The organism is Arthrobacter melezitosi (genome assembly GCF_054511055.1).
In genome coordinates, this window is record NZ_JBTNDJ010000014.1 from 1 (window position 1) to 57423 (window position 57423).

At 71.9% G+C, this 57423-nt stretch carries 47 protein-coding genes and 1 tRNA gene (1 of these 48 only partly in view); 29 read left to right on the plus strand and 19 right to left on the minus strand.

The window, feature by feature from the left end:
* Positions 1–139 precede the first annotated feature (139 nt).
* From manA to ACX80W_RS13275, 4 genes are read right to left on the minus strand one after another with little or no spacing between them, the layout of a single operon-like run.
* Positions 140–1438, minus strand: a complete 1299-nt coding sequence (gene manA, locus ACX80W_RS13260) for a mannose-6-phosphate isomerase, class I (protein ID WP_459284019.1) — start codon at positions 1436–1438, stop codon at positions 140–142.
* A gap of 19 nt (positions 1439–1457) precedes the next feature.
* Positions 1458–3053, minus strand: a complete 1596-nt coding sequence (locus ACX80W_RS13265) for an LCP family protein (RefSeq protein ID WP_459284021.1) — start codon at positions 3051–3053, stop codon at positions 1458–1460.
* On the minus strand, positions 3050–3553 hold the full coding sequence (purE, locus tag ACX80W_RS13270; protein ID WP_459284118.1) for a 5-(carboxyamino)imidazole ribonucleotide mutase: 504 nt from the start codon (positions 3551–3553) through the stop codon (positions 3050–3052). The genes ACX80W_RS13265 and purE overlap by 4 nt, the downstream gene beginning before the upstream one ends.
* 23 nt (positions 3554–3576) lie before the next feature.
* On the minus strand, positions 3577–4749 hold the full coding sequence (locus tag ACX80W_RS13275) for a 5-(carboxyamino)imidazole ribonucleotide synthase (protein ID WP_459284023.1): 1173 nt from the start codon (positions 4747–4749) through the stop codon (positions 3577–3579).
* A 220-nt stretch (positions 4750–4969) separates the two neighbouring features.
* On the opposite strand from ACX80W_RS13275, the gene ACX80W_RS13280 reads away from it, so the two are divergent.
* Positions 4970–5521, plus strand: a complete 552-nt coding sequence (locus tag ACX80W_RS13280) for a GtrA family protein (RefSeq protein WP_459284025.1) — start codon at positions 4970–4972, stop codon at positions 5519–5521.
* A gap of 47 nt (positions 5522–5568) precedes the next feature.
* On the opposite strand, the gene ACX80W_RS13285 is transcribed toward ACX80W_RS13280, so the two are convergent.
* A complete protein-coding gene (locus ACX80W_RS13285; protein WP_459284027.1) occupies positions 5569–6333 on the minus strand; it encodes a TIGR03089 family protein in 765 nt (254 codons plus the stop codon).
* A gap of 317 nt (positions 6334–6650) precedes the next feature.
* On the opposite strand from ACX80W_RS13285, the gene ACX80W_RS13290 reads away from it, so the two are divergent.
* Genes ACX80W_RS13290 through ACX80W_RS13300 form a run of 3 tightly spaced genes read left to right on the plus strand, consistent with a single transcriptional unit; the run spans position 6651 to position 12561 of the window.
* Positions 6651–7220 carry a WhiB family transcriptional regulator gene (locus ACX80W_RS13290; RefSeq protein WP_459284029.1) on the plus strand — a complete coding sequence of 190 codons (570 nt, stop codon included), beginning with the start codon at positions 6651–6653 and terminating at the stop codon, positions 7218–7220.
* A 2-nt stretch (positions 7221–7222) separates the two neighbouring features.
* Entirely contained in the window at positions 7223–10723 is a 3501-nt protein-coding gene (locus ACX80W_RS13295; protein WP_459284120.1) for a glycosyltransferase family 2 protein, read from the plus strand.
* Entirely contained in the window at positions 10720–12561 is a 1842-nt protein-coding gene (locus ACX80W_RS13300; protein ID WP_459284031.1) for a DUF5719 family protein, read from the plus strand. The genes ACX80W_RS13295 and ACX80W_RS13300 overlap by 4 nt, the downstream gene beginning before the upstream one ends.
* A gap of 2 nt (positions 12562–12563) precedes the next feature.
* Here ACX80W_RS13300 and ACX80W_RS13305 read toward each other — a convergent pair whose 3' ends face one another.
* Complete coding sequence (locus tag ACX80W_RS13305) at positions 12564–13475, minus strand: glycosyltransferase family 87 protein (protein ID WP_459284033.1); 912 nt, start codon at positions 13473–13475, stop codon at positions 12564–12566.
* 87 nt (positions 13476–13562) lie between these two features.
* A complete protein-coding gene (locus tag ACX80W_RS13310; protein WP_459284035.1) occupies positions 13563–14057 on the minus strand; it encodes a metallopeptidase family protein in 495 nt (164 codons plus the stop codon).
* Positions 14058–14159: 102 nt separating this feature from the next.
* Here ACX80W_RS13310 and ACX80W_RS13315 point away from each other — a divergent pair, with 102 nt between their 5' ends.
* The 4 genes from ACX80W_RS13315 to ACX80W_RS13330 all read left to right on the plus strand — a co-directional run bounded on the left by ACX80W_RS13315 (position 14160) and on the right by ACX80W_RS13330 (position 17728).
* Positions 14160–14543: a DUF3499 domain-containing protein gene (locus ACX80W_RS13315; protein WP_459284037.1), complete on the plus strand. Its 384-nt coding sequence runs from the start codon at positions 14160–14162 to the stop codon at positions 14541–14543.
* Between the two features lie 86 nt (positions 14544–14629).
* Complete coding sequence (locus tag ACX80W_RS13320; RefSeq protein ID WP_459284039.1) at positions 14630–14839, plus strand: Trm112 family protein; 210 nt, start codon at positions 14630–14632, stop codon at positions 14837–14839.
* 8 nt (positions 14840–14847) lie between these two features.
* Positions 14848–16347, plus strand: a complete 1500-nt coding sequence (ahcY, locus tag ACX80W_RS13325) for an adenosylhomocysteinase (RefSeq protein ID WP_459284041.1) — start codon at positions 14848–14850, stop codon at positions 16345–16347.
* Between the two features lie 109 nt (positions 16348–16456).
* On the plus strand, positions 16457–17728 hold the full coding sequence (locus ACX80W_RS13330) for a L,D-transpeptidase (protein WP_459284043.1): 1272 nt from the start codon (positions 16457–16459) through the stop codon (positions 17726–17728).
* A 35-nt stretch (positions 17729–17763) separates the two neighbouring features.
* On the opposite strand, the gene ACX80W_RS13335 is transcribed toward ACX80W_RS13330, so the two are convergent.
* A complete protein-coding gene (locus ACX80W_RS13335) occupies positions 17764–18609 on the minus strand; it encodes an RDD family protein (RefSeq protein WP_459284045.1) in 846 nt (281 codons plus the stop codon).
* 33 nt (positions 18610–18642) lie between these two features.
* On the opposite strand from ACX80W_RS13335, the gene ACX80W_RS13340 reads away from it, so the two are divergent.
* From ACX80W_RS13340 to ACX80W_RS13350, 3 genes are all read left to right on the plus strand, one after another.
* A complete protein-coding gene (locus tag ACX80W_RS13340; RefSeq protein ID WP_459284047.1) occupies positions 18643–19635 on the plus strand; it encodes a stage II sporulation protein M in 993 nt (330 codons plus the stop codon).
* A 108-nt stretch (positions 19636–19743) separates the two neighbouring features.
* A complete protein-coding gene (locus ACX80W_RS13345) occupies positions 19744–21255 on the plus strand; it encodes a DUF1461 domain-containing protein (RefSeq protein WP_459284049.1) in 1512 nt (503 codons plus the stop codon).
* A 157-nt stretch (positions 21256–21412) separates the two neighbouring features.
* Positions 21413–21829, plus strand: coding sequence for a VOC family protein (locus ACX80W_RS13350; protein ID WP_459284051.1), 417 nt, complete (start codon positions 21413–21415; stop codon positions 21827–21829).
* A gap of 36 nt (positions 21830–21865) precedes the next feature.
* Here ACX80W_RS13350 and ACX80W_RS13355 read toward each other — a convergent pair whose 3' ends face one another.
* From ACX80W_RS13355 to ACX80W_RS13380, 6 genes are all read right to left on the minus strand, one after another.
* On the minus strand, positions 21866–22174 hold the full coding sequence (locus ACX80W_RS13355; protein WP_459284053.1) for a DUF6510 family protein: 309 nt from the start codon (positions 22172–22174) through the stop codon (positions 21866–21868).
* Positions 22171–22902 carry an FAD-binding oxidoreductase gene (locus ACX80W_RS13360; RefSeq protein WP_459284055.1) on the minus strand — a complete coding sequence of 244 codons (732 nt, stop codon included), beginning with the start codon at positions 22900–22902 and terminating at the stop codon, positions 22171–22173. The genes ACX80W_RS13355 and ACX80W_RS13360 overlap by 4 nt, the downstream gene beginning before the upstream one ends.
* Complete coding sequence (locus tag ACX80W_RS13365; protein WP_459284057.1) at positions 22899–23492, minus strand: sulfite oxidase-like oxidoreductase; 594 nt, start codon at positions 23490–23492, stop codon at positions 22899–22901. The genes ACX80W_RS13360 and ACX80W_RS13365 overlap by 4 nt, the downstream gene beginning before the upstream one ends.
* Positions 23493–23743: 251 nt before the next feature.
* Positions 23744–24388, minus strand: a complete 645-nt coding sequence (locus tag ACX80W_RS13370) for a phosphoribosyltransferase (protein ID WP_459284058.1) — start codon at positions 24386–24388, stop codon at positions 23744–23746.
* Between the two features lie 100 nt (positions 24389–24488).
* The gene (locus ACX80W_RS13375; RefSeq protein ID WP_459284060.1) at positions 24489–26117 is read right to left on the minus strand and encodes a dolichyl-phosphate-mannose--protein mannosyltransferase; all 1629 of its coding nucleotides are present in this window, start codon (positions 26115–26117) and stop codon (positions 24489–24491) included.
* Between the two features lie 40 nt (positions 26118–26157).
* Positions 26158–27069 carry a cation diffusion facilitator family transporter gene (locus ACX80W_RS13380; RefSeq protein WP_459284062.1) on the minus strand — a complete coding sequence of 304 codons (912 nt, stop codon included), beginning with the start codon at positions 27067–27069 and terminating at the stop codon, positions 26158–26160.
* 171 nt (positions 27070–27240) lie between these two features.
* Here ACX80W_RS13380 and ACX80W_RS13385 point away from each other — a divergent pair, with 171 nt between their 5' ends.
* The 3 genes from ACX80W_RS13385 to ACX80W_RS13395 all read left to right on the plus strand — a co-directional run bounded on the left by ACX80W_RS13385 (position 27241) and on the right by ACX80W_RS13395 (position 30661).
* Positions 27241–27999 (plus strand): pullulanase X25 domain-containing protein, encoded by a 759-nt coding sequence (locus tag ACX80W_RS13385; protein WP_459284064.1) that lies wholly within the window; start codon positions 27241–27243, stop codon positions 27997–27999.
* A 220-nt stretch (positions 28000–28219) separates the two neighbouring features.
* A complete protein-coding gene (gene rsmI, locus ACX80W_RS13390) occupies positions 28220–29011 on the plus strand; it encodes a 16S rRNA (cytidine(1402)-2'-O)-methyltransferase (protein ID WP_459284122.1) in 792 nt (263 codons plus the stop codon).
* A gap of 168 nt (positions 29012–29179) precedes the next feature.
* Positions 29180–30661, plus strand: a complete 1482-nt coding sequence (locus tag ACX80W_RS13395) for an NAD-dependent succinate-semialdehyde dehydrogenase (protein WP_459284066.1) — start codon at positions 29180–29182, stop codon at positions 30659–30661.
* 72 nt (positions 30662–30733) lie between these two features.
* Here the strand turns inward: ACX80W_RS13395 and ACX80W_RS13400 are convergent, their stop codons facing one another.
* The 3 genes from ACX80W_RS13400 to ACX80W_RS13410 are packed head-to-tail and all read right to left on the minus strand — an operon-like array spanning position 30734 to position 35640.
* Positions 30734–33094: a transglutaminase TgpA family protein gene (locus tag ACX80W_RS13400; protein WP_459284068.1), complete on the minus strand. Its 2361-nt coding sequence runs from the start codon at positions 33092–33094 to the stop codon at positions 30734–30736.
* A complete protein-coding gene (locus ACX80W_RS13405; protein ID WP_459284070.1) occupies positions 33091–34593 on the minus strand; it encodes a DUF58 domain-containing protein in 1503 nt (500 codons plus the stop codon). The genes ACX80W_RS13400 and ACX80W_RS13405 overlap by 4 nt, the downstream gene beginning before the upstream one ends.
* A 15-nt stretch (positions 34594–34608) precedes the next feature.
* Positions 34609–35640 (minus strand): AAA family ATPase, encoded by a 1032-nt coding sequence (locus tag ACX80W_RS13410; protein ID WP_459284072.1) that lies wholly within the window; start codon positions 35638–35640, stop codon positions 34609–34611.
* 184 nt (positions 35641–35824) lie between these two features.
* Between ACX80W_RS13410 and ACX80W_RS13415 the strand changes: the two genes are divergently transcribed.
* The 11 genes from ACX80W_RS13415 (at position 35825) to ACX80W_RS13465 (ending at position 53820) form a co-directional block, all read left to right on the plus strand.
* Complete coding sequence (locus ACX80W_RS13415; protein ID WP_459284074.1) at positions 35825–36808, plus strand: TatD family hydrolase; 984 nt, start codon at positions 35825–35827, stop codon at positions 36806–36808.
* Between the two features lie 357 nt (positions 36809–37165).
* Positions 37166–38341 carry a resuscitation-promoting factor gene (locus ACX80W_RS13420; protein ID WP_459284076.1) on the plus strand — a complete coding sequence of 392 codons (1176 nt, stop codon included), beginning with the start codon at positions 37166–37168 and terminating at the stop codon, positions 38339–38341.
* A gap of 368 nt (positions 38342–38709) precedes the next feature.
* Positions 38710–40050 carry an NAD(P)/FAD-dependent oxidoreductase gene (locus ACX80W_RS13425; RefSeq protein WP_459284078.1) on the plus strand — a complete coding sequence of 447 codons (1341 nt, stop codon included), beginning with the start codon at positions 38710–38712 and terminating at the stop codon, positions 40048–40050.
* 104 nt (positions 40051–40154) lie between these two features.
* Positions 40155–41030 carry a 16S rRNA (adenine(1518)-N(6)/adenine(1519)-N(6))-dimethyltransferase RsmA gene (rsmA, locus tag ACX80W_RS13430; RefSeq protein WP_459284080.1) on the plus strand — a complete coding sequence of 292 codons (876 nt, stop codon included), beginning with the start codon at positions 40155–40157 and terminating at the stop codon, positions 41028–41030.
* A gap of 45 nt (positions 41031–41075) precedes the next feature.
* Positions 41076–42047 carry a 4-(cytidine 5'-diphospho)-2-C-methyl-D-erythritol kinase gene (locus tag ACX80W_RS13435; protein WP_459284082.1) on the plus strand — a complete coding sequence of 324 codons (972 nt, stop codon included), beginning with the start codon at positions 41076–41078 and terminating at the stop codon, positions 42045–42047.
* 39 nt (positions 42048–42086) lie between these two features.
* Positions 42087–43910 (plus strand): ABC-F family ATP-binding cassette domain-containing protein, encoded by a 1824-nt coding sequence (locus ACX80W_RS13440; RefSeq protein WP_459284084.1) that lies wholly within the window; start codon positions 42087–42089, stop codon positions 43908–43910.
* A 118-nt stretch (positions 43911–44028) separates the two neighbouring features.
* Positions 44029–46062 carry an Hsp70 family protein gene (locus ACX80W_RS13445; RefSeq protein ID WP_459284086.1) on the plus strand — a complete coding sequence of 678 codons (2034 nt, stop codon included), beginning with the start codon at positions 44029–44031 and terminating at the stop codon, positions 46060–46062.
* A gap of 6 nt (positions 46063–46068) precedes the next feature.
* A complete protein-coding gene (locus ACX80W_RS13450; protein ID WP_459284088.1) occupies positions 46069–48660 on the plus strand; it encodes a LuxR C-terminal-related transcriptional regulator in 2592 nt (863 codons plus the stop codon).
* Between the two features lie 280 nt (positions 48661–48940).
* A complete protein-coding gene (locus ACX80W_RS13455) occupies positions 48941–50254 on the plus strand; it encodes an IniB N-terminal domain-containing protein (RefSeq protein WP_459284090.1) in 1314 nt (437 codons plus the stop codon).
* Positions 50255–50365: 111 nt separating this feature from the next.
* A complete protein-coding gene (locus ACX80W_RS13460) occupies positions 50366–52189 on the plus strand; it encodes a dynamin family protein (RefSeq protein WP_459284092.1) in 1824 nt (607 codons plus the stop codon).
* Positions 52186–53820, plus strand: a complete 1635-nt coding sequence (locus ACX80W_RS13465) for a dynamin family protein (protein WP_459284094.1) — start codon at positions 52186–52188, stop codon at positions 53818–53820. The genes ACX80W_RS13460 and ACX80W_RS13465 overlap by 4 nt, the downstream gene beginning before the upstream one ends.
* Here the strand turns inward: ACX80W_RS13465 and ACX80W_RS13470 are convergent.
* A complete protein-coding gene (locus ACX80W_RS13470) occupies positions 53701–54321 on the minus strand; it encodes a hypothetical protein (protein ID WP_459284095.1) in 621 nt (206 codons plus the stop codon). The two genes, ACX80W_RS13465 and ACX80W_RS13470, sit on opposite strands and share 120 nt — an antisense overlap.
* A gap of 120 nt (positions 54322–54441) precedes the next feature.
* On the opposite strand from ACX80W_RS13470, the gene ACX80W_RS13475 reads away from it, so the two are divergent.
* On the plus strand, positions 54442–54576 hold the full coding sequence (locus ACX80W_RS13475) for a hypothetical protein (RefSeq protein WP_459284097.1): 135 nt from the start codon (positions 54442–54444) through the stop codon (positions 54574–54576).
* Between the two features lie 57 nt (positions 54577–54633).
* Here the strand turns inward: ACX80W_RS13475 and ACX80W_RS13480 are convergent, their stop codons facing one another.
* Positions 54634–55230, minus strand: coding sequence for a TetR/AcrR family transcriptional regulator (locus ACX80W_RS13480; RefSeq protein ID WP_459284123.1), 597 nt, complete (start codon positions 55228–55230; stop codon positions 54634–54636).
* A 148-nt stretch (positions 55231–55378) separates the two neighbouring features.
* On the opposite strand from ACX80W_RS13480, the gene ACX80W_RS13485 reads away from it, so the two are divergent.
* The 3 genes from ACX80W_RS13485 to ACX80W_RS13495 form a co-directional block, all read left to right on the plus strand.
* Positions 55379–55450, plus strand: a tRNA-Gln gene (locus ACX80W_RS13485).
* A 169-nt stretch (positions 55451–55619) separates the two neighbouring features.
* The gene (gene glmU / locus ACX80W_RS13490) at positions 55620–57101 is read left to right on the plus strand and encodes a bifunctional UDP-N-acetylglucosamine diphosphorylase/glucosamine-1-phosphate N-acetyltransferase GlmU (RefSeq protein ID WP_459284125.1); all 1482 of its coding nucleotides are present in this window, start codon (positions 55620–55622) and stop codon (positions 57099–57101) included.
* Positions 57098–57423, plus strand: the 5' end (the start) of a protein-coding gene (locus ACX80W_RS13495) for a ribose-phosphate diphosphokinase (RefSeq protein WP_459284099.1). 655 nt of this gene lie beyond the right edge of the window; 326 of the gene's 981 nt are visible here — the first part of the coding sequence; its start codon is at positions 57098–57100; the stop codon falls past the right edge of the window. The genes glmU and ACX80W_RS13495 overlap by 4 nt, the downstream gene beginning before the upstream one ends.

Below are 57423 nucleotides of genomic sequence, written 5' to 3' on the forward strand. Positions count from 1 at the left end.
CTTCTGCGCCCCCGCGCTCCCCCCCCGCTGCCTCCGCCTCCTCCCCTCCCCCTCCCCCCTCCCCCCCCCCCCTCTGTCTCCCCCCAGGGCACGGCTCAGACGCCGGTGTCCGGCAGGGCCCGACGGCGTCGGGCACGGCTCAGGCGCCGTCGCCCCCGTCCGTGGCTCCACCGACCGTCACGGCGAAGGCGAGGACGCCCTCCGTGGCCGCTTCGCCCGCCGGACGCACCAGGACCGGCGCTTCACCCGCGGGGATGAAGGCGCTCTGCCCGCGGGTGAGCAGGAGGTCCGAGGCAGGGGAGTCGAGCAGGATGGACCCCGAGACGGCAAGGACCACCGTCGGCCCGTTCTGCGCCAGCGGCACGTGCGAGGGCGCCATGCTGCCCTGCTGCCCGGTCCTGGAGACCGGATCGAGGGCGATGCGCTGGAGCTGGAACTCCTCGAACGGCGGACGGTACAGCTCCTGCCCGAGCAGGGTGCGTTCGGCCCGCAGCGCGGGTGGCGCGAGCGGCTCGAACACGACGGTCCGGAGCAGTTCACGGGTGTCGACGTGCTTGGGGGTCAGCCCGCCGCGGAGCACGTTGTCCGAGGAGGCCATGACCTCGATGCCCAGCCCGCTGAGGTAGGCGTGGATGTTCCCCGCGGGAAGGTAGAGGACCTCCCCGGGCTGCAGCGAGACGCGGTTGAGCAGCAGCGCGATCAGGACGCCGGGGTCGCCGGGATACTGCGAGCCGAGTTCCGCGACGGTGGCGAGGTCGCGGGCGAAGCGGCCACCGGTGTCCCCGGGTGCTTCCGGTGGGACCGCCACGGCCGCTTCGACCGCCGCGACGGTCTCGGGGCGCGCCGCCAGGAGCATTTCGAAGCCCGACCGCAGGCCGGCGCTGCCGGCGCCGAGTTCCGCCGCCACCGCGCCGAGCACCTCCGCCTCGTCCGAGCCGGGCTCGACGAGTCTTTCAAGGTGGGTGAAGACGGCGGCGGCGTCGGCCAGCGGGCGGAACCCGCACAGCGCCTCGAAGGGCGAGAGCGCGAAGACCATCTCGGGCTTGGCGCTGCGGTCCTTGTAGTTGCGCTCGGGCGCCTCCGCCGGGACACCGGCGGCCTCCTCGGCGTCGAAGCCCGCCGCCGCCTGCCCTGCGCTGGGGTGCACCTGCAGCGAGAGCGCCGCTCCGGCCGCGAGGACCTTCATCAGGTAGGGCAGCCGGCGGTCGAAACGCGCCGCCACCGCCGTGCCCAGGGTTCCCCCGGGGTCGGCCTCGATGAGCGCGTCGAGCGGAGAGGCCGCACCGCCGGGCAGTTCAGCGCGGGACGGCGCCCCGGGGTGGGCGCCGATCCACAGTTCGGCCTCCGGTTCGCCGGAGGGCGCCGTGCCCAGGAGCTCGGCGATAGCGGTCCGCGACCCCCACGCGTAGGGACGGATGGTGTTCTCGAGCCGGTACATGGCGCTCCTCTTCGTCGGATCAGGCGGGAGAGCATTCCCCGTTGTTGGCCAGCAGGGTGCTGAGGGTCGCATCGTCGCCGATGGCGGCGAGTTCGTCGAGGTACTCCTGGGTGATGCCCGAATCGGTGGTCTGCGCGGGGGTGGTGAGGCCTGCGCGCTCGAGGTCGAGCGCCCCGGCTCCGGCCGGACGAGGCTCCTCCGCCGCCCCGGCATCCGTTCCGGAGGCCGCGGCGAGCTCCTGCTGGACGCGGGAGTGGACCTGGTCGAAATCGGGGTAGGTGACGAAGTTGTCGGCGGGGGTGCCGAAGTCGGGCGGACCGATGGTCAGCCGGCGCGTCTCCTGCTCCTTGGCCTTCAGCGCCAGGTCGACGAAGCTTCCGAGCTGGTCCTGCGGGATGTCGGTCTCGACAACCTGGGTCCCCGCGGCGGCGATCGACTGGAAATGGGTCAGCAGCGTCGCCGGGTCGAGCTGCGCGATCATGGCCTGCTGCACGCACTGCTGCCGGGAGATCCGGTCGTAGTCCGTCACGAATTCACGCGAGCGGGCGTACCAGAGGGCGTGGAACCCGTCGAGGGTCTGGACCCCCGGCGGGATCCAACCCTCGGGCGGGTAGTGGCGCACCGGGTCGGTGCCCGGGATGTCGGGGCCCGAGATCGGCACCCAGCCGCCTGCGTTGATGCGGATCCCGCCCATCGCGTTGATGAGCTCCTCGAAGCCGTTGAGGTCGATGAGGAGGTAGCCCTGCACCTCGAGGCCGAGCACGCCGGAGACGGCGTCCATCATGGCCTCGGCCCCCGGATCCTTGCTGTCCGGGTAGAGGTCCGGGTAGTTCTGGGACACCGTGGTGTAGAGGCTGTTGATGATGCATTCGTCGCCGCAGTTGTAGCCGTCGGGATACACCTCGTACAGGGGCGAGCCTTCCGAGAACGGCGCGTTCTGGAAGTTGCGCGGAATGCTGAAGGTGATCGTCGCCCCGGTCTTCGCATCGACGCTGATGACGGAGATGCTGTCGGGGCGGCGCCCCGTGCGGTCCTCCCCGGCGTCGCCTCCCATCAGCAGGAAGTTGTAGCGGCCGTCGACCGGGTCGAAGGCCGGACCGGCCTGGAAGATCGAGCCGACGGTTGAGCGGCCCAACCCCAGGAGGTACGCCCCGTAGGTGAGGGCACCGCTGGTCGCGAACATGACGACGGCGAGGGCGGCGGCCACGACGGGCCGCACCCCGCGCTCGAGCAGCGGCAGGCGGATGATCCGCAGCGTGTTGAGGAACAGGAAGGCCCAGCCGACGGCCAGCGCCAGCAGCACTCCGACCAGCAGCAGCGACCACAGCTGGTGGGTCAGCACCGTCACGAGGATCTGCCGGTTCGAGGCCGCCAGGACCGCGCCGACGATGGCAAGGACCCAGACGGTGATGGTGATGCGCAGGGCGCGGCGTCCGAGGTGCCGGTCGCCGGCGACGACCTGCGCCGAGCCGGGCAGGAACAGCGTGAGGACGAGCAGGAAGAAGGCACGCTTGGTCCGCACTGCGGGAGGCGCCGACTGGGGGTAGCGTACCGGGTCGGTGAGCGGCGCGCTGGCGCCCCGCCCCGGGATTGCGGCACTGGGACTGTCGATCATGGGGCCTCCGTCGCCCGGTAAGCGGCCCGCCCGCGCAGGGCGGCGCCCTTCGCGGTGGCCGTTTCCTTCAGCTCCGCCGCGAAGGAGATCAGCCGGGAGCGCAGGCGATCGGCTGTTTCCCCCTCGCCCGCGGCGAGGATGCGGGCGGCGAGCAGCCCCGCGTTGCGGGCTCCGCCGATCGACACGGTGGCCACCGGGACACCGGCCGGCATCTGGACGATGGAGAGCAGTGAATCCATGCCGTCGAGGTACTTCAGCGGGACGGGCACCCCGATCACCGGCAGCGGCGTCACGGCGGAGAGCATTCCGGGCAGGTGCGCGGCGCCGCCGGCTCCCGCGATGAGCACGCGGAGCCCGCGCCCGTGGGCCCGCTGGCCATACTCGAGCATCTCGACGGGCATCCGGTGCGCCGAGACGACGTCGGCCTCGTAGGGGATCCCGAATTCGTCGAGGGCCGCGGCCGCCTGCTCCATCACGGGCCAGTCCGAATCGGAGCCCATCACCAGGCCCACAAGGGGGTTGATCACTGTGTTTCCTTCCAGGATCCGGCACCGTCGCGCAGGATCGCAGCGGTCCTGCCGGCCCGGGCCCGGACCGTCTCAAGGTCCTCACCCGCCGCGGCAACGACGTTCACATGGCCGATCTTGCGGCCGGGGCGGACCTCTTTGCCGTAGAAGTGCACTTTAGCGGACGGCGCCGCCGCAAGGGCTTCCCCGAAGGCGCCGAAGATGTCCGTGTTGGCACCGCCCAGGTAGTTCTTCATGACCACGACCGGTCCCGTCGGGGAGGTGTCGCCCAGGGGAAGATCGAGGACGGCGCGCAGGTGCTGCTCAAACTGGCTGGTGACGGATCCGTCCATCGTCCAGTGCCCCGAGTTGTGCGGGCGCATCGCGAGCTCGTTGATGAGGAAACCGCCCGGAGCGGCCGGGGTTTCGAACATCTCGACGGCCATCACGCCGGTCACGCCCAGCGCCTCGGCGAGGCGCAGGGCGGCCTCGCCGGCGGCTGCCGCCACCACGGGATCCAGCTCCTGCGCCGGCGCGATGACTTCGTCGCAGACGCCGTCGACCTGGATGGAGTGCACGACCGGCCAGGTCCGGGTCCGGCCCGAGGGCGTCCGGGCCACGAGGACCGACAGTTCGCGCTCGAACGGCACGAATTCCTCGGCGAGGAGCTCACCATTGCCGAACCACTCCGCGGCCCGGGGCAGGTCGGCGGGCGTGCGCAGGACGAGCACGCCCTTGCCGTCGTAGCCGCCGCGGGGGGTCTTCAGGACCACCGGCCAGCCGGCCGTGCGGGCGAATTCCTCAAGGGAGTCAAGATCGGCGACGGCGGCCCAGCGGGGATTGGGCAGGCCGAGGTCCTCGACCGCACGGCGCATCCGCAGCTTGTCCTGGGCGTGGGCCAGGGCCGACGGACGGGGCTGCACATTGACCCCTTCGGCCTCGAGCTTCTCGAGCAGCTCCCCGGGTACGTGTTCGTGGTCGAAGGTGAGCACATCGACCCCCGCGGCGAAGGCCCGCAGCGCGTCCGGGTCGGTGTAGTCACCGACTGTCGAGTGGGCGACGGCGGCCACCGCCGACACCCCGGGCCCCTCCGCGAGGACCCTCAATTCGAGGCCCAGTTCAATCGCCGGCGCTGCCATCATGCGGGCCAGCTGGCCACCGCCCACTACGCCAATTACAGGAAAAGTCACTATCTCAGGGTACCCATCACCGCACCCATCGCTGGGACGCAGGGGGATGGGTGGAGCGGAACTGGTAGGAAATGCACAGGTTCGGCCCGTAAAATGATGGCTCGTACGCCACGCGCCGGCGCGGAGCGGGACGCCACCGGGCGTTCCGCCGGATCGCCCGCACTGGCGCGCCGGACGCTCTGCGGTGGACGGTAATTACTCTTGGACCGCGGAGGTCACTTTGTCAGCAGTTGTTGAACGCATCCGGGGCCTCGCCTCCCTCTTCTGGCGCGAACTCGCCAAATTCGGGGCGGTCGGCGGAGTGGCGTTCGTCATAGACAACGGGCTTTTCTGGTGGCTGATCCACGGCCCGATGGCCGGCAGCGAGGTCAAGGCCCGCTTCGTGTCGGCGTCCATCGCCACGGTTTTCGCGTGGGTCGCCAACCGCTACTGGACCTTCCGGCACCGCAGGCAGCCCAACCCGCTGCGCGAGTTTGCGATGTTCGTCCTCATCAACGTGATCGGCATGGGGATCGCGGCCGGTTGCGTGTGGCTGGCGAAGTACCCCTTCGGAATCCTCAACCCCGACGTGCTGTTCCTCGCCGGGATCGCCGGCACGGTGCTCGCCACGGCCGTGCGCTTCGTCGCCTACCGGTTCTGGGTCTTCAACGCCGAACTGGATGAGGATCCGCAGTTCAGCCATGACCACGAACTCCTCCACCTGCACACCGGGGCGGTGCCCAAGGCGCCGGGCGAGGTCCGGATCGCCACCGGAGAGCGCGACAAGCCATAGGGGCGGGCGCCGATCCTCCCGGTGCCCGCACCGGCCGCGCCTCCGCCTCAGCCGGCGTCCGCGGCGAAGGACGCCCGGGCCTCCACCCGCTCGCCGTCGAGCAGGCCCTGCGTCACGGCGACCTCCGGGTGGACGAGAACGAGCGTGCCGTCGCCGCCCCAGACCGTGAGGGCCGCCGCCAGGGCGCGGGGCAGGGTGGTGTCCGCCCCGAGCAGGACCACCCCGGCCGGCGCCGCGGCACTGTAGAGCCGGTGGAGCCCGGCAACCGTCAGGGGGCCCTGAGCCGGACCGCTCCCGGCGCCGTCGAACAGGACGGTGGAGGCATCCTGTTCGACGGCGTCGGCAAAGTAGTCGGCGTAGGAGCGCACCTCGGCGGCGTAGTCGACGGCCCCCGGCGGCAGCGGATCGGGCCAGCGCAGGGCCAGCGGCCCGAGGGCGACGGCGACGAGCACGGCGGGCGGCTCCACCGGTTCCCGGCCGGTGGAGCTCACCACGACGTCCGGCAGGGTGCCGGCACCGGCCGCGCGGCCGCCTGCCGGTGCGCCGGTTGCCGGGGCCAGGACGGCCCCGACCTGCCAGCAGGCCATCGCCCAGGCCAGGGACTTCCAGTGGACGGGGAGGTCGAGCGCGACCCGCGTACCGGGGGAGGCGTCGAGTTCCTCGATGAGGAAGTTCGACGTCTTGGCGACCCAGTTGTCAAACACCCTTCCCGAGAGTTCGATGCGGCCGTCGGGGCCGTACCAGACCAGGCGGGGCGAGGTAGCCGTCCGCAGGCGCGAGAGGACGGCTGCGGGGGTGGTGTGCTGGTCCATGGGGATTCTCCTGCGGGTCATCGGTCGCAACCCGATTAGAGGGAGGCGTGATTCCCAGCATAGAATTTATGGGACGCGCGCACCGCCTCACCGGCGGCCTGGAGACCGAAGCCCGAGTCCAAGTAGTGTGCCGGGTAATTCGAGTAGTTTTTCAGCGTGGCGGTCGCCGAAGGATGGAAATCCGTTCTGTAAGATTGCCGCCCCCGCTTGACTCCTGTGTATTACACCCTTGTAATTAGGTATCGGATTTTTTCCAGCACCCCGGCGCGAGCGGCGACCGGGACGAGGCTGGGACGGGGACACCGGGAGGGCTGATCATGGGGCATCCAGAACGTATCGAGGACCAACTCCACATCGCAGCGCACGCTTCGGCGCGCTACGGTTCGCGGGGGGTGCCCGACGACTGGTTCATCGACCCTGCCGACCCCGGTGCGGCCGAGCGGTACCGCGAGGATGTGCGGAGCTCCATCGAGGACCAGGCCACCGCCTTCCTGGCGGCGCATGAAGCGCTGACGGATCTTCCCCAGGTCGAGCAGGGTCCCAGCAGCCTCCTTGTCCTGCCCGGACGGTCCGACGATGCCTGGAGCGCCGCCGAGGCAGCCCCCGGCGAACGGCAGGCGCAGCCCGAGTGGCTCGGCCTGCCCCCGGCCGGCGGCTATGACGACGGCGAGCTTGGCTGGCAGTCGGACGCCCTGTGCGCGCAGACCGACCCCGAGGCGTTCTTCCCCGAGAAGGGCGGCTCCACCCGCGATGCCAAGAAGGTCTGCGGCGCCTGCATGGTCCGCTCCGAATGCCTTGAGTACGCGCTCGAGAACGACGAGCGGTTCGGCATCTGGGGCGGACTCTCCGAGCGCGAGCGGCGCCGGCTGCGGAAGCGAGCAGTCTGATTCTGCTCGACCTCCGCGTTACGGCCGTCGTCGTCGCCCACAACGGCGCCCGGTTCCTCCCGACCACCCTGAACGCGCTTGCCGGCCAAAGCCGCCCGGTGGACTTCTGCGTCGGCGTGGACACCGGATCCACCGACGACTCGGCATCGCTGCTCCAGCTCCGCCTTCCCGTCGGTGCCCCGGTGGTGGGGTCCCCGGCGCGCGCCGGTTTCGGCGCCGCCGTCCGCAGGGCCCTGGCCGAGATCCCGGCGCGGCAGGAGGCCGCAGCGGGTTCCGAGAACCAGGACTGGCTCTGGCTGCTGCATGATGACTCCGCGCCCGGGCCGACGGCGCTCGAGGAGCTTCTCCTGGCCGTGGAGAGGGCACCGTCGGTGACGGTGGCCGGGGCCAAGCAGGTGCACTGGGACAATCCGCGGGAACTGCTGGACGTCGGGCTTTCCATCAGCCGGTGGGCCGAGCGGCTCACCCTCATCGATGTCGACGAGCACGACCAGGGACAGTACGACGCCCGCAGCGACATCTTCGCCGTCAACTCCGCCGGGATGCTCATCCGCCGCGACGTCTGGGATGCCCTGGGCGGGTTCGACCCCGCCCTTCCGGGAGTGGGCGACGACATCGACTACTGCTGGCGCAACCGCCTCGCGGGACACCGGGTGGTCGTGGTGCCGGCCGCCGTTGTGCACCACGCCTCCACCCGCAGGACCGGACCGGTCGGCAGCCGTGCGGCCCGCCGGGCCGAGGTGTTCCTCCGGCTCAAGCACGCCCCGCTGTGGCAGGTGCCCTTCCTCGCCGCCGGCGCGCTGCTCGGCGGCGTCGGCCGGCTCCTGCTCGGCCTCCTTGCCAAGGACCCCGCCCACGGCGCGGGTCAACTCCTGGCCAGCTTCTCCGCGGTCTTCAGGCCGCTCGTCCTGGCCCGGTCCCGGCGCGGCGCCCGCCGCACACGGCGGCTCCCACGGAACGTCGTGCGGCCCCTGCTCACCCCGCGCCGCGAGGTCTGGGCACACCGCCGCTCCGTCCTCGAGGCCTTCACCGCCCGGGGCGCGGTCGCCGGTGGGGGCGGACCCGGAACCGCGCCCGAGCAGGACGTGCCGGCCGGTGACAGCAATGACGATTTCGCCGCCCTGGCGGCACCGGGCCGTGCCTGGGCCGGTGCCGGGGCCCTCGCCGCGGCGGCCGTGCTGCTCGGCCTTTCCCTGACGGCGCTGCGCGCGTGGATCGGCGCCCCGGCCCTGGCCGGGGGAGCCCTGCTGCCCCTCTCACCCACCCCCGGGGCGATCTGGGAGAACGCCTCGGCCTGGTGGGTGGGCCTGGGCCCGGGGGCGCCGGGCCACGGCAGCCCCTTCTCCTACGTGCTGTGGGCGCTGTCGGCCCTCGGGTTGGGCAACCCCAACGCCGCCGTCGTCACGGCCCACCTCCTTGCCCTGCCCCTGGCGGGGCTCGCCGCGTGGTTCGCTGCCGGTGCGCTCACCCGTTCCCGCGGGCTGCGGCTGTGGGCGGCGTTCTTCTGGGCGGCCGTGCCGGCCCTCCAGGTCGCCCTCGGCAGCGGCCGGATCGGTGCGCTGCTTGCCCACCTCCTCCTGCCGCTCGTGCTCCTGGGCATGGTGCGCGCGGTCGGCGGCGCAGCGTCGGCACCATCGGCCTCCGGTGAACTCCGGCTGAAGCCGGGCACCAACGGAGTTCCCAGCTGGACCGCCGCCGCGGCCGCGGGCCTGGCCCTGGCCGCCGCCACCGCCGCGGCGCCCTCGCTGCTGCCCGCCGCCCTGATCGCGGTCACGGCGGCGTGCCTGGTCCTGCGCCGGCGGGCCCGTACCCTGTGGTGGTCGGTGCTGCCGGCCCTCGCCCTGTTCCTGCCGGTCGTGCTCTCCGCCGGGCTCGAGCCTCGGGGCATCCTCGGGGATCCGGGTGTGCCGCTGCAGTTTGAGTCCGCCGCGCCCTGGCAGCAGCTGCTGGGCTATCCGGTGGCCTTCGACGCCCTGGCCGCCCCGGCCGGGTTCCCGGTGGCCGGGCCGTGGGCTCTGGCCGCTGCCCTCGTCGTTGGGGCGCCCGCCGTGCTGCTCGCCGCTGCCGCGCTGCTCCCCGGACGGCTCCGGCCGGCGGTACTCGCCGCCTGGGCCTTCGCGCTGCTGACCCTGGGCTCCGGTGCGGCCCTGGCCCACCTCCCGGTCGCGGCGGGCCCGACCTCCCTCATTCCCGCGTTCCCCGGGCCCCTGGTGTCGGCGTTCAGCCTCGCCATGCTCACCGCAGCGCTGCTTGGTGCCGATCGGTTCGTCACCCCGGGTTCCGTCGGCACCTCCCGGCGCGGCGGCCGGGCGCTGCTGGCTGCCGGGGCGCTCGTGCTGGCCCTCGGTCCTGCCGCCAGCCTCGGCCTGTGGACCCTGCCGCAGCTGCTTCCCCCGCCGTCCGGGTCGGCGGCCTCCACTCCCGCCGGGGACGACCCGGCCGCGGACGGGCCGGCCGAAGACCCGGAAGCCCAGGCGGGCACCCGATTCGGCGCCGGGCTGCAGGTCGTTCCGGGCCGCGCCCGGGAGCTGCCGGCAACCGCCGCCGACCGCGGCAACGGACCGGACCGCACCCGGACGCTGGTGCTCCGCCGCACCGAGGAGGGCGCCGTCGACGCCGCCCTGGTCCGCGGCGGCGGCACCACCCTCGATGCGCTGTCGCCGCTTTATGCCGCGCGCGCCGTCTCCGGGCCGCCCGGCGACGCGGCCGTCCGGGGCGACGACGACGCGACGGCCGCCCTGCGCACCACGGTCGCCGTGCTGACCGGCGGCACGGGCGTCGATCCGCGGGAGGACCTGCGCGCGCTCGGCGTCGGGTACGTCGTGCTCCAGCAGCGCGGGACCGCCGCCGAGGTGCTGGCCGGGCAGCTCGACTCGGTCCCCGGGCTGGCCGCCGTGGGCAACACGCCCTCCGGCTGGCTGTGGCGGGTGGTGCCGCCGGCGACACCGGAGGGCACCGAGGACGCCGGTGCCCAGACGGCCCGGGTGCGGATCCTCGACGCGTCGGGCCGTGCGGAGGCGCTCGTCCCCTCCGGTCCGCTCGAAGTCGACGCCGACATTCCGGCCGGGTCCGAGGGCCGCACCCTCGTGCTCGCCGAGCGGGCCGATCCGGGCTGGCAGGCGACCCTCGACGGACAGGCCCTGGCCAGCGAACCCACCGGCTGGTCCCAGGCGTTCGCGCTGCCGGCCGGCGGGGGCGAGCTCACGGTGAGGTACGTCAGCCCCTGGCAGCCATGGGTCGAGGCCGGCCAGGCCGCGGTCCTGCTCATCACGCTGCTGCTCGCCCTGCCCATCCCCGCCGGGCCGAAGCTGGTGACCTTGCCCGCGGCGGCCCGGCCCGGGTACGGGCGGACCGCCGCCCCGGCCGCGGCTTCCGGCCGCGGGCCGGAGGAGCCCATGCGGCACGGCGCCGGAACCCTGCACGCGGGTGCCGACAGTAAATCCGGGCAGCGCGGGACCGAAACCGGTCTCGTCGGGTCGAACACGGGAAGAACGAAGCCATGAGCAGCGGAACCGACAGCGGCAACGTGGGCGGCCCCACCGACGGGGAGGGCGTCCGCCCACCCGGACCGGAGGCAGGAAGCCCGCAGGAGGGCTCTTCGGCCGGCGCGGAGGCCGGAAGCCCGGAGGCAGGAAGCCCGCAGGAGGGTTCTTCGGCCGGGCCGGAGGCAGGAAACCCGCAGGCAGACAGCCCGCAGGGGGGTCCCTCCGCCGGGCCCCAGGGCGCCGGGGCTACTGCCCGGGTGCCCCGCCGCCCCGGACTGCAGGGCCCGCGGGGCGCAGCGGCCGCGGTGCTGGTGCTTGGAGCGACGGCGGCGCTGGCCAGCGGCGCCCTGGTGCCCCGGCCCGCCGCGGACGCGGTCGAATACGGCATTGCCGAAACGGCGGTACCCGCGGGGGACTACGCCGCGGTCTGCCCGGGACCGCCCCGGCTGCTCGGCGCCGACGCCGGCGGCGTCGATCCGGAGTTCAGTCCGGTCTCGAAGTCGGCCAAGACCTCTGTCAGCGCCATGGTCCTGGGGGACCTGTCGGGAGCGCTTCCCGGCAGCGCCCTCAGCCCGCTCGGCGGGGGCGACCCGCTGTCGGTCCTGTCCAAGGGCCCGGCAAAGGACGCGGAGGCCGCCCCGCCGGCCAGCAGCGACGCCAGCGGCCTGACCGCCCGGGCCGCCGGGGTACTCGATGGAGCACCGGTTCAGGATGCCTCGGTCTTCCGGGCCGAACCCCTCGGCGCGCAGACGCCGGTGGCCGGCGCGATGTTCAGCTACACCGCCAGCGACGGGGACCTCCGCGGGCTTGCCGCAGCGCCCTGCCAGCTGGCTTCGAACGACCTGTGGATCCTCGGGGCGGACACCACGGTCGGCTCGACGTCGGTGCTCATCCTGTCCAACCCCACCTCGACGGCGGCGACGGTCGACCTCGAACTCACCGGTGCCGAGGGACCGCTGAAGCCGGCAGGGGGGAGCGGCCTGCTCGTGCCGCCGGGGCAGACCCGCCAGGTCGTCCTGGGCGGCCTGGCCGCCGACCAGGAACAGCTTGCGGTGCGCATCCGCAGCGCCGGCGGCCGGGTCACAGCCCTCGTGCAGCAGAGCGTGCTGCGGGGGCTCACCCCCGGCGGAGTCGAGCTGCTGACGCCGACCGCCGGCCCCGCCGCCACCCAGGTCGTTCCCGGGGTAGCCATCCAGGATGCCGCCGCGGCGCGGCGCATCCGGGAACAGAAAGGGTACCAAGCGGCTTCGCCGGCCCTGCTGGTCCTCGTGCCGGGAACCAGCGACGCCGTCCTCGACGTGAAGATCCTCGGCCCCGACGGCGAGCGGGCCCTCAGCGGCGGAGGTGCCGTCACCGCCCGGGCGGGAGCGTTGACGAGCCTTCCCCTCGACGAGCTCCCCGAGGGGAACTACACCGTCGCGGTCAGTGCCGACGTCCCGGTCTCGGCCGCCGTCCGCGTCAGCCGGGGGACGGGCCCGGGCAAGCCCGTGGACTCGGCCGTCGCCGGCGCCGCCGCCCGGATCGGGGCGGATTCGAGCGTCGTGTTCGCCGGCGGGGCCGACGCCTCGCTGGTCTTCGGTTCACCGTCGGGCCGCTCCGAGGTGAGCGTCACCGCCATCCGCGCCGACGGGACCGTGGGCGCCCCCCGGGTATTCAACCTCGCCGGCGGCACCTCGGTGGCCGTCACGGCCTCCGAACTGATGGAGGGCGCCGCCGCGGCGGTCGTCAGCGCGACGGGCGATCCGGTCTACGGCGCCCAGGTCAACACACTGCGCAGAGCCGCCGGCATCTCGGTCAGCGCCGTACCGCCGGGAACGACCGGCCGCGAGAGCGTCCCGATCATCCTGGGATACTGACCCTACCCGCGGGACGGCCCGGCCCAGCTCCCGGTCCGGGATGCCCCCGTGGTGCGGGGCCGCTCCGGCGCGGATCCCGGCTGGATCAGCCGGGGGATTGCAACGAGGACGGTGGCCGGGATAATCGCGGCGAGCACCGGGGAGGCCAACAGGACCGCCGGGGCCAGCAGCCAGGGCAGATTCCGGCGGGCGCCCACGACCACGAGGACAACGGCCAGGAGGCAGCGCAGCACGAAACTCATGCTGCTGTCCGCAGTGTGGCCGCGGTGTTCGAGCAGGAACCGCACCCAGGCGTGCCAGTGGCCCGGCTCGAACAGGTAGGAAACCCCGACGATCAGCGCCACCGCACCGACGCCGCGGGCGAGCCCGCGCCAGTCCCCGCGGGCGGCGAACCAGAGCAGGCCTACCCCGGTGCTCACCTTGGTCAGGATGGGGAAGGCCCAGGCCGCGGGCCGGCGAACCCCCAGCACCGTCGCGGCGGCCAGCAGCACGTAGATGTTGCCCAGGAGGATCTCCGGCACGCAGCACAGGGCAACCGGGATGGCCCAGCGGGCGCGCAGCGGCCGCACCAGCCAGATCAGCACAACGGCCAGCAGTGCGATCCACAGCGCCAGGAAGCCCGGGTAGGGCAGCAGCGCCAGGGGCCGGATCACCGAAAGGAAGACCGGTGAATAGAGGTAGGCGTCCTGGGTGATGGGCGGCCTGTTGTAGAGGAGTTCGCCCTGCGCGGCGAACCAGTAGGCGTGTGCGTCCTGCCCCAGGCCGCCGAAGAGGAGGATCTTCCCGACTGTGAAGACACACGCGGCCGCCAGCAACCAGGCGAGGATCAGGGCGGTGCGCATGAACAGCGGGAACTGCTGCGCAAACCGGGCCGCACCGCCGGACCCGGCGGATACAGGTGGAGGCGGGCTCATCTTCCTTGACATGCCGAAGATAATGCCACGGCGCGGGGCCGTCCGCGCCGCGCCACCCCGGGGCAGGGGCGACCGGTCCGTGCGGGATCAGGCCTGCGACCGCCCGTAGGCAGGATCGACGGCCTCCGGCGCCATGCCGAGCAGCTCTGCGGCCTGCTCGACGACGACGTCGTGCACCAGCTCGTTGACGGGCAGGACGCCCTTGGCGGCCATCTCCACGGGGTGGCGGTACACGGTGATCGCGGCCGGCCTGCCCGGCCGCGCGGGGGTGGCGGAGCCCAGCAGGTCCCGCACCTTCTCCCGGGTCAGGTCCTCGAGCCCGTCGGGGATCTCCTGGACGATGATCTGCAGGTCCTGGATCCGCTCGCCCCACAGCCGCTCAAGTCGCTGGGCCGATTCCATCACCCAGTCGTCGAACCGCTCCGCGCGGGTGCGGAAGCCCGGCAGGTGCGATCCGATGAGGTCCCCCCGCAGGCCCCTGCCCCGCCGGTTCCTGCGGCGCTCGAAATAGGAGCGGCCCCCGCGGGGCCCGGCCGCCTGGGGGCCGGAAAGATTGACCGAAAATGTTGAAGCATCCCGCATGGTAGAACTGTATGCCCAACGCACTCCCGATGCATCCATCCGGTTCCCCGCCGCGGCGCTGCTCCCCGGGTTTGGCCCGGGCAGCGGGTAGGCTTGCCGATCGTGGGATCCCTCCGAACATGCTCTCGTTCCGCGTGCCAGCGCCCTGCCGTTGCCACGCTCACCTATGTCTATGCCGACTCGACGGCCGTCCTCGGGCCGCTGGCCACGTACGCGGAGCCGCACTGCTACGACCTGTGCGCCCAGCACGCGGAAACCCTGACGGTGCCCCGCGGCTGGGAAGTCGTGCACCTTGTGCTTCCCTCTCCACCTCCGGGGCCGAACCCCGACGACCTGCTGGCCCTGGCCGACGCGGTCCGCGAGGCCGGCGTCGAGCGGGCACCCGAGACCGGGCAGGGATCCCAGCGCTCGAGCAGGACCCCCATCGAGCCGCCGGCCGAGGGCACCGCTCCGCGCCGCGGCCACCTGCGCATCCTCAAGGAATAGGCGCACCTGCCCGGGTTTCCCGCCTCCACCGGCCCGGCGGTACGCTGGGAGAAGGCCTCCGTCCCCTCTCGAGAAAGCCAATCCCCATGGCACATGTGTCCAAGCAGTTGCTCGAGGTGCTGCGCTGCCCGGTCACCGGAGCGGCCCTTGCGGAGCAGGACGGCGTCCTGGTCACCCGCCCGGCCGGGTCCGGCACGCCCGCGCACACCTACCGGCTCGAGGAAGGCATCCCGGTGCTCCTCGCCTCCGAAGCACAGACAGCGGCAACCGAGGCCGCCCACCCCGGCACACGATGAGGAACCCCATGCCCCTTGACTACAAGATCGCCGACATCTCCCTCGCCGAGGCGGGCCGGCACCAGATCCGCCTCGCCGAACACGAGATGCCCGGGCTGATGGCCCTGCGCCGCGAGTACGCCGCATCGCAGCCGCTCAAGGGCGCCCGGATCGCCGGCTCCCTGCACATGACAGTGCAGACCGCCGTCCTCATCGAGACCCTCACCGCGCTCGGCGCCGAGGTGCGCTGGGCCTCCTGCAACATCTTCTCCACCCAGGACGAGGCGGCGGCGGCCGTCGTCGTCGGAACCGGAACCGTGGACGAGCCGGCCGGCGTGCCCGTGTTCGCCTGGAAGAACGAATCCCTCGAGGAATACTGGTGGACCGCCGCCCAGATCCTCACCTGGCCCGGCCAGGCCGAGGGCCTGGGCCCCAACATGATCCTCGACGACGGCGGCGACGCCACCATGCTCGTCCACAGGGGCGCCGAGTTCGAGGCCGCCGGCGCCGTCCCGGCGAACCCCGCCGAGAACGACGTGGACTACTCCCACGAGTACACGGTGTTCCTCGACGTGCTGCGCAGCACCATCGACACCGAGCCCGGGAAGTGGACCGCGATTGCCGCAGGCATCCAGGGCGTCACCGAGGAGACGACGACCGGTGTTCACCGCCTGTACCAGCTGGCGGCGCAGGGCAAGCTCCTCTTCCCGGCGATCAACGTCAACGATTCGGTGACGAAGTCGAAGTTCGACAACAAGTACGGGATCCGGCACTCCCTGCCCGACGGCCTCAACCGGGCCACCGACGTGCTCATCGGCGGCAAGGTCGCCGTGGTATGCGGGTACGGCGACGTCGGCAAGGGGGCCGCGGAGGCCCTGCGCGGGCAGGGGGCGCGCGTCATCGTCACCGAGATCGACCCGATCTGCGCGCTGCAGGCCGCGATGGACGGCTACCAGGTCGCGAAGCTCGAGACCGTGCTGGCGCAGGGTGACATCTTCATCACCACCACCGGGAACAAGGACGTCATCATGGCCTCCCACATGGCGGGCATGAAGCACCAGGCGATCGTCGGGAACATCGGCCACTTCGACAACGAGATCGACATCGCCGGCCTCGCGAAGGTCCCCGGCATCACCCGGATCGAGATCAAGCCCCAGGTCCACGAGTGGGTCTTCCCGGAGGACGCCGCCGCGGGGACCGCGGCGCACTCGATCATTATGCTCTCCGAGGGACGCCTGCTGAACCTCGGCAACGCCACCGGGCACCCCTCGTTCGTGATGAGCAACTCCTTCGCCAACCAGACCATCGCCCAGATCGAACTGTTCACCAAGGCCGGGCTCGAGGACGCCGACGGTTCGCCGGTGTACGGGAAGCAGGTGTACGTGCTGCCCAAGATCCTCGACGAGAAGGTCGCCCGGCTGCACCTCGGGGCGCTCGGCGTGGAGCTGACCGAGCTCACCAAGGCCCAGGCCGAGTACCTGGACCTCGACGCCGCGGGCCCCTACAAGGCCGACCAGTACCGGTACTGAGCCCAGGGCTCCAATCGTTGGCGGTTCGTAACCGTCCCTGCGCGGGGCGGCGGAAACGGGCACGTAAAATCGCTGCCGGGCAGCATTCTTCAAGGAACGGGTTGGGCGGATGACGGAATCAGCTGGGCAGGGCGGATCGGGCCGGCGTGCGGGGAAGGCGGTGGCGATGGCCGTCGCCGGAGTCCTCGTCGTCGGCGGGGGGATCGGACTGGCCGTCGCCTCCCCATGGGACGATTCCCGCAGCTCGGCCGGCGGTGTCCCGTCGGCGCCCGGCGGGATCCCGACCCGGACGGCGCCCAGCACCGCGCCCCCGGCGCGCGGCGTCACGGTCGACGCGGTGCCCGCCGACGGTGCCGCCGCCGTCAACCCGGTCACCGTGGCCGAGGTCCGCGCCGGCAACGGCAAAATCACCGAGGTCACCCTGGAGCCGCTCACCGGAGGCGCCCCGGTGGCCGGGACCCTCTCGCCGGACGGCACGAAGTGGACCGCGGCGGAGCGGCTGGCGTTCAACACCCAGTACGCCTTCACCTACACGGTCCGCGACGGTGCCGGCGGCACGACGACGCGCGAGCAGACCTTCTCCACCGTGGAGCCGGCCAACGAGGCCGACGCCGCCCTGTACCCGCTCGACGGCACGACCGTGGGCACCGGACAGCCGCTGGAGATCAACTTCAGCGAACCGGTCGTGAACAAGGACGCCGTCGAGAAGGCCATCACGGTCACGAGTACCAGCGGGCAGCCCGGGGCGTTCTACTGGCTCAGCGACACCAAGGTGCGCTACCGGCCGCAGGAGTTCTGGGCGCCCAACAGCACCATCACGGTCGACATGAAGCTCTTCGGCGTCGACTTCGGCAACGCGATGATCGGGAACTTCGACCGCACCTTCACCGTGAAGACCCACGACACCCGCCTCGCCGTCGTCGATGACAAGACCAAGACCATGAACGTGTACATCGGGGGCAAGCTGCAGCGGACCTTCCCGGTCACCCTCGGCACCCCGGAATGGCCCTCCACGGTGGGCTACCACGTGGTCATGGAGAAGTACGAGTCGACGAAATTCACTGCCGAGTCCATTGGCCTCAAGCCCGGCGACGAAGCGTACTACCCGCCGACCGTGGTGAAGCACGCCAGCCGGATCAGCAACGGCGGCGCCTTCGTCCACGAGGCGCTGCCCGCCGCGCAGGTCGCCCTCGGCCAGTTCAACGTCTCCCACGGGTGCGTGGGCATGTCCCCGGAGGGGGCGAAGTACTTCTACGACAACTTCGGCCCCGGGGACGTCGTGCAGATCCTCAACACCAACTACGGCCCGATGTATGTCCACGACGGCTTCGGTGACTGGAACCTGTCCTGGCAGGATTACGTGAACGGGACCAGGCAGTAGCACCGGGCCGCCCGGCGCCCGGCCGGACGGGCCGGCTACCGGCTGAAGGGAAGCCGGTGCAGCTGCGCGGCCGTCGCACCGGCGGCCGCCTTCTGCCGGAGCATCCGTGCGCGGTCCCGCTCACGGCGGGTGGCGGCGACGGCGGAGAGGAAATCCTCGGGATGTGTGCCCCGCGGAGGGGCCGGGGCCACGGCGGCGCCGACCTCACGGGCCAGCTCGCCGGCCAGGGCCGCCCGGGACTGCGGGGTGAGGCGCGGGGCCTGCGCCAGGAACTGGGCCACCCGGCGGGCCAGCGGATCGGGCAGCCGCCCGATATCGGCGGTCGACGCCCACGGGGCGAGGTGGTGCGGCACGACCGCCACCGCCCTGTGCTTCACGACGACCCGCTCGCGCAGCGCGTAGGTGCCCGCCAGCAGGTCCCCGAGCCGCTTGGAGCGCTCGTTGAACAGGGCCACGACGAAGGCGAGGGAGCCGACCAGCAGGTAGATCTCCAGCACGGCGAGCATGCCGCGGATGAAGGCGTGCCGGAACCGGACGGCCCCGCCGTCGTCGCGCACGATCCGCAGCCCAAGCACCGCCCGGCCGGCCGACTTGCCGCGGGTGAGGGTCTCGATCGTGACGGGCAGGACCAGGAACACCAGGACGAACAGCACGAGGGTCAGGGCACCGGTCAGCGCAGGATCGAGGGCGCCCTCGAGGGTGCTGCCGACGAGGAACAGCACGCCCAGGAACACGGCGATCTGGAGCACTGTGTCGATGATCGAACTGAGGGCGCGCGCGGCGAAGCCGGCCGAGCGCAGCTCGAGGACCACCGCCTCGCCGGTCACCACTGCGTCCACTGCGATTTCCCCCTCCGCACCGCTGGCTGTTTCGGGCTCCACCCTATCCTCCCGGCCGCGCTATAGGGTGTCACCATGGACCTCGACGCCTTCAGCGAAGTGCACCGTCCCGACTGGGAGCGGCTCGACGAGCTGGTGCGCCGGCGCCGCCTCAGCGGAGCCGAGGCCGACGAACTCCTGGTGCTCTACCAGCGCGTGTCGACCCACCTGTCGATGATCAGATCCATGGCTCCCGAGGGCGAACTCTCCGGGGCCCTGTCCATGCGCCTGTCGCGGGCGCGGACCCGCTTCAGCGGCGCCCGATCCCACTTCCTCGAGGACATCGCACTGTTCTTCGTCGTCTCCCTTCCGGCGGCCTTCTACCGCGTGCGCTGGCCGACCGTCGTCGTGGGCGTCCTGTTCACCGCCGTCGCCTGGGCCTACGGGGCGTGGGTGGTGAACACGCCCGGAGTGATCGCGGCGATCGGGACGGACGAGGAGGTGCGCGGGTACGTCGAGGAGGGCTTCACCGACTACTACTCGGAGAACCCCGCGGCATCCTTCGCCGGGCTGGTGTGGACCAACAACGCCTGGATCGCCCTCCAGGCTGTCGCCTTCGGCGTGACGGGCATCTGGGCACCGTACATCCTGTACCTGAACGCCCAGACCGTCGGGCTCGCCGGCGGGATGATGGCCGCCTACGGCAAGCTCGACGTGTTCTTCCTCTATATCCTTCCCCATGGGCTCATGGAGGTGACGGCCATCTTCGTCGCCGCCGCCGCGGGCCTGAGGATTTTCTGGGCCTGGGTTTCGCCGGGGCGCCGGACCCGGGCGGCGGCCCTCTCCGAGGAGGGACGGGCCCTGATCACGGTCGCCCTCGGCCTCGTCCTCGTCCTGTTCGTCTCGGGCCTCGTCGAAGGCTTCGTCACCCCCAGCGGGCTGCCGCACTGGGCGCGGCTGGGGATCGGTCTCCTCGTCCTCGCCGCGTACTGGGCGTACACCCTGATCCTCGGCGGCCGCGCCGTCCGGGCCGGGGCCACTGGGGATCTCGCCGCCCTAGACCGCGGAGGCTCGGTGCGCACCGCGTAAAGAACGCCGTGCGAGCCCTCCTTCCACCTGCGCGGGGGTGCGGCCCGGTAGTCTCAGAAGGAAAGCCGCCCGGCGGGGCGGAGAATGCCCTAGCAAGGAGACACAGCAGTGGCTGAGACCGACGGAACCGGCACGGACCAGGACCTCCAGGGGCGCGCCCCGGACTCCGCCCCGGCCCCCATCGCCCAGCGCAACTCGCTGCCCATGCGGAAGGCAAGCACCATGCCCGACGTGTCGCGGTATGTCCCCGCGGGGCTGCCGGAGGGCGAATGGCGCGGGTCCGCTTCGCCGGCCGGGTCTCCGGAGGCGGGGCAGGCGGCCGATCGTGCGGAGCCGACTCCCGCAGACCCGCGCCCGGCTGCGGCGCCCGTGGACGAACCAACCCTGAACGAACCAACCCTGAACGGACCGACCCGGGACCTATCAACCCCGGACCGACCAACGCTCGACGGACCAATGCAGACCGCATCGATCCCCGCCGTGCCGGTGGCGGCCGCAGGGGCACCGGCCGTGCCGACGCCGGCGGCAGCGCCGGACGATGCAGGGCCGACGCCGGACGCCGCAACGACGGCGCCCGGCCCGGTGGCACCGGAGGAGGCGGGCGCACCGGACGACGGGCCTGCCGGTCCGGTCCGGTCCGCCGAGGCCGAGCCGCCCACGGCCGCGCTGCCTGTGGCCGGTGGGGCCCCCGGTGCCACCGCGCTGACCGGCGGCGCGGCCGTTGGAGGGGCTGCCGGCAGCGGGACTTCGAAGCACCTGGATCCGGACGGCGGTCCGGCGGAGCGCCGGGAACCCGTCAATGAACCGGATTCCGACACCGGGGCGCTGCTGCTGCGCCCCTCGGAGCAGGAGGTGCGCCGCCGGGCCCTCGAGCGGGAACACGCCGTGGCGGCCAAGCCGGCCCTCGCCCGGTTCCTCCAGGTGGTTGTCGCCGTGATCTTCCCCGTCGTCGTGCTCGCCGGCGCGGTCCGTGCCGTCACCTCGTCCTTTTTCCTCTGGGCCGAATATCACCGCCCGGGCTTCCCCGCCGACGAATTCGGGTTCTCCACCGAGGACCGCCTGACCTACGGGTCCTACGCCGTTGACTACGTGCTCAACCTCGCCCCGGCCCGGTACCTCGGGGGCCTCGTCAACCCCGGCGGACAGCAGCTGTTCCTGGACAGTGAGGTGAGCCATATGGCCGATGTGAAGGCGGTCCTCCAGCTCTCCTTCGTTGCAGCGTTCGTGCTGCTCGTCCTCGGGATCGGGGCCTGCGTCTACCTCGCCCGCCGGTACAAGGGCGGAATCCGCAGGGCCCTGTTCTCGGGGGCCGTGCTGACCCTGGTGCTCATGGCGGCCCTCGCCGTGACGGCCGTCCTGGCCTGGGAGTTCTTCTTCACCTCCGTCCACGCCGTCTTCTTCGCCGATGGCACCTGGACCTTCCGGGTGGATGACACCCTGATCCGGCTCTTCCCCGAGCAGTTCTGGACCGACGCGGCGGCTACGGTGGGCTTCCTGGTGCTGGCGGCGACGCTGCTGACCCTGGCCCTCACCTGGCCCACCCGGCGGCGCCGGCAGAAATCGCAGGCCGCCCAGGACGAGCTCCAGGCCCGGCACCGTGCGGCGTTGTCGCCGACCTAGGCACCACCCGGACGGCCGCGGCCGGGGCCGGGGGGCGGGATCCGGAATTTTGACTACCACGCGGGCTCCCGGAGGCCCATAATCGGTGCTGAACCACCGGGCATCCCCGCCGGTTCGAACCGCCAGCCAGCAGTGCCGACCATGAGGAGGAAGTGCGATGACCACACGCCTTAACCCGTACCTGGGGTTCCGCGACACGGCCAGGGGGGCCATGGAGTTCTACCATTCGGTCTTTGGCGGTGAACTCACCCTGAGTACCTTCGGCGAGTTCCAGGCCAGCGAGGACCCGGCCGAGCAGGACAAGATCATGCACGGCATGCTGGTGACCGACGGCGGGATGGTGCTGATGGGCGCCGATACGCCGAACGGCATGGACTACACGGTCGGCACCAACTACTCGGTCTCGCTGAGCGGCACCGACGACACCGAGCTGCGCGGCTACTGGGACAGGCTCAGTGATGGCGGCACGGTGACGCTGCCACTCGAACGGGCCCCCTGGGGCGACAGCTTCGGCATGTGCAGCGACCGGTACGGGGTCAGCTGGCTGGTCAATATCGCCGCCTCGGATTCCTGAGCGGAGCCGGCGGCAGCGCCGCCGGCTCCATCGACCTCAGCCCCGCTGGATGCTCAGATAGCTCAATCCGCGCAGGTCAAGGACCGACCGTCCGCCCGCCTCGGTGAGGCGCAGCAGCACGGATCCGCACATCCTGCACCGGGCCGTCAGGCCCGGAGCATTCGCGTACACCCGTGTCGTCGCGAGCACGCCGGTTTCACCGCAGTTCTCGCACCGGCCCTCGGCCAGGGTCAGGTCGCCCGCGGCGAACTCGGAGAGCGGCCCGGCCAGCACGTTGCCATCGAGGCAGTCCTGCCCGTCCGTGTCCGGCCCGCCGGCCACTTCGTTTCCCAGTCCGAGGCTCATGTCCCGTCTCCTATTCCGCCGTAGCGTTCGGTCTTGATGCGGTCGGGGGAATAGCCGGCCTCGACGAGCCAGGCCGCCACGGCCTCCACGAAGGCCGTGGCCCCGCAGACGAACACCGCCGGGTCCGCCGCAGGGGGCAGGATCCGGGGCGCCATCGTGGCGGGGGTGAGCCGTCCCACGGGCTCACCGCCGGGTGCACGCCGGGTGTAGACGTACTCGACCGGCAGGGGCTGCGGTGCGGCTTCGAGCTTCTCGAGTTCCCCGCGGTAGTAGACGGTCGACGGCTCGCGCACCGAGTAGAGCAGATGCATCGGCGCGGTGCTGGCTGCGGCGCGGTGGGAGCGCACGATGGCCATCAGCGGCACCACCCCGGAACCACCGCCGATGAGCTGCACCGGGCCGGTGTCCGTGGGCTGCCACACGAACCAGCCACCGACGGGCCCGCGCATCTCGAGGTTGCCTCCCACCTCCAGGTCCCGGACGAGATACGGCGAAACCTCGCCGTCCTCAAGTTCCTCAACGGTGATCTCGAGGCCGTTCGGCGGCAGCGTGCCCGCCACCGAAAACGACCGCACGGCGGTGTAGCCGTCCGGGGCCGTCAGCCGGATATCGACATGCTGTCCGCCGATGCTGGTGACCGGTTCGGGGAACTGGAGGGCGAGGGTGCGCGCCGAGGGAGTCTCAAACCGGGCGGCGACGACGTCGGCGGTTCTCCAGGTGCTGCTCACCAGTAGCGCTCCTCAAGCCAGGGGTCACCGTGGAGGTTGTATCCGTTGGTCTCCCAGAACCCGGGGTCGTTGCGCTCCATCATCCGCGCTCCGCGGACCCATTTGGCGCTCTTCCAGAAGTAGAGGTGGGGGACGAGGAGCCGCGCGGGGCCGCCGTGGGACGGAGGGATCTCCCCGCCGTCGTACTTGTGGACGACCCACGCCTTCCCGTTGAGGAAGTCCTCCAGCGGAAGGTTCGTGGTGTACCCGCCGTAGCTTGAGAACATGGCGTAGGGGTAGGAGGTCTTGACATCCTCGAAGAAGGCATCGAGCGGAACGCCCTTCCACCGGGTGCCGAATTTCGACCAGCTGGTCACGCAGTGGATGTCGACAGTGACTTCCTCCTGGGGCAGGTCCTGGAACTCGTCCCAGGTCCATGAGTGCTTCTGCCCCTTCTCGGTGGTGATCTGGAATTCCCACTCCGCGGTGTCGACCCTCGGCGTCGGGCCGGCGGAGAGGACCGGGAAGCTGTCGGTCAGGTACTGTCCGGGCGGAAGGCCGGGCTGGTCCTTGTTCCTGCGTCCCCGGAATCCTGATGAGATGATGCCCATGGTGTTCCTCCAATCAGATGCGGTGCGCTGCGGCGGGAACGGACACTCCTTCCCCACGGGGAGCCCAGAGCGCTGCGCGGAGCGGCGAGGGTTTGTGCCTAGGGGCTTCGTTCTATCACTTCCCTGAGGCAATGGAAAGAAGAAGTCGCTTCCGTTTCAGGGCCGGTGCCGGACGCCTCCGACGGCGGTTAACGCACCTGCAGGCGGCGGGGAAGGCGCGTGTGTCCGCCGCGGCGAGGGCGTGCGGGGAGTCAGTCCCGCCGGCCGGCCGCAGCGGCCTCCAGGAGGGCGATGACCTGGCTTTCCTCGACCGGGGTGAAGTCCTCGTAGTGCTCGCCGACCGAGCGGAAGCGGGAGGGGGTGGCCAGGAAGACGTGGTCGTCGGCCCCGGGGATCCGGAGGGCGGCATCGGCGGGGGCGACGGGCGCCGCCAGGACGACCCGGGCGGCGCCCAGCCCGCGCACCACCTCGCACGCGACCCGGGCCGTCGCCCCGGTGGCCACGCCGTCGTCGACCACGACGGCGGTGTGGCCGGTGAGGTCGGTGCGGGCACGCCCGGCGCGGAGCAGCGCGGTGCGGGCCTGGAGGAAGGTGCGTTCGCGGGCCTCGACGGCGCGCAGGTCGTCGTCGGACACGCGGGCGCGGAGGATCACGCGTTCCTCGAGCACGCGGGTGCCGTCTTCGCCGATCGCCCCCATCGCCAGCTCCGGTTGGGAGGGGAGTCCAAGCTTGCGCACCACCACGATGTCGAGCGGTGCCCCAAGAGCGGCCGCCACCTCCGCCGCCACGGGCACCCCGCCCCTGGGCAGGCCGAGGACCACCACCGGCCCGGGCAGGTCCGCCAGGCGCCCGGCGAGCTGCCGTCCGGCGTCGGTCCTGTCCCGAAAGAGTCCCATGTCCGCACCCCCACCCCTCGTGGCCGGTGGTGCGGGCGCGGTGCGGCCCGCCCGGCACTTCCAGTATCCGCCGGTGGCCGCCTCCCGGGGAGAGCCGGGGTCAGATCCAGCGCGGGAACCACATCCGGTGGCGCCACTGCTCGTAGGGAATGACGTCGGCGGTCCAGATGGGCAGGAAGTAGGCCGAGACGAGGACCGCGGCGGCCAGGAACGCCCCGACGAGCAGGAGGCCGGCGCGCCGGCGCGCGGGGGAGTCCGCCGGGCTGCCCAGCACGAGGCCCAGGCAGTAGGCAAGGGCGAGGATGAGGAAGGGCTCGAAGGCGACCGCGTAGAAGTAGAACATGGTGCGCTCCGGGTACAGGAACCACGGCAGGTAGCCTGCGGCGGCACCGACGAGGATCGCCGCGGCCCGCCAGTCCCTGCTGCGGAGCCAGACCGCCACGAGGACGAGCAGGGCGAGTGCCGAGCTCCACCAGATCAGCGGATTGCCCAGCACCGTGACAGCCTGCGAGCAGGCCTCCGCGCCGCAGCCGGAGGGCTTCTCGTAGAAGAAGGAGGTGGGGCGGCCGAGCACCAGCCACAGCCCGGCGTGCGCTTCGTACGGGTGGTCGGAGCCGAGGCCCTGATGGAAGGAATAGGCGCTGCGGTGGTACTCGGCGAGGGACCGGAGGGCAGGGGGGACCCAGTCCCACCGGGCGGACGGGTTCGTCGCGGCCCACTGGCGGTCGTAGGCGTCCTCGGAGGCAAGCCAGCCGGCCCAGGTGCCGAGGTAGGTCAGCGCGGCCAGCGGAACGATCGAGGCGAACGCCTGGAGGCCGTCCTTCAGCACCGTCCCGGCGGCCCAGCGCCGGATACCGGCAACGCGGCGGGCACCCATATCCCAGGCGACGGTGAGGAGGCCGAACGCGGCGATGTAGGGCAGGGCCGACCACTTCGTGCCGAGCGCGAGGCCCAGGCAGATCCCTGCGGCGATCCGCCAGGGGCGCAGGCCAAGCCACGGGCCGAATCCCAGGACGGCGGGATGGATGTCCGCGGCCCGGCCGGCCGCCTCCGCCAGGCGGTGCGCCAGGCGCCGCCGCCCCTGCTCCCGGTCCAGCAGCAGCGCCGCGAAGGCCAGCAGCAGCCAGAACATCAGGAAAATGTCGAGGAGGGAGGTGCGCGAGTGCACGAGGTGGTGCCCGTCGACGGCCAGGAGCAGCCCCGCCGCACCGCCCAGGGCGGTGGAGCCGAAGAGGCGCCCGGCGACGAACGCCAGGAGGAGGATCGACAGGGTTCCCACCAGCGCCGCCGAGAACCTCCACCCGAAGGGGTTGTCCGCCCCGAAGAGCAGCAGGCCCCCGGCGATCATCCACTTGCCCAGGGGCGGGTGGACCACGTAGTCCGCGGTCGGCAGGATCACCGTGGGATTGCCGGCGTTGAAGGATGTGTTGGCGTCCTCGGGCCACTCCCGTTCGTACCCGGAGAGCAGCAGTGAGTAGGCTTCCTTGACGTAGTAGGTCTCGTCGAAGACCAGGCTGCCGGGTTCACCGAGGCGCACGAAGCGGAGCACCCCGCCGAGGACGGCGAGAACCACCGGCACGAGCCAGGCCGCGGGCCCGCCCGGCGCCGAGGCCCCCAGGAGCCGGGCGCGCAGCGACTGCTCGGTGAAGGCCGCCCGTGGGGAGGACACCCAGCTGCGCGGCGTCCCCGTCAGGGACTTCCCGGGCTGAAGGACGGCGGCGTGGCTCACCCTGCAATGCTACCGGGGCGCCTCCCCAACCACCCGCGGATCAGTGGGCGAGGCCCTCCTCGTGGAGGCGGTGGCTCGCGGGTTCGATCTGGAAGGTGCTGTGCTCGATGCTGAGGTCGAAGTGCTGCCCGACGCACACCTGCAGCTGGTCGAGGACCTGATGGGCGTTGCCGCTGGTGTAGCACTCCTCCTCGACCACCACGTGGGCGGTGAGGACGGGCAGGCCGGTGGCGATCTGGGTGATGTGCAGGTCGTGCACGTCGGTGACGAAGGCGAGGTTGGCGATGTGGGCCCGCACCGCGTCGGGGTCGATGCCCGCGGGGGTCGATTCGAGCAGGACGCTGACGGTCTGGCGCAGCAGCCGGACGGTGCGGGGGATGATCAGCGCCCCGATGAGCAGGGCCACGAGCGCGTCGGCGCGCACCCAACCGGTCAGGGTGATCACGACGGCGGCGACGATCACGGCCACCGACCCGAGGGCGTCGTTGAGCACCTCGAGGAAGGCGGCACGGAGGTTGAAGTTCGCCGAGCGGTGGCGCGCCAGCACCACCAGCGCGGCGATATTGCCCGCCAGGCCGACGGCACCGAAGACGATCAGTTCGGGGCCGGCGACCGGAGTGGGCTCGATCAGGCGACGCACGCCCTCGATGAGGACGTAGAGCCCGACGGCGAGGAGCAGGCCCGCCTGGGCCATGGCCGCCACGACCTCCGCGCGCCGGAAGCCCCAGGTGCGCCGGGCCGTGGCCGGCCGCAGCGCCAGGGTGGCCGCCGCCAGGGCGAGCGAGAGGCCCGCGGCGTCGGTGAAGACGTGGGCCGAGTCGAAGAGCAGCGCGAGGCTGCCGGTGAGCGCGGCGCCAACCACCTGGAGGACGAAGACGGCCACCGTGATCCCCAGGGCCGCGGCCAGCGGCCCGCGGTGCGTGGAGGTGTGTCCGTGGTGGTGGTTCCCCATGCGCCAAGGGTACCGTGCGGCGGATGCCCGACGGGAACCGGTGACCGGGAAAGTCAGCCCCCTGCCTACCTATTGGACCGATCGCGCGGACGTCACTTAGCGTTGACACTGACGGAATGCGGCACCGGCTCCGTGTTGCCGGGTGGAGAGACGAACCCATGGAGGGCGATTGTGAAGACGAAGGCACAGGACGGCACGACCCAGCGGCTGAAGGCCGTACTCAATGTCCTGGCGGAGCGGGCGCAGGGGGCGCCCGGCGGGCCGGGTTCCGCCGTGCTGGCCGAGGCCATCGCCCGCGTACCCCTCAACGAGCGGGAGAGCGAACTGCTCAGCGGCGGCGTGCCCAGGGGATTCAAGACCCTGACGACGGCCTCGGCGAAGCTCGTCAAGGCGGGCTGGATGGTCAAGGGCCGCAGCGGCTGGACCATCACCGAGGAGGGGCTCCGCGCAACCGTGGCGTTCCCCGACGAGGAATCCTTCGCCGCCGCGCTCGCCGGCGGCACGCCCGTTCCGGCGGACACGCCCCTGCCGGCGGCCGCCGGGGACACGGGCGCCAAGGCCGATGCAGCGGAGGACGCCGCCGCGGCGGCCCCGGGCGGGGACCGGGACGCCACCGGACGGCCGGACACCGGCCAGCCGGCGTCCGTCGCCATCGCCGGCAACTTCGCCTCCCACCTGGGGGCGGCCGAGGACTGGGCTCCGCACGTCGATGAGGTCCAGATGGTGTTCGACCAGGAGGAGAAGGTCTGGAAGATCACCACCGACCTGCCGGCCGGGGCGTACGCCTACAAGGTGGCCATCGACCGCTCCTGGGTGGAGAACTACGGGGCCTTCGGTGTCCGGGACGGGTCCGACCACGAACTCCACCACCCCGGCGGGGAGGTCACCTTCCGCTACGACCACGCCACGAAGGACGTCAGCACCACCTGAGCCGTCCGGGGGTCCGGTCCGCGGCAGGGCCGGCCCCGGGCGCAGGGGCTACCCTTGGATGGTGAAGAAACCTGCAGGACCCACCCCGGCGGGCGCGCCCGACGACGCACCCGCGGCCGGGCCGGACGCCGCCCGGCCCGCCTTTAGCGCCTACCGCGGCACCGCGGGCGACGGCGGAACCCGCGGCCGCGTGGTGCTGGCCGCCACCCCGATCGGCAATATGGGTGACGCCACCGAACGGCTCCTCGGGCTGCTCGGCAGCGCCGACGTCGTCGCCGCCGAGGACACGCGCCGGCTGCACCGGCTGGTGCAGGCCCTCGACGTCACCGTGGGCGGGAAGATCGTCAGCTACCACGAGCACAACGAGGCCGCACGCACGCCCGAGCTGCTCGAGGAGGTCCGCTCCGGCGCGACCCTCCTGATGGTCACCGACGCCGGCATGCCGTCGGTCTCCGATCCCGGCTACCGCCTCGTGGAGGCCGCCGTCGCCGAGGGCATCGACGTCACGGCCGCGCCGGGACCCTCCGCCGTGCTGACCGCCCTGGCGCTGTCGGGACTGCCCACCGACCGGTTCTGCTTCGAGGGCTTCCTTCCGCGCAAGGCCGGTGAACGCTCCACCCGGCTCGCCGAACTGGCCGCCGAGCGCCGCACCATGGTCTTCTTCGAGGCGCCGCACCGCCTCGAGGCGATGTTGCGCTCGCTGCGCTCGGCCTTCGGCAGCGACCGGCCGGCCGCGGTGGCCCGAGAGCTGACCAAGGTGCACGAGCAGGTCCTGCGCGGATCCCTGCTCGAGCTCCTCGAATGGGCCCAGGACGGGGAGGTCCGGGGCGAGATCGCCGTCGTCGTCGGCGGTGCCCCCGCAGCGGTTCCCTCCCGCCCCGAGGATCACGTCGCGGCGGTCGATGAATTGATCGGCAACGGGCTGCGCCTCAAGGAGGCGGTGGCGGCCGTCGCCGAGGAGGCCCGGGTCAGCAAGCGCGAACTCTACGCCGCCGTTCTCGCCTCCCGCTGATCCGCCCGGCCGGGCGGTTGTGCAGGTGAACAACGGATGCCGCCAAGTGTGGTGCACCACAGTCTGGACACGTGTGCCCGCCCGGGGCTACCGTGAGCGGGAATCCGGGCCGCGCCCGCCGCAGCCACCGTGCCGCTTCCACCGCCCCTTACCGTCGAGGAGTTTCTCATGACCGTCACCGTCGAGCGCGAACAGGACCTGCTGGCCCGGGTCCCCACCGGACTGCTGATCGGCGGGCAGTGGCGGGACTCCTCCTCCGGCGCCGTCTTCAACGTGGAGGACCCGGCGACGGGCAAGACCCTCCTGACGATCGCCGACGCCACCCCGGCCGACGGCGCGGCGGCCCTGGACGCCGCCGTCGCCGCCCAGGACGACTGGGCGCGGACCGCCCCGCGCGAGCGCGGCGAGATCCTCCGCCGGGCGTTCGAACTGGTCACCGCGCGCGCCGAGGACTTCGCGCTGCTGATGACCCTCGAAATGGGCAAGCCACTGGCCGAGGCCCGCGGCGAGGTCACCTACGGCGCCGAGTTCCTGCGCTGGTTCTCCGAGGAGGCGGTGCGCGCCTCCGGCCGCTACAGCATGGCCCCGGACGGGAAGTCCCGGCTGCTGGTCACCAAGAAGCCCGTGGGGCCGTGCCTTTTGATCACCCCCTGGAACTTCCCGCTGGCCATGGCCACGCGCAAGATCGCCCCCGCCGTGGCGGCCGGGTGCACCATGGTGCTCAAGCCGGCGAACCTCACGCCGCTGACCTCGTCGCTGTTCGCGCAGGTGATGGAGGAGGCGGGGCTGCCGGCCGGTGTGCTCAACGTCGTTCACACCTCGACCGCGCAGGCCGTGACCGGTCCGCTGATCGAGGACCCGCGCCTGCGCAAGCTCTCCTTCACCGGCTCCACCCCGGTGGGGCGCAGCCTGCTGGCCGCGGCGTCGAAGAACGTCCTGCGCACCTCGATGGAGCTCGGCGGCAACGCGCCCTTCCTCGTGTTCGAGGACGCCGACCTCGACGCCGCCGTCACGGGCGCGCTGGCGGCGAAGCTGCGGAACATGGGCGAGGCCTGCACCGCCGCCAACCGCTTCCTGGTCCACGAGTCGGTCGCCGATGAGTTCGCCGCCCGGCTGGGGGAGCGGATGGCCGGAATGCGCACCGCCCGCGGCACCGAGGATGACTCGAAGCTCGGCCCGCTGATCGACGGCAAGAGCCGCGACAAGGTCCACGAACTGGTGACGGACGCCCTCGCCGACGGCGCCGCCGCGGTGACCGGGGGGACGCCGGTCGAGGGACCGGGGTACTTCTACCGGCCCACGGTCCTCAAGGACGTGCACCGGTCCTCGCGGATCCTGCGGGAGGAGATCTTCGGTCCGGTGGCGCCGATCGTCACCTTCTCCACCGAGGACCAGGCCGTTGAGCTGGCCAACGACACCGAGTACGGCCTGGTGGCCTACGTGTTCACGAGGGACCTCAACCGCGGGCTGCGCCTCGGGGAGCGGCTCGATACCGGGATGATGGGCCTGAACGCCGGTGTCATCTCCAACGCGGCGGCGCCCTTCGGCGGCGTCAAGCAGTCCGGGCTCGGCCGTGAAGGCGGCGCCGAGGGGATCGAGGAGTACCTCTACACGCAGTACATCGGCATCGCCGACCCGATGGCCTCCTAGCCCTCGGCTCCCGGCCGGGAAGGGACTGCCGCGGGTCCCTTCCGGGCCGGGTTCCGACGTCGCGGTGAACGCCTACCGGGCCGGACGCAGGAGGGACCGCGGCAGGAACAGGGCCCGCAGCCGGACCGGCAGGCTGCTGCGTTCCCGAAGGGCCGCGGTCACGACCGCGACGTCGTCCCAGGCCACCGCCGGGGCGTCGGTGAGGGTTCCCGCCGCACCGGGAACCGGAGCGGGGACCGGCCCGGCGTATTCCTCGCGTTCGAAGGCCCGCTGCAGCCGCTCGAGGGAGGCCGCCTCGGGCCCGTGGAGCCCCGCACCGGCCCGCAGGCGCTGCGAGAACGCCCGGGGGGTGTCCGTCGGAAGGGACGGGTGGCCGTAGTCCCCGGCGATCTCGGTCATCTGGGCCCAGGCGGCCGCGGCGGTGCCCGGCCCGTCGCCGGCCTGCACCTGCCGGCGCCGCGCCGCCGTCCGCGCCGAGCGGATCAGCATCGGCAGCAGCGCGAGGAGGAGCCCGGCGGCCACCGCGGTCCCCGCCGCGGCGGCCCGGGAGCCGGCGGCGGCCGCATCCGCGGCGCCGGACGCGCCGGCCTCCTCGGCCTCGGCGGGCGTGCCCCGCGGGACGTCCGCCGCGCTGGGGTTGAGGCTGTCGTAGTCGTCGGCGCGGATGCTGAACGGGGACGTGATCGTCTGGGCGTAGTCCGGGACGACACCGCGCGAGGGGGTGGGCTCGAACCGCACCCAGCCGACCCCGTTGAAGTACAGCTCGGGCCAGGCGTGCGCGTTGCGCGAATCGACAGCGAACTCGCGCAGTTCGATTCCGTCCCGGCCGGCCTGGACCTCGCCCGTCGTCGTGCCCGGGGTGTATCCGACGGCGACGCGGCTCGGGATACCGGCGGCCCGGGCCATCACGGCCATGGTGCCCGCATAGTGAACGCAGTAGCCGGAGCGCGTTTCAAGGAACCGGGCCATCACGCCCATGCTGCTTCCGTCGTAGCCGCCCTGGACCGGGGCGTCCACGGAATAGGTGAAGTCCCGGCTCCTAAGGAAGTTCTGGATCGCGACCGCCTGGTCGTAGGGGTTGCGCAGTTCCCCCGCCACCTCCTCGGTCGTGCGCCGGACGATGTCCGGGGTGTCCCTGGGCAGTTCGGTGAAGACCTCCGCGACCGCGCCCTTCGGCGCCGGCCGGATGGCGCGCAGGCGCGCCTGGGTGAGGTCGGGCAGAGTACTGAGCACCTCGTACTCCTGCCGCACCGCGGTTCCGCCGTCGAAGGAGAGGATGCTGAGGTTCTTCGGGTCCCAGGTCCAGCGCCCGTTGAGGCTGGCGACGCTCAGCGGGGCATAGGGGGCCAGCAGCCAGGGGCTGGCGTAGCTGTCCGTGTTGATCCGGGTGAAGGCCGTCGCGCCGAACTCCCCGGCCGAACGGACCGATTCGGAGCCCATGCCCTGGAGGCCGGGTTCACGTTCGTCCCGCCGCTGCTCGGGCTCCCACCGCTGGCCGGCGAAGTCCTCGAGCGTCACGGCCCGCAGGTACACCGGTTCCGGGGAGTTCGTGGCATAGGTGACGCGGCCGAAGCCGGAGGGATTGCGCAGGTCGTTGCCGAGGGTCACCGCCGGGTTGAGTCCCGAGGTGCCGCCCCACACGTCGAGCCGGGCACCCTGCGGGAAGGCGCCGCTGTTGAATCCGGGAACCGCGAGGGGAAGCAGGATCGTCACGGTCATGGCGGCCGCACCCACCGCAAGGCCGCGCCCGAGGTAGCCGGTGGAGCCGTGCTCCGTGGAGGCGGCCAGGAGGCCTTCGCGCCACTGCGCGCAGCCCAGGAGCAGGAGGTAGGCCGCGACCGTCACCAGGAACGGTCCCATGCCGACGCCGAGGGGCTTGACGACGGCCGGCACGACCATCAGGGCCAGCAGGCCGACGCCGCTGACCGCCGGCATCCGCAGGGTCGTGGCAAGGGTGTCGACGGCGATGGCGATCAGCCCGATGGCCGCGCAGGTCACCAGGAAGATGCCGTCCCCGGGGAGGACCGGCGCGGCCTGGGAGGTGACCGTGTCCTCCGCGTGGTTCAGCAGGACCTGCAGCTGCACGCCGGTTCCGGGGCCGGGGATCACCCCGAGGATGCTCTGGTCCGGAACGAACCGCGAGGTCAGGCAGCCGCCCAGGGCCAGGAGGCCCGCGAGGATCGTGACCAGCCCGGGCAGCCGCAGGGCACGGGTCACGGACATGAAGAACAGGACGGGCACCACGGTGTTGAACACCGGTCCGAACCAGGTCCAGGGCTCGATGACGCCGTTGAGGCTGGTGGCCGCGGCGAGCACCCCGGTGCCCGCCGCCGCGGAGACGGCCCAGTGGGCATAGTCGGGCCGGACCGGCGGGGGAGCGGCCCGGGAGGCCTCCGGCGGGCCCGCAACGGGGCGTTCCAGCGTCGCTGTCACCGGAGACCTTCCTGGTGGGTGGGGGTGCGCTGCCCGGACGGGGCGGGTGCGGGGTGGCCGAGGGCGGCCCAGACGGCGGGCATGTCGGCCCGGGGGGAGGCGGCGGCCGCGTGCCACCCGGCGGTGCGCAGGATGTCGACCTGGGCCGCGGCATCGGCCGGTCGGTCGACGACCATCAGGGCGAGTGCGGCGGAGCCGTAGCCCGACGCCGTGGCGAGGGTCCGGGCCTCCTCGGCGGTCAGCAGCCCGACGACGGCGATCAGCGGACCCCGATGCCGGTTGGAGGCGAGCTTATCGAGGAGGTCGTCCCCGAAGGCCCGCCCGGCGTCGTCGTGGGCGGCGTCCTCCCGCCGCGGGGTGCGGGCGGCCGGCACCGGGTGCCCCGCGGCCCTGCTTCCGGTGCGCCGCCGTGCATGCCGCCGCACCGGACCTGCCCCGGCGGCGGTGCTCCCGGAGCGCCGGCCGGCCTCGTGGGCGGGGCCGAGCGCCGCGAGCCCCTCGGCGATGGCGGCCAGCGCCCCCGGACCCTCGAATTCCTCGTCCCCGGGGAACGGGGCGGAGGGGGAGCGCAGCAGGGCGGGCGCCCCGTGGTGGTCGAGAAACCGCAGCGCGTAGCTGCGCTCCAGGAGGTGGGCGCTGATGGACACCGCCGCCGTCACCGCCCATTCGAAGGCCGGGATGGTGGATCCGGCACCGCCGTGCCCGGGCTCGGCGCCGAAGACGGCGTTGAAGCCGTAGCTGAAGCTCGACTGCCGCTGGTCCATCAGGAGCGTTGCCTCCGGGGTGGTGACCGATTCCTCCTGCCGCACCATCAGCTCGTTGTGCCGGGCGGTGGCGGCCCAGTGCACGCGGCGCATCGAATCGCCGTGCCGGTACTCGCGCGTCATGACGTCGTCGTCGCTGGGGTTCGCCCTGCGGCGCGTGGCGGCAGGACCGTCGGTGCCGCGCGAACCCGACAGCGGGGCGGCGGCCAGGTCGAGCGGCGCCGGAGTCACGACCAGGGGATCCGGGGAGCCCAGCAGGTGGCTCGAGGTGCCCAGGCCGAACGGGTCGGTGAACTGTGCGGTGACCGGACCGATGTTGAACATGCCGCGGGTCGCGGAGCGCAGGCGGTATTCGTAGAGGCTCACGCCGGTGCGGGTCGGATTGGAGGAGGGGTAGGTGAACTGCGGGGCCCGCCCGAAGCGCGGCGGCACATGCTCCTCCATGGTCACCGGCGGACCGGGCGGGCCGCTGGAGGCCACCGCGAGGGAGACGGTCGTCGTCGAGCCCGTCTCCATGGTGGAGGGGGCGAAGCTGCGTTCGATGGTGAACCGCGGCTTGATGAGCCGCAGCATCAGCACCGACAGCGCCGGGAGGCAGGCCAGGAACACCCCGACGTAGAGGAGGTCGCGGCGGCCGAGGACCTGCGCGGCGAGCAGTGCCGCGCCGGCCGCGATCACGAATCCCCACCCGCGCTGGGTCAGGACGTTCGAGGGGAACCGGTCGAGCAGTGCCATGGCGGGCCGGTTCCGTCAGCGGCTTCGGACTCCGGTCCCGCGCGCGTCACGCGGAACCGGTACCTTTGCCAGCACGTTTTCGACGACCGAGGACGCGGTTTCGCCGGCGCTCGCCGCCCTCCGGTCGAGCATCAGGCGGTGGGCGAGGACCGGTCCGGCCATGGCGGTGATGTCGTCGGGGAGCACGAAGTCCCGTCCCTCGAGGGCCGCCGCGGCCTTGGCCGCGCGGAGCAGCTGCAGCAGCGCCCGCGGGCTTGCCCCCAGCCGCAGCCGCTGGTGCGTGCGGGTGGCAGCCCCCAGGGCCACCGTGTACTCCTTCACCGCCGGAGAGACGTAGACGGTGCGCACCTGGGCCATCATCGCGGCGATCCCGGCGGCCGTCGTGGACGGGCGGATCCCGGCCAGCGGAGACAGGGACTGGTGGGTCTCGAGCATCTCGATCTCGGAGCCGGCGTCCGGGTAGCCCATGGAGATCCTCGCCATGAAGCGGTCCCGCTGGGCCTCCGGCAGGGGGTAGGTGCCCTCCATCTCGATCGGGTTCTGGGTGGCGACGACCATGAAGGGATCACCCAGGGCGTGGGTGCGCCCATCGACGGTGACCTGGTGTTCCTCCATGCATTCGAGCAGCGCCGACTGGGTCTTCGCCGAGGCCCGGTTGATCTCGTCACCGATCACGATGTTCGCGAACACCGGTCCGGGCCGGAACTCGAAGCGGCGGGCATCCTGGTTGTAGATCGAGACACCGGTGACGTCCGAGGGCAGCAGGTCCGGGGTGAACTGGATGCGGTTGACCGTGCAGTCGATGGTGCGCGCCAGGGTCTTCGCCAGCATCGTCTTGCCCACCCCGGGCACATCCTCGAGCAGGAGGTGCCCCTGGGCCAGCAGCACCGTCAGGGCCAGCCGGGCCGCATCCGGCTTTCCATCGATCACCGTGTTGATCGATTCGAGGATTTCCGAGGCCACAGCGGCAAAGGACTCCACCGCCGGGGCCTGCCCCGCCGGTCCCGGCAGGTGGGAATCCTCGACGGTCGTGTTGTGGACGTCCATGAATGCCTTCCGCGCTTCGGCAGCTACGGGTCGGGGTCCGGCGGAGGGCGGCCGGGGAACACGACACGCAGGCGGTGACCTCGGCTGCCGCCACTGGCGGTGTGCTCCGGCTGACTAGATACCTAGATTACTAGGTCAACCTCCGGTGCGGGTGGAAAGTTCCCGCGCTGGATAGGCTGGGGAAATGGTCAACAATTCCGCGTACGCAGCAGGTTCCATCCCGGGGCCCTACCGGGCAGCCGGCACTCCGGAGGAGCCCGCCGGCCCGGGCGGCCCCGGGTCCGGTCCGGGTCCGGTTCGGGCAAGGAAGCCGGAGGGCGATGGCGGCCAGCGGCGGAAACTCGACTACCCCCCGCTGCCCGAACCGCTGCCGTCCCCGGTCATCGACAACCACACGCACCTCGACTTCCGGGACGGGCTCGTGGAGGTCAGCCTGCGGGCCGCCCTCGATGCGGCGGAGGCCGCCGGGGTGGCGGGCGTGGTCCAGGTGGGGTCGGACCTCGAGTCCTCCCGCTTCACGGTGAAGGCCGTGGACGCCGATCCGCGCGTCCTCGGGGCCGTGGCGCTGCACCCCAACGACGCCCCGAAACTCGCCGCGGAGGGCTCGCTCGAGGAGGCGCTCGAGGAGATCGAGCAGCTCGCCGCCCATCCGCGCATCCGGGCGATCGGCGAGACGGGCCTCGACTACTTCCGCACCCCCCAGGAGGGCATTGAACGGCAGCGCTACTCCTTCCGGCGCCACCTCGACATCGCCAAGCGGCTCGACCTGGCCCTGCAGATCCACGACCGGGACGCCCACGACGACGTCGTGGCCACCGTGCGGGAGGAGGGAGCGCCGGAGCGCGTGGTGCTCCACTGCTTCTCGGGGGATGCGGCCCTGGCCCGGATCTGCAACGAAAACGGCTGGTACATGTCCTTCGCCGGCACCGTCACGTTCAAGAACGCCGGCAACCTCCGGGAGGCCCTGGCCATCGCCGAGCCCTCGCTGATCCTCGCCGAAACGGACGCCCCGTTCCTGACCCCGCACCCCTACCGGGGCCAGCCGAATGCCTCCTACGTGGTGCCGTACACGGTGCGCGCCATGGCGGAGGTGCTCGGCGCGGACCTTGAGGAGCTGTGCGGGCGCATCTTCGCGAACACGACCGCCGTCTACGGTTCCTGGGACTGACCGGTGCCCCCGCCCGGTGGCGGGGTCCCGCCGGGTGCGGGCGGCCCTGCGGGGACCCGCAGGCGCCGGCCCCGCAGCGCTCAACCCCTGCCTCCCGTCCCCTTCGGTGTGACCTGTGGGACGCGAGGGTTTGGAGTTAAGGTCACGGCGCGGTTACGGTTAGCTCCTGTTAGCCGGGGTCGGGGAAGGCATTCGGACTAGCACTGCCTCCGGGCGGCGGTACCGGCACGCAAAAGCGCGCCGCCCCGTCCGCCGGCAACTCCAGCAGCTCCGGGACCGCTTCCGCGCCCCGGTGGCCGCCGTGCCCTGCGGGCCGCGGCTGCCCGCTGCGATTCCCCGTGCCCGGAGACTTCGTACATGGGGGACACGGTGGGGAAAAGGGTGCGCAGGCGCAGGCGCTGGCTGAAGCGGACCGGGCAGACGGTGGTGATGATGAGCCTCGTCTCGGGGCTCGTCGCCTTCGTCGGCAACGGCAAGCAGGTCGAGCTCACCGTCGAGGGCCGCACCTCCACGGTGCAGACCTACGGGGGCACGGTGGAGGAGATCCTCGCCAAGGCCAACGTCCCGCTCGGCCCGCACGACGCCGTCATCCCCGCCCGCACGGCTGAGGTTCCCGACGGGGCCGCGATCCGGGTGCGCAGGGCGCAGGAGGTCGACCTGATCCTCGACGGGGTGCGCGCAGCGCACCCGACGTCCGCGGCGACCGTCGCGGACCTGCTCGACGAGCTGGGCCTGGCCCGCACCTCGACGGTATCGCTGCCCCTGGCGGCCGAACTGCGCACCGTGGATTCCGCCATCACCATCCGGACCCCGAAGCAGGTGACGCTCACCGTGGGCGGGACCACCTCGGTGCACACCACCTCGACCGTCTGGCTTCCCGAACTGCTCGCGGAGGCGAAGATCGTCCTCGGCGCCGAGGACCGCATCTCCGTCCCGGTCTCCACCGCGGTGATCGACGGACTGGGCGTGAAGATCACCCGCGTCACCAGCAAGGAAGCCCGCACGGCCGAGCCGATCCCCTTCCCGCGCGTCGAGACCGAGGACCCGAACCTTCCCCGCGGCGAGCGGAAGCTCAGGGTCAGGGGCGTCGATGGGGAACGGATAAGCGTCTACGCGGTCCGCCTCGAGGACGGCAGGGAGACCTCGCGCCGGCTGATCAGCCAGACCGTCACCCGGGAACCGGTCGAGGAGCGGACCGCCGTCGGAACGCGTGCCGCCGCCGGGCCCGACCCGGTGGAACCGGAGGAGCCCGGGGTGGAAAAGCCCGCCGCCGGCCCTGCTCCGCAGGGGAACGTCTGGGCGGCGCTGGCCGAATGCGAGTCCGGCGGAAACTGGTCGATCAACTCCGGCAACGGCTACTACGGCGGGCTGCAGTTCAGCCGCCCGAGCTGGCTGGGCGCCGGCGGCGGCAAATACGCCCCGCTGCCGCACCTTGCGACCCCGGCCGAGCAGATTGCCACGGCCGAGGTACTCAAGGGCAACGGCGGATGGGGCCACTGGCCCTCCTGCGCCTCGAGGCTCGGGCTGCGCTGAGGATAACCCGCTGCCGGGACCCCTCCCCATCGGGGAGTGACAAATTGCGTCACCTTGGGGACCTCCCGGGGAGTGCGGAATATGATGGCACCCGGAGGATGTGCCATGAGACCGTCTGATCCACCCCACCTCCCCTCCGACGCGCTGCGGAACAGGGGCCTCCCGCCCGCGCCGGCGGCATCGATCCCTGCCCTGAAGGCCCCGGCGTTCCGCCCACGGCCGTCCCCGTCGTCCTGCGGTTCCCTCCCCCTTCCCACGGCAGGGGGAGCCGGGCACGAAACCCGTTTATACGGGTGCGGAGCGACGAACAGGATCCGCACCCGCAGACCCTGAAACCGGAACAGACCTATCGATGGAGGCGCAGCGGGATGCCCAAAATATTGATTGTCGGAGGCGGCTACGCCGGCTTCTACACGGCCTGGAAGCTGGAAAAGATCCTCCGCCCCGGTGAGGCCGAGGTGACCCTTGTGGATCCCCTGCCGTACATGACCTACCAACCGTTCCTGCCCGAGGTCCTGGCCGGCTCGATCGAGGCCCGGCACGTCGTGGTGTCCCACCGGCGGCACCTGCGCCGGACGCGCACCGTCACCGGAAAGGTGGTCTTCCTCAACCATGCGGAGAGGAAGGCGACAATCCGCTTCGCGGACGGCCAGGAAAGGGAACTCACCTACGACATCGCCGTGGCCACGGCCGGAGCCGTGAGCCGAACCTTCCCCATCCCGGGCGTGGCCGAGCAGGCGATCGGGCTGAAGAACGTCGAGGAAGCCGTCTGGATCCGGGACCGGCTCCTGCTCAATTTCGACAAGGCCGCCGCGCTGCCCCCCGGCCCCGAACGTGACCGGCTGCTGACCGTGGTGTGGGTCGGTGGGGGATACGCCGGCATCGAGGGTTTCGCCGAGCTGCGTTCCCTGGCAACGTCCCTGCTGCGGAAGTATCCGGAACTGACCCTGGCGGACACCCGGTTCCACCTGATCGAGGCCACCGGGCGCATCCTGCCGGAGGTATCCCTCGCCACGAGCAAGTGGGTCGAACGGCGCCTGGCCCGGCGCCAGGCCTTCATCCATTTCAACACCCAGGTCAGTTCCGCGGAGAACGGCGTCGTCACCCTCTCCACCGGGGAGCGCTTCGAAACCGACCTCCTGGTCTGGACGGCAGGGGTGGTGGCCAACCCGGTGATCACCCGCCACACCGACCTGCCCATCGATGAGCGGGGCCGGATCATGACCCGGGCGGACCTGCGGGTCGGCGGCGAGGACGGGCCCGTGCCCGGCGCGTGGGCGGCCGGGGACGATGCCGGAATTCCGGACCTTTCCGGCGGAGGCATCGGGGGCTACACCGTGCCGAATGCCCAGCACGCCGTCCGGCAGGGCAAACTCCTGGCCCGGAACATCGCGGCCACCCTCCGCGGTGAAGAACCCGTCCCCTACCTGCACAAGGACCTCGGCGCCGTGGCGACCCTGGGCCTTGGCACGGGAGTCTTCCAGTCCGGGCCCATCGTCATCAAGGGATTCCCGGCCTGGGTCATGCACCGCGGCTACCACGTGCTGGCCATCCCCACCTGGGAGCGCAAGTGGCGCGTGCTGTGGGGCTGGTGGCACAACCTGTGGCTCGGCCGGGACACGGTGGGCCTGCGGGGTCTCGAGCGGCCCCGCGGCTCCTTCGAGGAGGCAGCAGCCGCCAACACTCCGCGGCCCGAAAAGCGCACCTGAGCGGGCTCCTGCGCCGGCCACCACGCACGGGGCCGGGCGGCCGGGCCCGCGGCGCCGTGGACGGTCCGTCGGGGCGCCGGCACCGCCCGGGCTACCATAACTAGGTGACTTCGCCCCCAACCTCGCCGCCTCCAGCACCCCTGCTCGGTGCCGCCGACATCCGGCGGCTGGCGGCGGAACTCGACATCCGGCCCACCAAGACGCTCGGCCAGAATTTCGTGATCGACGGCAACACGATCCGCAGGATCGTCGCCGCGGCCCAGTTGGGCGAGGGCGAGACCGTGCTCGAGGTGGGCCCCGGACTTGGCTCGCTCACCCTCGGCCTGCTCGACGCCGCCGAACGCGTCGTCGCCGTCGAGATCGACCCGGTCCTCGCAGGACGGCTCCCGTCCACCGCCCTCCAGTGGCGCCCGGACCGGGCGGAGGCGCTCGACGTGGTCCTGGCGGACGCGCTGCGCGTCACCGACCTGCCGCACCCGCCCACGGCCCTCGTTGCCAACCTCCCCTACAACGTCGCGGTGCCCGTGGTGCTGAACCTGCTCGCCCGGTTCCCCTCGCTGCGCTCGGGCCTGGTGATGGTGCAGGACGAGGTGGCCGACCGGCTCGCCGCCGGCCCCGGATCCAAGGTCTACGGGGTCCCCTCGGTCAAGGCCGCCTGGTACGCGCGCATGACCAAGGCCGGAGTGATCGGCATGAACGTCTTCTGGCCGGCCCCCAAGATCGCCTCGGGGCTCGTTCGCTTCACCCGGCATGACCCGCCCGCCACGACGGCGTCCCGCGAGGAGGTCTTCGCCGTCATCGACGCCGCCTTCGCGCAGCGCCGCAAGACCCTGCGCGCAGCCCTCTCGGGCTGGGCCGGCAGCCCCGGCCTTGCGGAGCAGGCCCTGGTGCGGGCCGGCGTCGACCCGACGGCGCGCGGCGAGGTGCTCGACGTCGCCGCCTTCGCCCGGATCGCCGAGGGGAAGGCCCCGGCCACCTGAGCCCGCGATTTTCAGCACGGAAGCCGGTGATCTAAGTTGGAGGTTATGGAGTCGGTACGAGCTGGACAGGTGCCAGGTGGCCAGCGCAGGGTCCGGGTCCGGGCCCCCGGCAAAATCAACGTCTCCCTGCGGGTGGGTCCTCCCCGCGAGGACGGCTACCACGGAATCGCCAGCGTGTTCCTTGCCGTCTCCCTCTATGAGGAGGTGACGGCAACCCGGGTCGACGGCGACGGCGTCACCGTGAGCGTCAACGGCCAGGGCACGCTGAACCTGCCCCCCGGCGCCGTTCCGCTCGATGCGACGAACCTTGCGGTGCGCGCCGCGCACCTGCTCGCCGAGGTAAGCCCGGCCTCGGGCGGGGTGCACCTCGACATCACCAAGCGCGTCCCCGTCTCCGGCGGGATGGGCGGCGGATCCGCCGACGCCGCCGCCGCGCTGCTCGCCTGCGACGCCCTGTGGGGCAGCGGCTTCTCCCGCGACGAACTGGCCAAGATCGCCGTCGGCCTCGGCGCCGACGTGCCCTTCGCACTGCTCGGCGGCACCGCCGTCGGCCTCGGCGTTGGGGAGCAGCTGACACCAGCGATCTCCAAGACACCGCTGCACTGGGTGCTGGTGCCGGCGGACTACGGCCTGTCCACCCCGCAGGTGTACCGGCTGCTCGACGAGATCCGGCTGCGCACCGGTGCGGACGCCCCGCTGCAGCCCGAGATCGATCCGGCGATCCTCGGCGCTATGCGCGCCGGGAACGCCTCCGCCCTGGCCCCGCTGCTCTCCAACGACCTCCAGGAGCCGGCGTTGGAGCTCGCACCGGGCCTGGGGGATATCCTTGAGGCAGGATCCAAGGCCGGGGCGCTGGCGGGGATCGTCTCCGGCTCCGGACCGACCGTCGCGTTCCTGGCCGGCAGCGCCGCGCACGCCGCGGACCTTGAGTCCCGGCTCGAGGCCGAGGGCATGACCGCCACCGCGGTCCACGGTCCGGCGCACGGCGCGCGGATCGCCACCGACACCATCGGCTGAGGTCCGCCGGTCGACAACCCTTACTGAAAGCAGTTCGCATTGGCACACCTTCTCGGCGCTGAAAACCTCAGCGTCGCCTTCGTTACCCGCACCATCCTCGACGGGGTGTCCCTCGGGCTTGAGGACGGCGACCGCATCGGCATGGTGGGGCGCAACGGCGACGGCAAGTCAACGCTCATGCGCCTGCTCGCCCAGCGCACCACGCCCGACTCCGGGCGCGTCACCCGCCGGCGCGACGTCAGCGTCGGCTACCTCGACCAGACCGACGTGCTCGATGGCTCACTCTCCGTGGGCGAGGCGATCGTCGGAACCCAGGACGACCACGAATGGGCCTCAAGCCCCAAGATCCGCGACGTGATGGGCGGGCTGGTCTCCGAAGTGGACTGGCACGCGCCCGTCTCCTCGCTCTCCGGCGGGCAGAAGCGCCGGGTGGCGCTGGCGAAACTGCTGATCGGCGACCACGACGTCATCATGCTCGACGAGCCCACCAACCACCTCGACGTCGAGGGCGTCGCCTGGCTGGCCGGGCACCTCAAGCAGCGCTGGCGCCCCACCGAGGGCGGGCTCCTGGTCGTCACCCACGACCGCTGGTTCCTCGACGAGATCAGCACCCGCACCTGGGAGGTCCACGACGCCATCGTCGACGGCTTCGACGGCGGCTACGCCGCCTACGTGCTCGCCCGCGCCGAGCGGGACCGCATGAACGCCGTCATCGAAAGCAAGCGGGTCCAGCTGGTCAAGAAGGAACTCGCCTGGCTGCGCCGGGGCGCTCCCGCCCGCACCGCCAAGCCCAAGTTCCGCATCGAGGCGGCGAACGAGCTCATCGCCGACGTTCCGGAGCCCCGTGACACGCTCGCCCTCAACAAGATGGCGATGTCCCGCCTTGGACGGGACGTGCTCGACCTCGAGGACATCAGCCTCACCATCGACGCCGGCGGGCAGGAGCGCCGGCTCTTCTCCAACGTGACGCTGCGCCTCGCCCCCGGACAGCGCCTGGGCCTGGTCGGCGTCAACGGCTCGGGCAAGACGACCCTGCTGCGCATGCTCAACGGCGAGGTCCCGCCGACCAACGGACGGCTCAAGCGGGGCAAGACCGTGCAGACCGCCGTGCTGTCCCAGGAGGTCCGCGAACTCGACGAACTGGGTGACAGCCGCGTCATCGAAGTCATCGAAGCCGAAAAGCGTGTGTTCAGCGTCGGCGGCAAGGAGGTCTCGGCCAGCCAGCTCGTCGAGCAGCTCGGCTTCACCAACGAGAAGCAGTGGACCCGCGTCAGCGAGCTCTCCGGCGGGGAGCGCCGGCGGCTCCAACTGCTGCGCCTGCTCGTGGGGGAACCGAACGTCCTGATGCTCGACGAACCGACGAACGACCTGGACACCGATACCCTCTCGGCCATCGAGGACGTCCTCGACGGCTGGCCGGGCACGCTCGTCGTGGTCTCCCACGACCGGTACCTGCTCGAGAGGGTCACCGACACCCAGATGGCACTGCTCGGCGACGGGCGGCTGCGCGACCTTCCCGGGGGCGTCGACCAGTACCTCGAACTGAGGCGGGCCGCGCCCTCGCTCCGGGTGACCGGGTCCTCGGCGTCCCCCGCCGTGTCGAAGGACGGCGGCACCGCAGGCGGATCCTCCGAGGCCGAGCTGCGCCAGGCCCGCAAGGACCTGGCCCGGATCGAGCGGCAGATCACCAAACTGGATGCGCAGAAGGGCAAGCTGCACCAGCAGATGGACGAGGCCGGTTCGAAGCCGGACGCGGACTTCGGGTACCTCGCGGAGCTGAACGTGAAGCTCAGTGCGCTCCAGGCGGAAACCGAGGGCCTTGAGGAGCAGTGGGTGCTCGCAGCGGAGGTCCTGGGCGAGTAGTCCGCGCCTAAATATGAGTAGCGGTTACGCGGAATTTCCGTCGTCGGCTGTGGAAGCCCGGTGTTAGCTTGAAACAAGCCCGTCGCGACCGAATGCGCTCATTGTTTAGGAACTTCGTATGCCGTATGTCCTTGGCGTTGATATCGGAACGAGTTTCACGGCAGCCGCAATCACCCGACTCGGCGGCGACTCGGTAGCGACGCCATCGACCCTCGGCCTGGGGCTGCGCGGGGGGCCGGTGCCGACCGTCATCTTCCTCGGCGAGGATGGACAGATGCTCGTCGGGGAGGCCGCGGAACGGCGCGGGCTGGAGTGCCCCGAGCGCATGGTGCGTGAATTCAAGCGCCGGGTCGGCGACTCCGTTCCCTTCGTGATCGACGGGGTGGGGGTTTCCGCGGAAGACCTGTTCGCCATCCTGGCGCGCTGGGCCGTGGACCGTGCCCAGGAGCGCGAGGGCGAACCCCCGGTCGCTGTCACCCTTTCCCATCCCGCGGGTTGGGGCACCTACAAGACGGGCCTGATCCGGGGCGCACTGGCCCGGGTGGGGCTGGCCGATGCAATGCTCCTGAGCGAACCGGAGGCCGCCGCCCTCCACTATGCCTCCCAGGAGCGGATCGAACCGGGAAGGACGGTCGCCGTCTACGACCTCGGCGGCGGAACCTTCGACGCCGCGGTGCTGCGGAAGAACGACACCGATACCTTCACGGTGCTTGGGCGTCCCGGCGGCATCGAACGGCTCGGTGGGGCCGATTTCGACCAGGCCGTGTTCGCGCATGTAGCTGCCGGCGCGGGCACCCCCTTCGCCGGGCTTGATCCGTCCGACCCCGACGTCCTGCTGGCCCTCGCGCGGGTCCGCCGCGAGTGCACCGAGGCGAAGGAAGCCCTCTCCGCGGACTCCGAGGCGACGATCCCGGTGCTGCTGCCCTCTGCGCACAGCTCGGTGCGGCTGGTCCGCTCCGAGTTCGAATCGATGATCGAGGAGCCGGTGCGGGAGACCGTCGAGGTGCTCGCCGGGGTGCTCGAGGACGCGGGGGTGGCGCCGGGGGACCTCGACGCCATCCTGCTGATCGGCGGTTCCTCCAGGATTCCCCTCGTCGCCGAACTGCTCTCCGAGGAATTCGACCGACCCATCGCCATCGACGCCGACCCCAAGGCGTCGATCGCCCTCGGTGCCGCGTTCGCCGCTGCCGGGCTCGTGGAGGAGGACCCGGCCGAGGACCCCGCCACCGTGCCCGCCGGAGTGCCCGGGGCACCTCCCCGGCCCGCCCTGGCTTCCGGGGCGCCGCCGGCACTCGCCGGGACCGGCGCGGGCCGGGCCCGGTCGCGCACCGGACTGCGGGTCGGTGCGGTGGCCGTGTCCGCCGCGCTGCTCACGGGGCTCACGGCGACGGCGGCCCAGAGCCCGCGCTTCTTCGGGGGGCTGAGCGCCGCCGCGGAGGCCGATTCGAGCACCGGCACGCCGACGCCGTCGACCGGGGAAGCGACGGCCGGGAACGCGGGGAGGGGCACCCCGGGCACCAGCTGGTTCTCCGAGCTGACGAACCCGACCCCACCGGCCACCACCGAGGGCGTACCGCAGGGCATCGCAGCGCTGGACCCGGCGGGCGGGGACCGTGCCGGCGCCGAGGCCCGGCAGGAAACGAAGGACCGCCGGACGGCAACCGGGGACTCGGTGGAAATCGGAGACGCAGGGTTGGGGGCGCCTTCCGGAACTCCCGACCCGACCCCCGGCGCAGCACCAAGCTCTCCTGAGCCGTCTCCCGGTCCGACGACTCCGCCACCGGCCTCGCCCGATCCCACCGTTCCTGCTCCGACGGTTCCCGGTCCGACGGCTCCGCCGCCGACGTCCCCGGATCCGACGGCTCCCGGTCCGACGGCTCCGCCGCCGACGTCCCCGGATCCCACCGTTCCTGCTCCGACGGCTCCGCCGCCGACCTCTCCCGATCCGACGTCGCCCGATCCCACGACCCCGCCGCCGACGTCCCCGGATCCCACCACCCCGCCGCCGGGCTCTCCTGAGCCCACGACGGCGCCGCCTGCTCCGGATCCGTCGACGCAGCCGGGCGGTCCGGGGCCCACCGAGTCTTCCCAACCGGTCCCCAGCTCGGATCCGGGGGCCCCGGTCGTCCCGCCGCCGGCACCGGAAGGCTGACCGGCGGTGCAGGCAGGAAGTCTGGGGGTCTCATTGACATGTCCGCTGCGGGAGACGGTGGCCGCGTCCTTCCTCGGCGCCGCGGACCGGTCCGCCGCCGATCCGCACCTGCGTCTCGTCGCGGGCGTCTCGGGTGCCGGCGGAACCGGCAAGAGCGCCCTGCTCGACCTCGCCGAAGAACACTACCGGGCCGCCGGGGTCGGCGTCGTCCGCGGTCCGGCGGCCCTTGGACCTCCCCTCCGGGGCACCCGGCGGGCGGTCATCATCGACGACGCGCATCTCCTCGACGACGCGGCGCTGGCTCGAATCTCCTCGATCATCGAGGACCGCGCCGACCATGTGATCGTTTCCTACCGCACCTGGCCCCGGACATCCGGGCTCGAGCGCCTCGCCGCCGTCCTTGAACAGCACCATCCGCCCGTGGTGCTGGGGCCGCTTGGCAGCGATGACCTCGCCCGCTACCTGGGGGCCGCCCTGGGCGAACCGGTTCCGCCGGCAACCCTTGAACTGGTGGCCGAACTCACCGGCGGGATGCCGTGGCTGGTGCAGCGCGTCACCGCGGGCCTGCAGCAGCAGGGCCGCGGAACGGACACCGTGCCGGAGGTGCCCCGCGGCGTCATGGACCAGCTCGGCTACGAGCTCGACGGCGTCGAGACCGCGCTGCGCGAGCTGCTCCTCGCGATGGCCGTCGGCTTTGCCCCACCGCGGCAGGTGCCGCCCGGGCTCGAGGGATCGGGAACCCCGATCGATGCCCTGCTCGCCAAGGGCCGGGCCGGCGGGCTGCTGCTTCCCGATGGACGGCTCGTCCCACTGATCCGCCGGGCCCTGCTCGCGGCCACTCCCGACTACCGCATCCTGGAACTTCAGCACTTCCTCGTTGACGTGTTGACCCGGGACGGCGTGCTGGGCGGGGACGTCGCGCGCGGGCTGGCCCGGGACGGGCTGCGGCACCCCCGGGTGGCCGCGGCGCTCGTGGCCGCTGCGGATGCGGCGCTGTCGGACGCGCCGGAGGCCGCGGCGGCTCTGTATGAGGAGGCGGCCGCCGCGGGCACCGACAGGCTCGCCACGGCGGCCCGCCGCGCGCAGGCCGCCGCAGCGGCCGGGGACCTCGACGGCGCGGGCCGGATCCTCGACTCACTGCTTGCCCAGGAGGAGGTACCCGATGTGGCCCGTGCCGCCGATGTCGCCGCCTCGGTCTGGGCCCAACGCGGAATGCTCTCCCGCGGCGCCGAGGTGTACCGGTGGCTGGGGGAGGGCCGGGCCGGAAGTTCCGCCGCCCTTGCCGCCGTCACGATGATCGGCAGCGGGGACCGGGAGGGGGCGGACGGAATGCTGGAGGGGACGGCGCCGGGCGGCTCCCCGACGCTGCGCGCGGTGTCCACCGCCCTGATGGGGCGCGCCGTCCTTGACTCGCTCGGACCCTCCCCGGCGCAGGCCCTTCCCGGACTCGTCCGGGCCTCCGACATGATGACAGCCTCCGGCCAGAGCGTTCCCCTGCCCGACCTGCCGGCCGCCCTGGCCGCGCTGGCGGCCCTGAGCAGCGGCGAGCTTGACCTCGCCCAATCCGTCCTGGATGCGGCGCTCGCCGGTGGGCAGGGAGGACCTGCGGCGCGGCCACGCCTGACGCTGCTGCGGGCCTGGACCGCGCTGCAGCAGGACAAGCCCGGTGAGGCCCGGTTGTACGCCGCCGAGGCAGTCTCCGGCCCCGGTACGCTGGCGCCCCGGGACGGGTTCTTCCTCACGGCGCTCGAGGTGGCGCTGGCGAGGAGGACCGGGGATGTTCCGGCCCTCGTGGCAGCCTGGCAGCGCGCCCGGGAGGGCATCCTGCGCGTGTCGATCGACCTCTACCTCCTCCTGCCCCTCGGCGAGCTCCTCGTGGCCGGTGCCCGGCTGCGCGACGCGGAAAGGCTCGAGGTGCAGCTCGCCGAGGCGTGGTCGCTGCTGGAACGGCTGGGCCACCCGCCGCTCTGGTCGGTCCCGCTGCACTGGGCCGCCGTCCAGGCAGCGCTCCTGGCGGAACGGCCCCAGGACCTTGCCCCGCATGCGGCGGCCCTTGTCCGCAACGCCCAGGGGTATCCCCTGGCTGCGGTGCTCGCCGCCGCGGGCAGGGCGTGGATCTCGGTGCTGGCCGGCCGGTTCGAGGTCTCCGTCGTGGAGGGTGCTGCACGCGCCCTGGCGGCAGCGGGTTTCACCTGGGACGGCTCGCGGCTCGCGGGCCAGGCCGCCGCCCGCGCCGATGACCGGAAGGACATGGCCCGCCTCATGGCGTGCGCCCGGGACCTGCACCCGGTTCCCTTCGCGACGGCCGGGACGCAATCCCCCCGCGCGGCGGCCGGCACCGCGGCCCCGGAACCGCGCCTCCGTGCCGGTGCGGTGTCCGATGAGTCAGGGCTCAGCGCCCGTGAGCGCGAGGTAGCGCAGCTGGTGCTCGAGGGCCGGACCTACCGGGAGATCGGCCAGGCGATCTTCATCTCTCCGCGTACCGCCGAGCACCATATCGCACGCATCCGGCGCCGTCTTGGCGTCACCACCCGTGCCGAACTGCTCGACCGGCTGCGCATCGCCCTGGTCCGCGCCGAGGAGGGCGAGGGGTCGTAGGGAGGGGCCCCCGGCGCCCTCCTTAGGGTCCCGGGCCGGCCCATAGCCCCTCCCGGTGCAGGACGCGTCCCCCTCCTCCGGCCCCCGGGTGCCCGGAAACCCCCTGCCCCTCCATCCCCGGGGCGCCGAAACCCCTGGTCGGCCGGTCCGCGGCAGGGGAGGGATCCCCGATGGCGGCGGCCGGCCGCGGTCCTAGGTTGGATTCAGGCGTTTCAGCATCGGCGCTCACAGGTCAACCACCGAGCCCACACCAATCACTGACCGATACGGGGGAAACAAAATGCCCACACTCGCAACGACCCTTCTCGAATTCCTGATGAGCCTGTTCAAGGATCCCGAGGCGGCGGCGGCGTTCAAGGCGGACCCGGAAGGGGCCCTCGCCGACGCAGGGCTTGCCGGAGTCTGCATGGAGGACGTCGACGCCGTGATTCCGGTCCTGCTCGACTACGCCCCCGTCGAGGTCAGCTCCTCCTTCGACCGCGAGTATGACACCGGCGGCAACTCCTCCTCCATCGAGGCGCCCATGAGCGGCGATGCCGGTTCGGTCAACGTCGGCCCGATCGTGGCACCCGGCAGCGGCCACGGGCACAGCCACGATGACGATGACGATGACGATGACGATGACCGCGACCACGACCACGGTCGCGACCGCGACGATGACCGCGACCACGACGATGATGACGACCGCGGTGACGACGACTACAACGACCACGCCCACGCGGTCCAGACGCTGACCCACGTGATGAACAACTACTCCTACACCTCCACCATCGACGACCGGGACACGATCACCGACCAGTCGGTGAACCAGAACATCTGGGCCGACGGCGACGTCTCGCAGTTCTTCGACAACGACGCCATCGTTGCCTCGGGTGATGACGCCATCGCCGCCGAAGGCGACGTCGAGGTCGACAACTCGGTCGACGAATCAACCGACAACTCCACGACGGTGCGCGCCGGGGACGACGCGCACATCGGAATCGGCAACACCGACGTCGACGTCGAGATCGAGGACTCCTACAACGAGGATTCCTACAACGAGGACAACGACATCGACGACTCCTACAACGAGGACAGGTCCGAGGACCACTCGGTCAACGACTCCTACAACACCGATGTCGATCTGGACGTCGACCTCGAGGACTCGTTCAATGACAACTCGGATTCCTCGGAGACGACGGTGAGGGACTCGTACAACGACGGGTCGACCAACGTCGACATCGACGAGTCCTTCAACGAGGTCGACAAGTCCGTCACCGACAACACGGTCAACACCGACCTGGACGTCGACATCGACGACTCGTTCAACGAGGTTGAAATCGAGGATTCGTACAACGAGACCACGACCGAGACCACGACCACGACCGAGACCACGACCACGACCGAGACCGAGGTCGTCATCGACGACTCCTTCACCACCGACAAGTCGGTCGAGGTCGACGCGGAGTTCGACGACTCCTTCAACCAGACCTCCACCGACGTCGTCGTCGACGACATCAACACGGAGTTCACCTCGATCGACGAATCGGTCGTCCTCACCGACACCGAGGTCACCGCCGTCGAGGCCCCCGTGGAGCTGGAGGCCGACTCCTAGGAGCCTCCCCAAGGTTTGTCTCAAGAAGAACAGAGCGGCCCGGCCGGAAGCGTGCTTCCCGCCGGGCCGCTCTGTAGTCTCGTTTCATCGTCTTCGTCGGGAGGTGCACCTGTGGCCGAACTGGTTCAACTCGTGGAGCACGGCATCGAACTGGCCCGGGCAGGCGATCGGGCGGACCTGCGCCGGCGCCTCGAATCGACCCGCGGCCGCCTCCTCGATCCGAGCGTCCGGGTGATCGTCGTCGGTGAATTCAAACAGGGAAAGAGCAAGCTCATCAACGCCCTCGTCAATGCCCCGGTGTGTCCGGTCGACGACGACATCGCCACCTCGGTTCCCACCGTGGTGCGCTACGGCGAGCGGGCCTCGGCGGTCCTGGTGCTTCCCAAGGACGCCGACGGCGCCGCCGGGGACGAGCCGGCGCTGGAGCGGCAGCCGGTCGACCTGGCGGACATCGCCTCCCATGTCTCGGAAAAGGGAAACCCGGGCAACCGGCGCCGGCTGGTGGCGGCGGAGGTGGCACTTCCGCGCAAGGTCCTGACCGGCGGGCTCTGCCTCGTGGATTCACCGGGGGTGGGGGGCCTCAACTCGCCCCACTCGCTGACGACGCTCACGGCGCTGCCGACGGCCGATGCGATGCTGCTCGTCTCCGACGCCTCGCAGGAGTACACCGAGCCGGAGATCCGGTTCCTGCGCCAGGCCCTGCGGGTCTCGCCGAATGTCGCCTGCGTCCTCACGAAAACCGACCTCTACCCGCAGTGGCGGCGGGTGGCCGAACTCGACCGCGGACACCTCGACCGGGTGGGACCCTCCATTCCACTGATTCCGGTGTCCTCCGATCTGCGCCTCCACGCGGCCCGCCTCAAGGACAGCGAACTGAACGCCGAGTCGGGCTTTCCGGCGCTCGTGGCCTACCTGCGCTCGAACATCCTGGGCTCGGCCGAGAGTCTCCAACGGCGCTCCGTCGCCCAGGACCTGCTCTCGGTGACCGAGCACCTGCGCCTGTCCCTGCAGTCCGAGCTCAGCGCGCTCGAAGACCCCGAAGCCGGCCCGCTGATCGTCGCGGGACTCGAGGCCGCCAAGGAGAAGGCCGATGAGCAGCGCCGGCGGTCGGCCCGGTGGCAAATCACGCTCAATGACGGGATCAGCGACCTCATCGCCGACATGGAGTACGACCTGCGCGACCGCCTGCGCAGGATCCAGCGCGAAGCCGAGCAGGCGATCGACGAGGGCGACCCGGGGCCGACCTGGGACCGGTTCGCCGAGTGGCTCGAGCAGCGGGTCGCCTCGGCCGTCTCGGACACCTTCGTGTGGACGAACGAACGCTCCGCCTGGCTGGCCGGGCAGGTCGCCGAGCATTTCCAGCAGGACGAGGTGCGGCTGCCGGTCCTGCAGGTCTCCGACACGCAGGACGTGCTCAGCCCCGTCGAGCGGGTGCCGACCCTCGACCCGGGCAGGGTCAGCCCGATGGGGAAGGTCCTCATCGGCATGCGCGGCTCCTATGGCGGCGTCCTGATGTTCGGCCTGCTCACCGGCATCGTCGGAATGTCGCTGATCAACCCCTTCTCGGTGGGAGCCGGCCTCCTGCTGGGACGCAAGGCCTACCGGGAGGACAAGGAAGCCCGGCTGAAGCGCCGCCAGGGCGAGGCGAAGGCGCTCGTGCGGAGGCAGATCGACGACGTCGTCTTCCAGGTGGGAAAGGAACTCAAGGACCGGCTGCGCCTGATCCAGCGCGCCACCCGCGACCACTTCACCGAGATCGCCGAAGAACACCATCGTTCACTGGGCGATTCGGTGGCTGCCGCGCGCCAGGCCGCGGCCACCTACACGCTCGAACGCGACCAACGGATGCAGCAGATCCGGGCCGAACTGAAGCGCGTCAACGCCCTGCATGCCCGGGCCCGGGCGCTGGAGCCGCCGGTGGCGGCGGGGACATGAGCGATGCCATGGGTGCGGCGGCGGCCGCGCTCGTCCGGGACGCCCTCGAGGTGTACGGGGACGACCCCGCCGCCCGCGACGCGCTCGAAGCATACGCCCGGAGGCTCGAGGAACCCCTGCGGGTGGCCGTTGCGGGCATGGTGAAGGCGGGAAAGTCGACCCTGCTCAACGCGATCATCGGCGAGGAGATCGCGCCCACCGACACCGGCGAATGCACCCGGGTCGTCACCTGGTACCGCCACGGAGACACTCCGCGGATAACCCTCCACCTCCGCCAGGGGCCCGCGCGGGCGCTTCCGGTGCGGCGGGTGGAGGGACGGCTGCGGCTGGACCTGGGCGCCGTCCGCGCCGAGGAGGTGGACCGGCTCGTGGTCGACTGGCCGGCGCGGAGCCTGAGGGACCTCACCCTGATCGACACCCCCGGGATCGCCTCGCTGTCCGGGGAGGTCTCCAAGCGCTCCACCGGATTCCTCCTGCCCGCCGACACGCCCTCCGAGGCGGACGCCGTCATCTACCTGATGAGGCACCTCCATGCCAGCGACCTGGACTTCCTCAAGTCCTTCCAGGACACCGCGGTGGGCCGCTCCGGGACCGTCAACGCGCTCGCCGTGCTGTCCCGGGCGGACGAGGTGGGCGCCGGCCGGATCGACGCACTCCTGTCCGCGCGCGAAATCGCCGCCCGGTACCGCACCGATGCCAACCTGCGAAGCCTCGCCCTTGGAGTGGTCCCCGTCGCCGGGCTGCTCGCCCAGAGCGCGCGGACGCTGCGCCAGCACGAATTCACGGCCATGGTGGAACTGGCAGGGCTTGAGCGGAACGAGCGCGAACGCATGCTGCTGTCGGCGGACCGCTTCGTCCGGTCCGGGGGCGTGCGCTCAAGCGCGGCGGAGCGGGCCCTGCTCCTCGAGCGGTTCGGCATGTTCGGCATCCGGCTCGCCTGCGCCGTGCTGCGCGGCGGCGTCAGCGAACCGACGGCACTGGCCCGTGAGCTGGCCCGGCGCAGCGGCCTCGACGACCTGCTCCGGAACCTGTCCGGCCAGTTCCAGGCCCGGGCCTCGCACCTGAAGGCACGCAGCGCCCTGATCGGGGTCGAGGCGCTCCTGCGCTCCTCGCCGCGGCCGGATGCCGGGAAGCTCGCGGCGGACCTCGAGCAGGTCCTCGCCAGCGCCCACGAGTACCGGGAGCTGCGGATGCTCGGCGTGCTTCACACGGGCGGAGTGGCCCTGGCCCCGGAGCTGGCCGCCGACGCCGAGCGGCTCATCGGGGGCAGCGGGGTGGCCCCGGCGCACCGGCTGGGCCTGGCCGGGAACACCCCGGCGGCGGAGCTGCGGGCGGAGGCGCTCGTCCAGCTGCGCCGCTGGCATGCGGTGGCCGAGAACCCGCTGACCGACCGGACCGCCCTCGACCTCTGCCAGACCGTGATCCGCACCTGCGAGGCGCTGCTTGCGGACACCGTCCGGGACACCGCGCCCGGGGAGCCGGCGCCATCCGCATCGGGTCCCCGGAATGTCCTATCCCGGGACGCCGGCGGAGTTCCGGCCGGCACGGAACCAGGCGTTGGCGCGGGGGAGCAGGCTGGCGGCCAGCGCCGCAGCGCCCAGCACGGCCTGCGCCGCCAACAGCACGACTAGGTAGGTCTCCGCTCCGGGAGGGCCAAGGATGGAGGCGCCCACGACCATCACCGCGACGTGCACCGGGAGGACCACCAGCAGCACCCACCGGGGCCAGCCGCCCGTGCGGAGCAGGACGGCGAGCAGGAGCGCCTCGACCGCCATCAGGACGAGGAGGGCGCCCAGGGCGCTCCACCACGCAACCGAAGCCACAGTGTCGAGGGTCGAAGCATCCCTTCCGGACCCCAGGCCGGCAGCCGCCTCCCTGAGGCGGTCGATCTGCGCCCTCCGGTTGAGGAACGCGACGAGGGCCGCCACAAGCCCGGCCGCGAAGCTGGCAAGCCACAGGGACAATGCCGCCCGGACCGGACCCGGAGGCGGCACCGATACGACGATCGGTGCCGGGATGCCCGGGGCGAGCGCAGGCCGTGGCGGGGCGGCGTGCGGGATGCGTCCCGCCCGCTGTGCCTCAGCGGGCGGCCCCGCGCGGCCGGGCCTTCCCTGGGCGGGCTCGTTCGACATGGGGGTAACTTAGCACCGCCATCCGAGGGCCGCAGGAAAAACCGCTCCGGGTGGTTTCCGCCGAGGAACGAGTAGCCGGTACGGTGGCCCGTGCCGGGGGCCGGACCTAGCCTTGGTGCCATGAGCAGCAACGGTGGAAATGCAATCCATGGCAGGCGCAGGAAACAGGACACCCGCCCCGCCACGGGCCGGAAGGTGGGGCTCGGCGCAGCGCTGGCCATCGTCGTCATCGTGGCGCTGATCGTCCTGTTCTGAGGCCGGCGCCGGTCCGGGCGGGCTTGCGGGATCCTGCCCGGGCGTCCGGTGTCCGCTTCAGGCGCTGCGGAGCTTCGGATCCGGCGACAGCCCGCTGAGCCCGTTCCAGGCGAGGTTCACAAGGTGGGCCGCCACCGTCCTCTTGTCCGGCCGGCGCGCGTCGAGCCACCACTGGCCGGTCATCGCCACCATCCCCACCAGCATCTGGGCATAGATGGCGCCGTCCTGCGGCGAGTATCCGCGCTTCCCGAATTCCGCCGCCATGATGTGTTCGACCCGGGCGGCGATCCGGGACAGGAGGGTGGAGAACGCACCCTCGGGCTGCGAAGGGGCCGCGTCGCGCATGAGGATCCGGAAACCGTCGGTGCTGGTTTCGATGTAGTCCAGGAGTGCGAGCGCGGCGCGCTCGAGCAGTTCGCGTGACCCGGCATCACCGGCAAGGGCGGTGGTGACACTGCGCAGCAGGATGTGGAACTCGATGTCCACCACCTGGGTGTAGAGGCCCTCCTTGGTGCCGAAGTGCTCGTAGATCACCGGTTTGGACACCCCGGCGGCCGCGGCGATCTCCTCGATGGTGGTCCCGTCGAGTCCGCGGAGCGCGAACAGGCCCCGCGCCACGTCGATCAGTTGGGCGCGGCGCTGCGCGCCGGTCATGCGGGGGCGGGCGGCTCCGTCGCCGGGCTCGGATGGTGGGTTCACCGCTCCATCCTACGGACCGGCCCGGGTCGCCGTTGGAAACCGAACATGGCAGACTGGATAACCGTGTGCATGTCCCCGGCCGCACGGCCGCGGATGCGCATGGTCCGCCCTGGTGTAATGGCAGCACCCCAGCCTTTGGAGCTGCGGAGTATAGGTTCGAATCCTATGGGCGGAACGGCGGTTGCCTCCCGGTACTATGTCCGGGTGGCCTCCCGTCGGTCAACACTCCCAACAGGTAGGAGCGCTTCTTCGTGAGCCACCAGGACGCAGCCACTGCGACGGCACCAGTAGAGTCCTCCCCACCGGCCGCAGTGATCGTTCTCGCTGCCGGAGCCGGCACCCGGATGAAGTCCCGTACTCCCAAGATCCTGCACCCGTTGGGTGGCCTCTCGCTCGTGGGCCACGCCCTCGCCGCGGCGCGGGCCCTGCGGCCCGAGGCACTGGCCGTGGTGGTCCGCCATGAACGGGACCGGGTGGCAGGCCACGTCGCCGCCCTCGACCCCGAGGCGCTGCTGGTGGACCAGGACGAGATTCCGGGCACCGGCCGCGCCGTCCAGGTCGCCCTCGATGCCCTTGATGCCCGCGGGGACGCCCCCGTCGAAGGCACCGTCGTTGTCACCTACGGCGACGTGCCGCTGCTCACCCCCGAAACCCTTGGGCACCTCGTCGCCGAGCACCGCGCCGGGGCGAATGCGGTGACCGTCCTGACGGCGGTCCTTAACGACGCGGCCGGCTACGGGCGGATCCTGCGGGGGGCCGACGGCACCGTGACGGCCATTGTGGAGCACCGCGACGCCACCGATGCCGAACGGGAGATCCGGGAGATCAACTCGGGCATCTACGCCTTCGACGCCGCGTCCCTGCGCGCCGCCCTGCGGCAGGTCGGGGCGGACAACGCCCAGGGCGAGATGTACCTGACCGATGTGCCGGCGCTGTGCCGGGCCGCCGGCGGCCGCGTCGCCGCGGTGGTCTCGGACGACCCCTGGCAGGTCGAGGGAGTCAACGACCGTGTGCAGCTCGCCGGACTGGGCGCCGAACTGAACCGGCGCATCCTCCAGGAGTGGATGCGGGCGGGGGTGAGCGTCCTCGACCCGGCAACCACCTGGATCGACGCCACCGCAGTGCTCGACGAGGACGTCACGATCCTTCCGGGCACCCAGCTGCACGGCACGACGCGGATCGGGCGCGGCGCGGTCGTCGGGCCCGACACGACGCTCACCGACGTCGTCGTCGGGGAGGAAGCCTCGGTCGTGCGCACCCACGGAAGCGGTGCGAGCATCGGCGCCGGCGCCTCGGTGGGTCCCTTCACCTACCTGCGCCCCGGCACGGTGCTCGGTGAGGAGGGGAAGATCGGCGCCTTCTACGAGACCAAGAACGTCACCGTCGGGCGCGGCTCGAAGCTGTCCCACCTCGGATACGCCGGCGACGCCGAAATCGGCGAGTACACGAACATCGGCTGCGGAAACATCACGGCCAACTACGACGGCGTGAACAAGCACCGCACGGTCATCGGATCCCACGTCCGCACCAGCTCGAACACTGTCTTCGTCGCGCCCGTCACCGTCGGCGACGGCGCCTACACCGGGGCCGGAGCGGTGATCCGCAAGGACGTGCCCCCCGGCGCCCTGGGCCTGAGCATCGCCCCGCAGCGCAACGCCGAGGGGTGGGTCGGCGCGAAGCGGCCCGGCACCGCCTCCGCGCGGGCCGCGGCCGAGTCCGCCGTCCCTGCGGCCGGTGCCCCGGTTCCCGGCCTTTCCTCCACCAGCACCGCGGCTTCCACCCGCGGCACAGCGGCGACACCAACAGAAGAGAGCAGCCAGGCATGAGCGAAATCACGGCACACGGCGAGAAGAAGCTGGTCCTTGCCTCCGGGCGCGCCCATCCGGAGCTCGCCGAGGAGATCGCTTCCGAGCTGGGGACCGAACTCCTTCCGGTCTCGGCGTATGACTTCGCCAACGGTGAAATTTATGTCCGGTCCGGGGAGAGCGTGCGCGGCACCGACGTATTCGTGATCCAGGCGCACCCGGCCCCGCTCAACAACTGGCTGATGGAGCAGCTGATCATGGTGGATTCGCTGAAGCGGGCCTCCGCCAAGCGCATCACCGTTGTCTCCCCGTTCTACCCGTACGCGCGCCAGGACAAGAAGGG

What these genes read in the sequence shown, in the direction of transcription:
- manA (WP_459284019.1), bottom strand. Translation starts at nt 1,438, where the DNA reads ATGTACCGGCTCGAGAACACCATCCGTCCCTACGCGTGGGGGTCGCGG.
- ACX80W_RS13265 (WP_459284021.1), bottom strand. Translation starts at nt 3,053, where the DNA reads ATGATCGACAGTCCCAGTGCCGCAATCCCGGGGCGGGGCGCCAGCGCG.
- purE (WP_459284118.1), bottom strand. Translation starts at nt 3,553, where the DNA reads ATGGGCTCCGATTCGGACTGGCCCGTGATGGAGCAGGCGGCCGCGGCC.
- ACX80W_RS13285 (WP_459284027.1), bottom strand. Translation starts at nt 6,333, where the DNA reads ATGGACCAGCACACCACCCCCGCAGCCGTCCTCTCGCGCCTGCGGACG.
- ACX80W_RS13290 (WP_459284029.1), top strand. Translation starts at nt 6,651, where the DNA reads ATGGGGCATCCAGAACGTATCGAGGACCAACTCCACATCGCAGCGCAC.
- ACX80W_RS13300 (WP_459284031.1), top strand. Translation starts at nt 10,720, where the DNA reads ATGAGCAGCGGAACCGACAGCGGCAACGTGGGCGGCCCCACCGACGGG.
- ACX80W_RS13305 (WP_459284033.1), bottom strand. Translation starts at nt 13,475, where the DNA reads ATGAGCCCGCCTCCACCTGTATCCGCCGGGTCCGGCGGTGCGGCCCGG.
- ACX80W_RS13310 (WP_459284035.1), bottom strand. Translation starts at nt 14,057, where the DNA reads ATGCGGGATGCTTCAACATTTTCGGTCAATCTTTCCGGCCCCCAGGCG.
- ACX80W_RS13320 (WP_459284039.1), top strand. Translation starts at nt 14,630, where the DNA reads ATGGCACATGTGTCCAAGCAGTTGCTCGAGGTGCTGCGCTGCCCGGTC.
- ahcY (WP_459284041.1), top strand. Translation starts at nt 14,848, where the DNA reads ATGCCCCTTGACTACAAGATCGCCGACATCTCCCTCGCCGAGGCGGGC.
- ACX80W_RS13330 (WP_459284043.1), top strand. Translation starts at nt 16,457, where the DNA reads ATGACGGAATCAGCTGGGCAGGGCGGATCGGGCCGGCGTGCGGGGAAG.
- ACX80W_RS13340 (WP_459284047.1), top strand. Translation starts at nt 18,643, where the DNA reads ATGGACCTCGACGCCTTCAGCGAAGTGCACCGTCCCGACTGGGAGCGG.
- ACX80W_RS13350 (WP_459284051.1), top strand. Translation starts at nt 21,413, where the DNA reads ATGACCACACGCCTTAACCCGTACCTGGGGTTCCGCGACACGGCCAGG.
- ACX80W_RS13355 (WP_459284053.1), bottom strand. Translation starts at nt 22,174, where the DNA reads ATGAGCCTCGGACTGGGAAACGAAGTGGCCGGCGGGCCGGACACGGAC.
- ACX80W_RS13365 (WP_459284057.1), bottom strand. Translation starts at nt 23,492, where the DNA reads ATGGGCATCATCTCATCAGGATTCCGGGGACGCAGGAACAAGGACCAG.
- ACX80W_RS13370 (WP_459284058.1), bottom strand. Translation starts at nt 24,388, where the DNA reads ATGGGACTCTTTCGGGACAGGACCGACGCCGGACGGCAGCTCGCCGGG.
- ACX80W_RS13380 (WP_459284062.1), bottom strand. Translation starts at nt 27,069, where the DNA reads ATGGGGAACCACCACCACGGACACACCTCCACGCACCGCGGGCCGCTG.
- rsmI (WP_459284122.1), top strand. Translation starts at nt 28,220, where the DNA reads ATGGGTGACGCCACCGAACGGCTCCTCGGGCTGCTCGGCAGCGCCGAC.
- ACX80W_RS13395 (WP_459284066.1), top strand. Translation starts at nt 29,180, where the DNA reads ATGACCGTCACCGTCGAGCGCGAACAGGACCTGCTGGCCCGGGTCCCC.
- ACX80W_RS13405 (WP_459284070.1), bottom strand. Translation starts at nt 34,593, where the DNA reads ATGGCACTGCTCGACCGGTTCCCCTCGAACGTCCTGACCCAGCGCGGG.
- ACX80W_RS13410 (WP_459284072.1), bottom strand. Translation starts at nt 35,640, where the DNA reads ATGGACGTCCACAACACGACCGTCGAGGATTCCCACCTGCCGGGACCG.
- ACX80W_RS13415 (WP_459284074.1), top strand. Translation starts at nt 35,825, where the DNA reads ATGGTCAACAATTCCGCGTACGCAGCAGGTTCCATCCCGGGGCCCTAC.
- ACX80W_RS13420 (WP_459284076.1), top strand. Translation starts at nt 37,166, where the DNA reads ATGGGGGACACGGTGGGGAAAAGGGTGCGCAGGCGCAGGCGCTGGCTG.
- ACX80W_RS13425 (WP_459284078.1), top strand. Translation starts at nt 38,710, where the DNA reads ATGCCCAAAATATTGATTGTCGGAGGCGGCTACGCCGGCTTCTACACG.
- ACX80W_RS13435 (WP_459284082.1), top strand. Translation starts at nt 41,076, where the DNA reads ATGGAGTCGGTACGAGCTGGACAGGTGCCAGGTGGCCAGCGCAGGGTC.
- ACX80W_RS13445 (WP_459284086.1), top strand. Translation starts at nt 44,029, where the DNA reads ATGCCGTATGTCCTTGGCGTTGATATCGGAACGAGTTTCACGGCAGCC.
- ACX80W_RS13455 (WP_459284090.1), top strand. Translation starts at nt 48,941, where the DNA reads ATGCCCACACTCGCAACGACCCTTCTCGAATTCCTGATGAGCCTGTTC.
- ACX80W_RS13465 (WP_459284094.1), top strand. Translation starts at nt 52,186, where the DNA reads ATGAGCGATGCCATGGGTGCGGCGGCGGCCGCGCTCGTCCGGGACGCC.
- ACX80W_RS13470 (WP_459284095.1), bottom strand. Translation starts at nt 54,321, where the DNA reads ATGTCGAACGAGCCCGCCCAGGGAAGGCCCGGCCGCGCGGGGCCGCCC.
- ACX80W_RS13475 (WP_459284097.1), top strand. Translation starts at nt 54,442, where the DNA reads ATGAGCAGCAACGGTGGAAATGCAATCCATGGCAGGCGCAGGAAACAG.
- ACX80W_RS13480 (WP_459284123.1), bottom strand. Translation starts at nt 55,230, where the DNA reads ATGACCGGCGCGCAGCGCCGCGCCCAACTGATCGACGTGGCGCGGGGC.
- glmU (WP_459284125.1), top strand. Translation starts at nt 55,620, where the DNA reads ATGAAGTCCCGTACTCCCAAGATCCTGCACCCGTTGGGTGGCCTCTCG.